Annotated in this window: 44 protein-coding genes, 1 tRNA gene and 1 pseudogene (2 of these 46 running past the window's edge); 34 read left to right on the plus strand and 12 right to left on the minus strand. The window is 65.9% G+C overall.

The window, feature by feature from the left end; genetic code table 11:
- The 21 genes and pseudogenes from EWM63_RS23175 to EWM63_RS23275 all read left to right on the plus strand — a co-directional run.
- Positions 1-600: the 3' portion of a glycoside hydrolase family 43 protein gene (locus tag EWM63_RS23175; protein ID WP_259772490.1), read on the plus strand. It extends 348 nt beyond the left edge of the window; the window shows 600 of its 948 coding nt (coding positions 349-948); its start codon lies off the left edge, out of view; it ends in the stop codon at positions 598-600.
- Positions 601-701: 101 nt separating this feature from the next.
- Entirely contained in the window at positions 702-1,766 is a 1,065-nt protein-coding gene (locus EWM63_RS23180) for an aldose epimerase family protein (protein WP_130188644.1), read from the plus strand.
- A gap of 318 nt (positions 1,767-2,084) precedes the next feature.
- Positions 2,085-3,827, plus strand: a complete 1,743-nt coding sequence (locus EWM63_RS23185; protein WP_130188645.1) for an IlvD/Edd family dehydratase — start codon at positions 2,085-2,087, stop codon at positions 3,825-3,827.
- Positions 3,828-3,933: 106 nt separating this feature from the next.
- Positions 3,934-4,914: an AraD1 family protein gene (araD1, locus tag EWM63_RS23190; RefSeq protein ID WP_130188646.1), complete on the plus strand. Its 981-nt coding sequence runs from the start codon at positions 3,934-3,936 to the stop codon at positions 4,912-4,914.
- Complete coding sequence (locus EWM63_RS23195) at positions 4,911-6,500, plus strand: aldehyde dehydrogenase (NADP(+)) (protein ID WP_130188647.1); 1,590 nt, start codon at positions 4,911-4,913, stop codon at positions 6,498-6,500. Before araD1 ends, EWM63_RS23195 begins: the two co-directional genes overlap by 4 nt.
- Positions 6,501-6,558: 58 nt before the next feature.
- Positions 6,559-7,326, plus strand: coding sequence for an SDR family NAD(P)-dependent oxidoreductase (locus EWM63_RS23200; RefSeq protein WP_130188648.1), 768 nt, complete (start codon positions 6,559-6,561; stop codon positions 7,324-7,326).
- A gap of 138 nt (positions 7,327-7,464) precedes the next feature.
- A complete protein-coding gene (locus EWM63_RS23205) occupies positions 7,465-9,417 on the plus strand; it encodes a glycoside hydrolase family 97 protein (RefSeq protein WP_130188649.1) in 1,953 nt (650 codons plus the stop codon).
- 20 nt (positions 9,418-9,437) lie between these two features.
- Positions 9,438-10,973: an alpha-N-arabinofuranosidase gene (locus EWM63_RS23210; protein ID WP_130188650.1), complete on the plus strand. Its 1,536-nt coding sequence runs from the start codon at positions 9,438-9,440 to the stop codon at positions 10,971-10,973.
- Between the two features lie 111 nt (positions 10,974-11,084).
- Positions 11,085-12,533 (plus strand): glycoside hydrolase family 43 protein, encoded by a 1,449-nt coding sequence (locus EWM63_RS23215; RefSeq protein WP_165390899.1) that lies wholly within the window; start codon positions 11,085-11,087, stop codon positions 12,531-12,533.
- Positions 12,534-12,799: 266 nt separating this feature from the next.
- Entirely contained in the window at positions 12,800-13,825 is a 1,026-nt protein-coding gene (locus tag EWM63_RS23220; RefSeq protein WP_130188652.1) for an arabinan endo-1,5-alpha-L-arabinosidase, read from the plus strand.
- Positions 13,826-14,049: 224 nt separating this feature from the next.
- Complete coding sequence (locus tag EWM63_RS23225) at positions 14,050-16,392, plus strand: glycoside hydrolase family 127 protein (protein WP_130188653.1); 2,343 nt, start codon at positions 14,050-14,052, stop codon at positions 16,390-16,392.
- A gap of 146 nt (positions 16,393-16,538) precedes the next feature.
- Positions 16,539-17,501: an ABC transporter substrate-binding protein gene (locus tag EWM63_RS23230; RefSeq protein ID WP_130188654.1), complete on the plus strand. Its 963-nt coding sequence runs from the start codon at positions 16,539-16,541 to the stop codon at positions 17,499-17,501.
- A 2-nt stretch (positions 17,502-17,503) separates the two neighbouring features.
- Positions 17,504-19,030, plus strand: a complete 1,527-nt coding sequence (locus EWM63_RS23235; RefSeq protein ID WP_130188655.1) for a sugar ABC transporter ATP-binding protein — start codon at positions 17,504-17,506, stop codon at positions 19,028-19,030.
- 11 nt (positions 19,031-19,041) lie between these two features.
- Complete coding sequence (locus tag EWM63_RS23240) at positions 19,042-20,103, plus strand: ABC transporter permease (RefSeq protein ID WP_130190563.1); 1,062 nt, start codon at positions 19,042-19,044, stop codon at positions 20,101-20,103.
- Positions 20,100-21,104, plus strand: coding sequence for a galactofuranose ABC transporter, permease protein YjfF (yjfF, locus tag EWM63_RS23245; RefSeq protein ID WP_165390900.1), 1,005 nt, complete (start codon positions 20,100-20,102; stop codon positions 21,102-21,104). Before EWM63_RS23240 ends, yjfF begins: the two co-directional genes overlap by 4 nt.
- A 10-nt stretch (positions 21,105-21,114) precedes the next feature.
- Positions 21,115-22,089 carry a glycoside hydrolase family 43 protein gene (locus tag EWM63_RS23250; RefSeq protein WP_130188656.1) on the plus strand — a complete coding sequence of 325 codons (975 nt, stop codon included), beginning with the start codon at positions 21,115-21,117 and terminating at the stop codon, positions 22,087-22,089.
- Positions 22,090-22,154: 65 nt separating this feature from the next.
- Positions 22,155-23,120: a glycoside hydrolase family 43 protein gene (locus EWM63_RS23255; protein WP_307720796.1), complete on the plus strand. Its 966-nt coding sequence runs from the start codon at positions 22,155-22,157 to the stop codon at positions 23,118-23,120.
- A 107-nt stretch (positions 23,121-23,227) separates the two neighbouring features.
- A pseudogene (locus tag EWM63_RS23260) lies at positions 23,228-24,168 on the plus strand (LysR family transcriptional regulator).
- Complete coding sequence (locus EWM63_RS23265) at positions 24,168-25,460, plus strand: DUF3422 family protein (protein WP_130188657.1); 1,293 nt, start codon at positions 24,168-24,170, stop codon at positions 25,458-25,460. The pseudogene EWM63_RS23260 and the gene EWM63_RS23265 overlap by 1 nt, the downstream one beginning before the upstream one ends.
- Positions 25,461-25,614: 154 nt before the next feature.
- On the plus strand, positions 25,615-26,748 hold the full coding sequence (locus tag EWM63_RS23270) for an esterase-like activity of phytase family protein (protein WP_307720797.1): 1,134 nt from the start codon (positions 25,615-25,617) through the stop codon (positions 26,746-26,748).
- Between the two features lie 93 nt (positions 26,749-26,841).
- Positions 26,842-28,371, plus strand: a complete 1,530-nt coding sequence (locus tag EWM63_RS23275) for a PAS domain-containing sensor histidine kinase (protein ID WP_130188659.1) — start codon at positions 26,842-26,844, stop codon at positions 28,369-28,371.
- A gap of 28 nt (positions 28,372-28,399) precedes the next feature.
- Here EWM63_RS23275 and EWM63_RS23280 read toward each other — a convergent pair whose 3' ends face one another.
- The gene (locus tag EWM63_RS23280) at positions 28,400-28,795 is read right to left on the minus strand and encodes an ANTAR domain-containing protein (RefSeq protein WP_130188660.1); all 396 of its coding nucleotides are present in this window, start codon (positions 28,793-28,795) and stop codon (positions 28,400-28,402) included.
- On the minus strand, positions 28,788-29,309 hold the full coding sequence (locus EWM63_RS23285; RefSeq protein ID WP_130188661.1) for a GAF domain-containing protein: 522 nt from the start codon (positions 29,307-29,309) through the stop codon (positions 28,788-28,790). The genes EWM63_RS23280 and EWM63_RS23285 overlap by 8 nt, the downstream gene beginning before the upstream one ends.
- 127 nt (positions 29,310-29,436) lie before the next feature.
- Between EWM63_RS23285 and EWM63_RS23290 the strand changes: the two genes are divergently transcribed.
- Positions 29,437-31,830, plus strand: a complete 2,394-nt coding sequence (locus tag EWM63_RS23290) for a penicillin acylase family protein (protein WP_130188662.1) — start codon at positions 29,437-29,439, stop codon at positions 31,828-31,830.
- 57 nt (positions 31,831-31,887) lie between these two features.
- On the plus strand, positions 31,888-32,844 hold the full coding sequence (locus EWM63_RS32970) for a sensor domain-containing diguanylate cyclase (protein ID WP_130188663.1): 957 nt from the start codon (positions 31,888-31,890) through the stop codon (positions 32,842-32,844).
- Positions 32,845-32,859: 15 nt separating this feature from the next.
- On the opposite strand, the gene EWM63_RS23300 is transcribed toward EWM63_RS32970, so the two are convergent.
- The 5 genes from EWM63_RS23300 to EWM63_RS23320 all read right to left on the minus strand — a co-directional run bounded on the left by EWM63_RS23300 (position 32,860) and on the right by EWM63_RS23320 (position 38,695).
- A complete protein-coding gene (locus EWM63_RS23300; protein ID WP_130188664.1) occupies positions 32,860-34,035 on the minus strand; it encodes an acyltransferase family protein in 1,176 nt (391 codons plus the stop codon).
- A gap of 99 nt (positions 34,036-34,134) precedes the next feature.
- A complete protein-coding gene (locus tag EWM63_RS23305; RefSeq protein WP_130188665.1) occupies positions 34,135-34,890 on the minus strand; it encodes a LytR/AlgR family response regulator transcription factor in 756 nt (251 codons plus the stop codon).
- Positions 34,878-35,960 carry a sensor histidine kinase gene (locus tag EWM63_RS23310; RefSeq protein ID WP_130188666.1) on the minus strand — a complete coding sequence of 361 codons (1,083 nt, stop codon included), beginning with the start codon at positions 35,958-35,960 and terminating at the stop codon, positions 34,878-34,880. Before EWM63_RS23310 ends, EWM63_RS23305 begins: the two co-directional genes overlap by 13 nt.
- Positions 35,960-37,600, minus strand: a complete 1,641-nt coding sequence (locus tag EWM63_RS23315) for a Na+/H+ antiporter (RefSeq protein WP_130188667.1) — start codon at positions 37,598-37,600, stop codon at positions 35,960-35,962. Before EWM63_RS23315 ends, EWM63_RS23310 begins: the two co-directional genes overlap by 1 nt.
- A gap of 156 nt (positions 37,601-37,756) precedes the next feature.
- Positions 37,757-38,695: a PEP-CTERM sorting domain-containing protein gene (locus EWM63_RS23320; RefSeq protein WP_130188668.1), complete on the minus strand. Its 939-nt coding sequence runs from the start codon at positions 38,693-38,695 to the stop codon at positions 37,757-37,759.
- A gap of 238 nt (positions 38,696-38,933) precedes the next feature.
- Between EWM63_RS23320 and EWM63_RS23325 the strand changes: the two genes are divergently transcribed.
- From EWM63_RS23325 to EWM63_RS23335, 3 genes are all read left to right on the plus strand, one after another.
- Positions 38,934-39,009 (plus strand) — tRNA-Gly (locus EWM63_RS23325).
- Positions 39,010-39,313: 304 nt separating this feature from the next.
- On the plus strand, positions 39,314-40,276 hold the full coding sequence (locus tag EWM63_RS23330; RefSeq protein ID WP_130188669.1) for a chemotaxis protein: 963 nt from the start codon (positions 39,314-39,316) through the stop codon (positions 40,274-40,276).
- Between the two features lie 193 nt (positions 40,277-40,469).
- Positions 40,470-41,051, plus strand: coding sequence for a DJ-1/PfpI family protein (locus tag EWM63_RS23335; RefSeq protein WP_130188670.1), 582 nt, complete (start codon positions 40,470-40,472; stop codon positions 41,049-41,051).
- A gap of 77 nt (positions 41,052-41,128) precedes the next feature.
- On the opposite strand, the gene fghA is transcribed toward EWM63_RS23335, so the two are convergent.
- Entirely contained in the window at positions 41,129-41,965 is an 837-nt protein-coding gene (gene fghA / locus EWM63_RS23340; RefSeq protein WP_130188671.1) for an S-formylglutathione hydrolase, read from the minus strand.
- Between the two features lie 194 nt (positions 41,966-42,159).
- Between fghA and EWM63_RS23345 the strand changes: the two genes are divergently transcribed.
- Together EWM63_RS23345 and EWM63_RS23350 are read left to right on the plus strand one after the other, a co-directional pair.
- Entirely contained in the window at positions 42,160-43,341 is a 1,182-nt protein-coding gene (locus tag EWM63_RS23345; RefSeq protein WP_130188672.1) for a cation:proton antiporter, read from the plus strand.
- A gap of 2 nt (positions 43,342-43,343) precedes the next feature.
- The gene (locus EWM63_RS23350; protein WP_130188673.1) at positions 43,344-44,465 is read left to right on the plus strand and encodes a YbdK family carboxylate-amine ligase; all 1,122 of its coding nucleotides are present in this window, start codon (positions 43,344-43,346) and stop codon (positions 44,463-44,465) included.
- 203 nt (positions 44,466-44,668) lie between these two features.
- Here EWM63_RS23350 and EWM63_RS23355 read toward each other — a convergent pair whose 3' ends face one another.
- Positions 44,669-45,604 (minus strand): gamma-glutamyl-gamma-aminobutyrate hydrolase family protein, encoded by a 936-nt coding sequence (locus EWM63_RS23355; RefSeq protein WP_130188674.1) that lies wholly within the window; start codon positions 45,602-45,604, stop codon positions 44,669-44,671.
- A 31-nt stretch (positions 45,605-45,635) separates the two neighbouring features.
- Positions 45,636-46,145 (minus strand): MarR family winged helix-turn-helix transcriptional regulator, encoded by a 510-nt coding sequence (locus EWM63_RS23360; protein WP_130188675.1) that lies wholly within the window; start codon positions 46,143-46,145, stop codon positions 45,636-45,638.
- Positions 46,146-46,679: 534 nt separating this feature from the next.
- Between EWM63_RS23360 and EWM63_RS23365 the strand changes: the two genes are divergently transcribed.
- The 4 genes from EWM63_RS23365 (at position 46,680) to EWM63_RS23380 (ending at position 54,006) form a co-directional block, all read left to right on the plus strand.
- Positions 46,680-50,813, plus strand: a complete 4,134-nt coding sequence (locus tag EWM63_RS23365) for a CheR family methyltransferase (protein WP_130188676.1) — start codon at positions 46,680-46,682, stop codon at positions 50,811-50,813.
- Between the two features lie 71 nt (positions 50,814-50,884).
- Positions 50,885-51,949 (plus strand): chemotaxis protein CheB, encoded by a 1,065-nt coding sequence (locus tag EWM63_RS23370; RefSeq protein WP_130188677.1) that lies wholly within the window; start codon positions 50,885-50,887, stop codon positions 51,947-51,949.
- A gap of 199 nt (positions 51,950-52,148) precedes the next feature.
- A complete protein-coding gene (locus EWM63_RS23375) occupies positions 52,149-53,105 on the plus strand; it encodes a manganese catalase family protein (RefSeq protein ID WP_130188678.1) in 957 nt (318 codons plus the stop codon).
- A gap of 1 nt (position 53,106) precedes the next feature.
- A complete protein-coding gene (locus EWM63_RS23380) occupies positions 53,107-54,006 on the plus strand; it encodes a ZIP family metal transporter (protein ID WP_130188679.1) in 900 nt (299 codons plus the stop codon).
- Positions 54,007-54,034: 28 nt separating this feature from the next.
- On the opposite strand, the gene EWM63_RS23385 is transcribed toward EWM63_RS23380, so the two are convergent.
- Complete coding sequence (locus EWM63_RS23385) at positions 54,035-54,805, minus strand: phosphoribosyltransferase (protein ID WP_130188680.1); 771 nt, start codon at positions 54,803-54,805, stop codon at positions 54,035-54,037.
- Positions 54,806-54,965: 160 nt separating this feature from the next.
- Between EWM63_RS23385 and EWM63_RS23390 the strand changes: the two genes are divergently transcribed.
- Positions 54,966-55,385, plus strand: coding sequence for a PleD family two-component system response regulator (locus EWM63_RS23390; protein ID WP_130188681.1), 420 nt, complete (start codon positions 54,966-54,968; stop codon positions 55,383-55,385).
- Between the two features lie 57 nt (positions 55,386-55,442).
- On the opposite strand, the gene EWM63_RS23395 is transcribed toward EWM63_RS23390, so the two are convergent.
- Entirely contained in the window at positions 55,443-57,149 is a 1,707-nt protein-coding gene (locus EWM63_RS23395; protein WP_130188682.1) for a histidine kinase famiy protein, read from the minus strand.
- A gap of 235 nt (positions 57,150-57,384) precedes the next feature.
- Between EWM63_RS23395 and EWM63_RS23400 the strand changes: the two genes are divergently transcribed.
- A protein-coding gene (locus EWM63_RS23400) for a phytanoyl-CoA dioxygenase family protein (RefSeq protein WP_229487461.1) crosses the window boundary here: on the plus strand, positions 57,385-57,671 show its 5' end (the start). It continues 565 nt past the right edge of the window; 287 of the gene's 852 nt are visible here — the first part of the coding sequence; the start codon lies at positions 57,385-57,387; its stop codon lies beyond the right edge, outside the window.

The following is a 57,671-nucleotide window of genomic DNA, read 5'->3' on the forward strand; positions in this document are numbered from 1 at the left end:
TGGGAATTCCTCGGGCAGGTGGACACGGGCGTCGACACGTTCTGCCTCGATGCGACGACCTTCACCCACGAGGGCCAGCTGTACTACCTGTGGGCGCAGAAGCAGGACGATATCGAGGGCAATTCGAACCTGTACATCGCGCCCATGAAGACGCCATGGCAACTCGGCGGCGCGCCGGTCATGCTGAGCAAGCCGGAGTACGACTGGGAATGCCAGGGCTTTCGCGTCAACGGCGGCCCGTCGGTGCTGAAGAAGAATGGCAGGATCTTCGTCACCTATTCGGCCAGCGCCACCAACCATCATTACGCGATGGGCCTGCTGTGGGCCGACGAGCATGCGAACCTGCTGGACCCGGCGTCGTGGTCCAAGTCCGCGGAGCCGGTGCTGCAGACGTGCTTCGAGCACAAGATCTATGGTCCCGGCCACAACAGTTTTACCGTGGCCGAGGATGGATCAACCGTGCTCCTGGTGTACCATGCGCGGACTTATACTGAAATCGAAGGCGATCCGCTGTGGAATCCGGATCGCCATACCTTCGTCAAACCCTTGCGTTGGCGCGATGATGGCATGCCGGACTTTGGCCGGCCCTCGGTTGCATGAGCAATTGACTGAGTAAACAAGCGAGTGAACACTGAGCGATCGGCTGAGTGATCGCCGCGGTGAAAGCCCTGTCGCGCCGGCGCCTTTAGGAACAACTACGGATGGAATTGAGCATCGAGCAGGAACCGTTCGGCATCGCGCCGGATGGCCAGGCGCTGAGCCTTTATACACTGCGCAACCGCAGCGGGATGGTCGTCAAGATCACGAACTACGGCGGCATCCTCACCGAGCTGCACGTGCCCGACAAGGCCGGCAACCTGGCTGACGTCACGTTCGGCTTCGACGAGATCGCGCCTTACTTTACCGATGCGGTGCCGTACTTCGGCGCGCTGATCGGGCGCTACGGCAACCGGATCGCCGGTGGGCGCTTCGAGCTCGATGGCCAGCCGGTGCAGCTCGAAGTCAACAACGGCTCGAACCACCTGCACGGCGGTTCGCTCGGCTTCCACAAGCAGGTATGGCACGCCGTGCCGCTGGTGACGGACCTGACGATCGGCCTGAAGCTCACGCTCACGAGCCCGGACGGCGACCATGGCTACCCGGGCAAGCTGGACGTGACGGTCACGTATGAACTGAACGACGCCAACGAATTGCTCGTGAAGTACAGCGCAACGACCGACAAGGCCACGCCCGTCAACCTCACGCACCACGCCTACTTCAACCTGGCGGGCCGCGGCTCGATCCTCGGCCATGAACTGGCGATCCACGCCGACCGCTACACGCCGATCGACGCGAACTCGATCCCGCTGGGGCCGCTGGCCTCCGTGGAAGGCACGCCATTCGACTTCCGCACGGCGCGGCCGATCGGCGCGCAGATCGATGCCGCCGACGAACAGCTGAAGAACGGGCTTGGCTACGACCACAACTTCGTGCTGAACAAGCCCGAAGCCAAGACGCTGAGCCTGGCCGCCACCTTGCGCGACCCGGCATCCGGCCGCGTCCTGGAGCTGTACACGCAGGAACCGGGCGTGCAGTTCTACAGCGGCAACTTCCTGGACGGTTCGCTGTCCGGCAAGGGCTGGCAATTCGGCCACCGCGAAGCCCTGTGCCTCGAACCGCAGCACTATCCGGATTCGCCGAACAATCCCGATTACCCCAGCACCATCCTGCGCCCGGGCGAAACGTACGCGACGCGGTCGCTGTACCGGTTCACGGTCCAGGCTTAACCGCCAGCAAAACTGGGGACGTACCCCTGTTTCCAGGAAATTTCCTAGAAACAGGGGTCCGTCCCCAGTTTTTCAGTTCAGTCCTAAACAAGTTGCTTCAAAAATAGGGACGGACCCCATTTTTCGGGAAATATTTCTTGGAAAATGGGGTCCGTCCCCATTTTTTTTGGCAATTTTTCCCGCTGCGATATGTTTTTTCATATCGCTGACCATTTTTTATTCATTGGAATAACATCATTCCATTCTTTAACATTCGTAAATCAAAGCTCGACGGGGGATTGCCAGTTCGCCGGGCGCAGAACAACTCTGGAGAAGCGAATGTCTGAGACGAAAAAGAATGTAAAGCTGCGGTCCGCCGAATGGTTCGGCACCGAGGACAAGAACGGCTTCATGTACCGCAGCTGGATGAAGAACCAGGGCATTCCCGACCATGAGTTCCAGGGCAAGCCCATCATCGGTATCTGCAATACCTGGTCGGAGCTGACGCCTTGCAACGCCCACTTCCGCAAGATCGCAGAGCACGTCAAGAAGGGCATCATCGAAGCCGGCGGCTGGCCGGTCGAGTTCCCCGTGTTCTCGTCGGGCGAATCGAACCTGCGCCCGACCGCCATGCTGACCCGTAACCTGGCATCGATGGATGTCGAGGAATCGATCCGTGGCAATCCGATGGATGCCGTCGTGCTGCTGGTCGGCTGCGACAAGACCACCCCCGCGCTGCTGATGGGCGCCGCCTCGTGCGACATCCCGGCGATCGTCGTCACCGGCGGCCCGATGCTGAACGGAAAACTGAACGGCAAGAGCATCGGCTCCGGCACCGCCGTCTGGCAGCTGCACGAACAAGTCAAGGCCGGCGAAATCTCGATGCATGATTTCCTGGCCGCCGAAGCGGGCCACTCGCGCTCGGCCGGCACCTGCAACACGATGGGCACCGCCTCCACGATGGCCTGCATGGCCGAGGCCCTGGGCACGTCGCTGCCGCACAACGCCGCGATCCCTGCCGTCGACGCGCGCCGCTACGTGCTGGCGCACATGTCCGGCATGCGCATCGTCGACATGGTGTGGGAAGACCTGCGCCTGTCGAAGATCCTGACCAAGGAAGCATTCGAGAACGCGATCCGCGTGAACGCCGCGATCGGCGGTTCCACGAATGCCGTGATCCACCTGAAAGCGATCGCCGGCAGGATCGGTGTAGATCTCCAGCTGGAAGACTGGACGAAAATCGGCCGCGGCACGCCGACCGTCGTCGACCTGCTGCCGTCGGGCCGCTTCCTGATGGAAGAGTTCTACTACGCCGGCGGCCTGCCGGGCGTGCTGCGCCGCCTGGGCGAGAACGGCCTGTTGCCGAACCCGGAAGCGCTGACCGCCAACGGCAAGACGATCTGGGAAAACAACAAGGATGCGCCGATCTACGACGACGAAGTCATCCGCCCATTGGACAACCCGCTGATCAAGGATGGCGGCATCTGCATCCTGCGCGGCAACCTGGCGCCGCGCGGCGCCGTGCTCAAGCCGTCCGCCGCATCGCCGCACCTGATGCAGCACCGCGGCCGCGCCATCGTGTTCGAGGACTTCGACCACTACAAGACGCGCATCCTCGATCCGGACCTGGACGTCGATGAAAACTGCGTGCTGGTGATGAAGAACTGCGGCCCGAAAGGCTACCCGGGCATGGCCGAAGTGGGCAATATGGGCCTGCCGCCGAAGATCCTGGCCAAGGGCATCAAGGACATGGTGCGCATCTCCGACGCCCGCATGAGCGGCACCGCCTACGGTACCGTCGTGCTGCACGTGGCGCCGGAAGCGATGGCCGGCGGCCCGCTGGGCATCGTCAAGGATGGCGACATCGTGTCGCTGGACTGCGCCGGTGGCCGCCTCGACCTGGAGATCTCGGACGAAGAGATGGCCGCCCGCCTGGCCGCCCGTGCCGAAGTGAAGAACGACCTGCCGAAGACCGGCTACGCCGGCCTCTACATCGACCACGTGCTGCAGGCCGACGAAGGCTGCGACTTCGACTTCCTGGTCGGCACCCGCGGTTCGAAGGTACCGAAGCACTCGCATTGATGTCACGCCGGGCCGCACCCGGCCCAGGCCAACAACGCTTTCATCGCCGGCGCCGCTGCCCACTCCCCCTCGTGGCGGCGCCGGCACCCAATCTCGGAGTCCTCCCATGCTGCTCGTACAATTCAAGAACAAAGACGGCGCCCGCCACGTGGGCATCCTGGAAAACGACACGCTGCGCGTGATCGACGGCTACACCACCACCTACGCGCTGGCGCAAGCCGCGATCCGCAACAAGCAGGGCCTGGCCGCGCTGGCCGAGGCATCGGTCGGTTCGACCACGGTGGCCTACGCCGACGTGACCCCGCTGGCACCGCTGGACCATGAGGACGCCGCCCACACCTACGTGACCGGCACCGGCCTGACCCACCTGGGTTCCGCCGATGCGCGCGACGCGATGCACAAGAAGATCGGCGGCGACGTCGAAACGCTGTCGGACTCGATGAAGATGTTCCGCATGGGCGTGGAAGGTGGCAAGCCTGCCGCCGGCGAAGCGGGCGTGCAGCCCGAATGGTTCTACAAGGGCGACGGCTCGATCGTGGCCGCCACCAACGAAGCGCTGGCCATGCCCGACTTCGCCCTCGATGGCGGCGAAGAACCGGAAATCGCCGGCCTGTACGTGATCGGCGACGATGGCCAGCCTTACCGCCTGGGCTACGCGATCGGCAACGAGTTCTCCGACCACGTGACCGAGCGCCAGAACTACCTGTACCTGGCCCACTCGAAGCTGCGCGTCTGCGGCGTGGGCCCGGCGCTGCTGGTGGGCGAACTGCCGGCGCACATCGACGGCGTGTCGCGCGTGCTCGATACCGACGGCAACGTGCGCTGGGAAAAGGCGTTCGTCTCCGGCGAGAATAATATGTCGCACACGATCGCCAACCTGGAACACCACCACTTCAAGTACCAGCTGTTCAAGCGCCCGGGCGACGTGCACGTGCACTTCTTCGGCACGGCCACGCTGAGCTTCGCGGACAACATCTCCGTGCAGCCGGGCGAAACGTTCGAAGTGCAATCGCCGGCCTTCGGCCCGGCGCTGCGCAACAAGCTGACCGTGGTGGAGACCCAGGTCGCCCAGGTCAAGGCATTATGATCGACGCGAACCGCGGCATCATCACCGGGGAATCCCTGGTCGGCGGCATCGCCGTCAAGGGTAACGGCAGCGACTTCAAGGCCTGGAATCCGGCCCTGAACGCGCACATCGAGCCGTCGTTCCACACGGCGGACGCGGACCAGATCGACCAGGCGTGCCGCCTCGCAGGCACCGCGTTCGACACGTTCCGCGCCACGACCGACCAGGAACGCGCGGCGTTCCTCGACACCGTGGCAGAACAGATCGTGGCCATCGGCGACGACCTGATCGAGCGCGCGATGGCCGAGACGGGCCTGCCGCGCGTGCGCCTCGAAGGCGAGCGTGGCCGCACGGTCAACCAGCTCAAACTGTTTGCCGACCTGCTGCGCGAAGGCTCGTACCGCGACGTGCGCATCGATTCCGCGCTGCCGGAACGCGCGCCGCCGCGGCCGGACCTGCGCTATCGCCTGATCGGCGTGGGCCCGGTTGCCGTGTTCGGCGCATCGAACTTTCCGCTGGCGTTCTCGGTCGCCGGTGGCGACACCGCGTCGGCGTTCGCCGCCGGTTGCCCGGTCGTGCTCAAGGCGCACCCGGCGCACCCCGGCACGTCCGAACTGGTGGCGCGCGCCGTCGTGAAAGCCGTCGAACTGTGCGGCCTGCCGGCCGGCGTGTTCGCGCTGCTGACGGGCGTGGGCAATGCCATCGGGCAGACCCTCGTGGCGCATCCCGAGATCCAGGCGGTGGGCTTCACCGGCTCGCGCTTCGGCGGCATGGCGCTGATGGCGGTGGCCGCGGCGCGTCCGCAGCCGATCCCCGTGTATGCCGAGATGAGCAGCATCAATCCGCTGTTCCTGCTGCCGGGCGCCTTGAAGGCGCGCGGCGCCGACATCGCCCAGCAGTTCGCGGGATCGCTGACGATGGGTGTCGGCCAGTTCTGCACGAACCCGGGCCTGGTGCTCGGCATCGCCGGCCCGGACTTCGACGCCTTCGCCCATGCGGCGGCTGCCGCGCTGGGTGGCGTGGCCGCGGGCACGATGCTGACGGCCGGTATCGCCGGCGCTTACCAGCAGGGCGTGGCCGCGCTGGCGGGCCAGCAGGGCGTGAAGACGCTGGCGCTCGGCGCGCACGCGGAAGGCAAGGGCGGGGCGGCGCTGTTCGTCACGTCCGCCGACGCTTTCCTGGTCGAAAAGGCGCTGCACGGTGAAGTGTTCGGCCCGGTATCGCTGCTGGTGGCCTGCCGCGACGTGGAAGAGATGCGCCGCGTGACGGACCATCTCGAAGGCCAGTTGACCGCCACGCTGCAGCTGGAAGAAGATGATTACGATGCCGCCGCCACGCTGCTGCCGGCACTGGAGCGCAAGGTCGGCCGTATCCTGGCGAACGGTTTCCCGACGGGCGTCGAAGTGTCGACGGCGATGGTGCACGGCGGGCCGTTCCCGGCCACGGCCGATGGCCGCAGCACGTCGGTGGGTACCGGTGCCATCCTGCGCTTCCTGCGCCCGGTGTGCTACCAGAACCTGCCGCAGCGGCTGCTGCCGGACGCGCTGCGCGACGGTAACCCGCTGGGCATCTGGCGCCGCCGCGATGGCGTGCTGGGCAAGGAATGAGCGACAGGCTCGAACAACGGTTGTTGAATAAAAGTTGGATAAAAACGGGAGACAGAGCATGACTGATTTTGCCAAGTTCGGCAGTTTGCGCGGCAAGCGCGTATTCGTCACCGGTGGCGGCACCGGCATCGGTGAAGCGATCGTTGCATCGTATGCGGAGCAGGGCGCGATCGTCGCGTTCGTCGACATCGCCAAGGAACCCAGCCTGGCGCTGGTGGAGCGCCTCAAGGCCGCCGGCCACACGGCGCCCCTGTACCGCTACTGCGACATCACCGACATTCCCGCGCTGCAGAACACGATCGCCGAGCTGGCCGCCGAGATCGGCGACTTCGACGTGCTCGTCAACAACGCCGCCAACGACCAGCGCCACAAGCCGGAAGAAGTGACGCTGGAGTATTGGAACGAGCGCATCGCGATCAACCAGCGCCCCATGTTCTTCACGTGCCAGTCCGTGCTGGAAGGCATGAAGAAGAAGGGCGGCGGCTCGATCATCAACATCAGCTCCATGTCGTGGCATGCCAAGAACCCGGGCTACCCCGTCTACGGCACCACGAAGGCGGCCGTGATCGGTCTCACGCGCTGCCTGGCGCGCGATTTCGGCCCGCACAACATCCGCGTCAACACCGTGACGCCGGGCTGGGTGATGACCCAGCGCCAGATCGACCTGTGGCTGGACGACGCCGGCGAAGCGGAAATCAAGCGTGCCCAGTGCCTGCCGGGCAAGCTGATGCCGGAACACGTGGCCGCGATGATCCTGTTCCTGGGCGCCGACGACAGCGCCATGTGCACGGGCCAGGAATTCATCGTCGACGCGGGCTGGGTATAAACACGCCTTGCCGGGCTCGTGTCCACTTTGAGGCCTGACCCCGAAATCGGACACGGGCTCGGCTATGCCAGTTTGCTGTTCCGACTGTAGTTCCGATCGCAGCACGCTGCCACGGCAGCGCTTTTCATCGTTCGCCACATGAAACCTGCCTTGTTCCGGATACTGGCGGTGTCGGCCCTTGCCGCGCCTGCCGCCGCATTTGCAGCACCACCTTCCCAGCCTGCAGCACAAACCCTCACGAGCCCCGACGGCAAGCTGGCCGTCACCGTCGCGCAGACGAAAGAGGGCGCTGTCACCTACAAGATCGCGCGTGCCGGCAAGCCGGTGCTGCGCGAGTCGGCGCTGGGCCTGTCGTTCGACGGCGCCGATTTCACGAAGAAGCTCGCCGCGCAGGACGTATCGGCCGAGCGCACGGTCAATGAGCAGTACGAGCTCGTTTCCGGCAAGCGCCGCAACGTCACGTATGCCGCCAACGAACGCACGTGGCGCTACCTGAACGCGGCAAGGCAGCCGCTGGAGATCACGTTCCGCGTGTCGAACGACGGCGTGGCCTTCCGCTACACGGCCCGCGCGCCGCAGCTGAAGTTCACGGAAGAGGCGACGACATTCGCGTTCGCGCCGCAGGCGCGCGCATGGCTGCAGCCGATGTCGGTGGCCAAGACGGGCTTCGCGCGCACCAACCCGTCGTACGAAGAGCACTATCGCGTGGACATCCCCGTGGGCACGCCGTCGCCGCTGGCGGCAGGCTGGGTCTTCCCCGCGCTGTTCCGCACCGGCGACACCTGGGTTGCGCTGACCGAAGCGAACCTCGACGGCACGTTCCACGCCTCGCGCCTGGCCGCGCAGTCGAAGGGCGGCGTGTACCGCATCGCCGGCCCGGCACCGCAGGAAACATTCACCGATGGCGCGTTGCTGCCCACGGCGCAAGGCCAGATGACGACGCCGTGGCGCGTGCTGGCCATCGGCAGCCTGGCCACCGTCGTCGATTCCACGCTGGGCACCGACCTGGCCGCGCCGGCGCAGGGGCCGATTCCGGCCTGGGTCAAGCCGGGCCATTCGTCCTGGAGCTGGGCGATCCTGAAGGATGACTTCACCACGTTCGGCACGCAGAAGCAGTTCATCGACTACGCGGCCGACATGGGCTGGGACTACACGCTGATCGATGCCTACTGGGACCAGAAGATCGGCTACGACAAAGTAAAAGAGCTGGTGGAGCACGCGAAGCCGAAGAACGTGGGCATCCTCGTCTGGTACAACTCGGCCGGCGCATGGAACGATACCGACATGAGCCCGCGCGGCAAGCTGCTCACTTCCGCCGACCGCCGCGCCGAATTCGCGAAGCTGCGCACGATGGGTGTAAAAGGCATCAAGGTCGATTTCTTCGGCGGCGACGGCCAGTCGATGATCGACTACTACGTGGGCATCCTGCGCGATGCGTACGATGCGCAGCTGCTCGTGAACTTCCACGGCGCCACGCTGCCACGCGGCTGGTCGCGCACGTGGCCGAACCTGGTCACCGCGGAAGCCGTGCGCGGCTTCGAGTTCGGCACGTTCGAGCAGAAGGACCAGGAGCCGATCGCAAGCCACGCGGCCATGCTGCCATTCACGCGCAACCTGTTCGACCCGATGGACTTCACGCCGATGGTGTTCGGCGACATTCCCAAGATCAAGCGCGCCACACGGAACGGCTTTGAACTGGCCGAATCGGTGCTGTTCGTGTCCGGCATCCAGCACTTCGCCGAAGTCCCGCAGGGCATGGCCACCGTGCCCGATTACGTGAAGGACTTCCTGCGCACGCTGCCGGCGCAGTGGGACGACAGCCGCTTCGTCGCCGGCGAGCCGGGCAAGTTCGCCGTGATCGCCCGCCAGGCCGGCGGCAAATGGTACGTGGCCGGTTTCAACGGCGCCGGGCAGGATTGCACCGTCGTGCTGGACCTGGCCTTCATCCGCGAGTCCGGCAAGCTCGCCATGGGCAAGCTCATTACGGACGGCGCGACCGACCGCGCGTTCACGCAGGCCAATGTCGCCGCATCGAAAAAGACCAGCATCAAGCTGAAAGCACGGGGCGGCTTCGTCGCCGTCTTCGAATAAAAACCATATCAGGAGATCTCATGATCAAGCGTACCATCCTCGCCCTCTCATTGGCTGTCTGCGGCAGCGCCTTCGCGCAGGTCGCCGTCACGATCGACACGGCCAAGCCGGGCCCCGTCATCGACAAGAACGTGTACGGCCAGTTCGCCGAACACCTCGGCACCGGCATCTATGAAGGCATGTGGGTGGGCCCGGGATCGAAGATCCCGAACACCAAGGGCTGGCGCAACGACGTGGTGGGCGCGCTGAAGGAACTGCGCGTGCCGCTAGTGCGCTGGCCGGGTGGCTGCTTCGCCGACGAGTACCACTGGAAAGACGGCATCGGCCCGCGCAGCAAGCGCCCGGTGAAGGTCAATACCAACTGGGGCAACGTCACCGAGGACAACGCCGTCGGCACGCATGAATTCTTCGACCTGGCCGAACTGCTGGGGTCCCAGGTGTACATCAACGGCAACCTGGGCACCGGCTCCGTGCAGGAAATGAGCGAGTGGATCGAGTACATGACGTCGCCGAGCAAGTCGACGCTGGCCGAGATGCGCCGCAAGAACGGCCGCGACAAGCCGTGGAAAGTGGACTTCTTCGCCGTCGGTAACGAGATGTGGGGCTGCGGCGGCAACATGAATGTCGAGCACTATACAAACCTGTACAAGAACGCCACCACGTTCCTGCGCGCGCCGAAGGAATACAAGCCGCAATTCATCGCAAGCGGCAGCCACACCGACGACGTGAAATGGTCTGACGTGCTGACGCGCGAAGTCAAGAACGACATGGCCGGCGTGAGCTTCCACTACTACACGATCCCCACGGGCAAGTGGGAAGTGAAGGGCGCCGCCACCGGTTTCCCGGAATCCCAGTGGTTCAGCACGATGCAGAACACGCTGAAGATGGACAAGTTCATCCGTGACAACAAGGTCGCGATGGACAAGAACGATCCGGAGAAGAAAGTGGGCCTGTTCGTCGACGAATGGGGCACCTGGTATGACGTGGAACCGGGCACCAACGCCGGCTTCCTGTACCAGCAGAACAGCCTGCGCGATGCCGTCGTTGCCGCGCTGAACTTCAACATCTTCCATGAACACGCCGACCGTGTGCGCATGACGAACATCGCGCAGATGGTCAACGTGCTGCAGGCGATGATCCTGACCGACAAGACGCGCATGGTGCTCACGCCGACCTACCACGCCTACAAGATGTACGTGCCGTTCCAGGATGCGACGTCGCTGCCGGTCTCGCTGGAGAACAACACCACGTACAGCGCCGGCAGCCAGTCGGTGCCGCAGGTGAGCGCCTCGGCCGCGCGCGCCAAGGATGGCAAGGTGTACCTGGCACTGGTGAACACGGACCCGAACAAGGCGACCGAAGTCACCGTCAACGTGGGCGGCGCCGCTGCAGGCAAGTTCGCGGGACAGGTGCTGACTTCGGCGAAGATGGACGCGCACAACACGTTTGAAGCGCCGAACGCCGTGAAGCCGGCGGCGTATGCCGCGCAGGCCGCGGGCGGCAAGCTGACCATCCAGCTGCCGGCGAAATCCGTGGTCGTCGGCTCGGTCGAGTAAGCGCATGAAGACAGGAACGCTTGCGGCCTCGCTGGCCGCGGCGGGCCTGCTGACCCTCACCGCCTGTGGCGGTGGGGCGGCAGCGACTCGCCCGCCACGAATTCACCCACCGTGACACCACCCGTCGTGACCACGCCCACGACGCCGACCACGCCCACCACGCCGACGGCCCCCGTGCAGACGCCGGTCACGTTCGCCAATGTCGGCGTGCACGACCCTTCCGTCGTGCGTGTCGACGGCACGTTCTACATCTTCGGTTCGCACCTTGCCGCGGCAAAGTCCACGGACCTGATGAACTGGACGAAGATCGCCGACGGCGCCACCGCCACCAATCCGCTGTTCGCGGACGTGACGAAGGCGCTGGCGGAGACATTCGCCTGGGCGCAATCGAATACGCTGTGGGCGCCGGACGTGATCCGGCTCGACGATGGCAAGTTCTATTTCTACTACAACGCCTGCAAGGGCGATTCGCCCCGTTCAGCGCTGGGCGTGGCGGTGGCCGACAGGATCGAAGGCCCGTACGTGGACAAGGGCATCATCCTGAAGTCCGGCATGTGGGGCGAGGCCGGTGCCGACGGCACGATCTACGACGCGGTGAAACACCCGAACGTGGTCGACCCGCAGGTCTTCCGCGACAAGGACAACAAGCTGTGGATGATCTACGGATCCTACTCGGGCGGCATCTTCATCCTGGCGATGGACCCGGCCACCGGCAAGCCGCTGCCGGGCCAGGGCTACGGCAAGCACCTGCTGGGCGGGAACCATGCGCGCATCGAAGGCGCGTACGTGCAGTACAGCCCCGAGAGCGGCTACTACTACCTGTTCACGTCGTTCGGCGGGCTCGATGCGAATGGTGCCTACAACGTGCGCGTGGCCCGTTCACGCAATGCCAACGGCCCCTACGTGGATGCGAAGGGCACCGACATGTCGACCGTGAAATCGGATCCATCGAAGCCGCTGTTCGACGACGCCAGCATCGCGCCGCACGGCCAGAAGCTGATGGGCAACCACCAGTTCGCGCTGGCCGCCGGTGAAACCGGCACGGCCGCCGGCTATGTTTCGCCTGGCCACAACAGCACGTACTACGATCCGGCCACGAAGCAGTACTTCATCATTTTCCACGCCCGCTTCCCTGGTACCGGGGAATTCCATGAAGTGCGCACGCACGAGATGTTCATCAACGAGGATGGCTGGCCGGTGGTGGCGCCGTTCCGCTACGTGCCGCTGGGCCAGGCGGCCGGTGCGCCATCGGCAACGGTCGCCGCCGCCGATGTCGCCGGTTCGTACAAGCTGGTCAACCACGGCAAGGACATTTCGGCAGCCATCAAGCAGTCGCAGTCCATTACGCTGTCGGCCGACGGCAAGGTGTCGGGAGCGGTATCGGGCACGTGGACGCACAAGGGCAGCAACCGCATCGCGCTGGCCATTGATGGCACGGCGGCCGCCTACAGCGGCGTGCTGTCGCGTCAATACAATGCCAACGCGAATGCGTTCACGGTGACGTTCTCCGCGCAGAATGCGGACGGGGTGTCGCTGTGGGGTGCCAGGACGGGCAACTGAGGCAGCGTTAGCGAAGCAGTTAACTGAAGCGAATGCCGTGCGCAGGGGTTTCCCCGGTCCGCATGCATTTACTCCAAGAGCGTGAGGCTGGGGTCAGGGAGGAGTGCTGGCATGCATGCCAGCACCGTTCCGCGGGCGCGAAGCATGCTTCCCGAAACCCCCGCTTCACCCCGCCGGGTCTGACCCCAGCAGTTCGCGGCTGGGTGTCATGTATGCGTTCCCAGCGCACGAGCAAGTGCGGCAAGAGTAATAGAAGGAGATATGCAATGAAGTATCGCAGTTTTGTATTGGCGGCCGCGCTGCTGGCGGGCACCGCCAGTGCCCAGGCCACGCAGGTCGGCGTGCACGACCCGGTGATGGCGAAGGATGGCAAGACGTATTACGTGTTCTCCACCGGCCCGGGCATCACGTTCTACAGCTCGAAGGACATGAAGAACTGGCGCTCTGAAGGCCGCGTGTTCGCGCAGGACCCGGTGTGGGCGAAGACGGCGGCACCGTCGTTCGACGGCCATATCTGGGCGCCGGACATCGTGCACCGCAACGGCAAGTACTATCTGTACTACTCGGTGTCGGGCTTCGGCAAGAACACGTCCGGCATGGGCGTGACGGTCAACAAGACGCTGGACCCGCGTTCGCCTGACTACAAGTGGGAAGACCAGGGCATGGTGATCCAGTCCGTGCCGGGCCGCGACCTGTGGAATGCGATCGACCCGGCCGTCATCGCCGATGAACAGGGCAATGGCTGGATGTCGTTCGGTTCGTTCTGGACGGGACTGAAGTTGTTCAAGCTGAACGCCGACTGGACGAAACCGGCCGAGCCGCAGGAATGGCACACGATCGCGCGGCGCGAGCGCCCCGCGTTCGAACCGGACGAATCGGCCGCGCCTGCGGAGATCGAGGCACCGTTCATCTTCCGCAAGAACGGCTACTACTACCTGTTCGCTTCGTGGGGCCTGTGCTGCAAGAAGGAGCAGAGCACCTATCACGTGGTCGTCGGCCGGTCAAAGGCCATCACCGGGCCCTACCTGGACAAGGACGGCAAGGACATGGCCAAGGGCGGCGGCTCGCTCGTCATCAAGGGCAACCGCGAGTGGGTGGGCCTGGGCCACAACAGCGCCTATACGTTCGACGGCCGCGACGTGCTCGTGCTGCATGCGTACGAAACCGCCGATGACTACCGCCAGAAGCTGAAGGTGCTCGACATGAAGTGGGATGGCGCCGGCTGGCCGGTCGTCGACCCCGAGCAACTGAACAGCTACCAGAGCGTGCTGCTGCCGGCCGGCGGCAAGTAAGCGACTGCCGAGCCCGTGTCCACCATGGGGTCAGGCCTCAAATCGGACACGAACTGAACTGTCACCAAGGATAAGCTCGTGTCCACTTTCGTGCCTGACCCCGAGGTGGACACAGCCTGAACCGTTGCTGCTCTGCGTAAAACCGTGGCGGCAATTGATGAGCCCGTGTCCGATTTTGGGGTTGACCCCAAGGTGGACACGGGCTGAACTTTAGGGAATTGAACATGCCCACTCTCCGCCACTTCGCCCTCGCCGCCGCCCTCTGCGCGGCAAATTCCGCCTATGCGGCCGACCTGTTCCCGCTGCGCGACGTGCGCCTGACGGCCAGCCCCTTCCTGCAAGCTCAGCAAACCGACCTGCGCTACCTGATGGCGCTCGATCCGGATCGCCTGCTGGCACCGTTCCGCCGCGAGGCGGGGCTGCCGGCGGTGAAGCAGTCGTATGGCAACTGGGAGTCGTCGGGCCTGGATGGCCACATGGGCGGGCATTACCTGTCGGCGCTGGCGCTGATGCACGCGGCGACCGGGGACCAGCAAGTCAAGGACCGCCTCGACTACTTCGTGCGGGAGCTGAAACGCTGCCAGGACGCCGGCGGCGACGGCTATCTCGGCGGCGTACCGGGCGGAAGGGAGGCGCTGGACAAGATCGCCCGGGGCGAGCTGCAGGCGGATAATTTCAGCGTCAACGGCAAGTGGGTGCCGTGGTACAACCTGCACAAGACCTTTGCCGGCCTGCGCGATGCGTACAAGATCGGCGGCAATGCCGAGGCGAAGGCAATGCTCATCAGGTACTCGGACTGGGCTCTCGCCCTCACGTCGAAGCTGACCGACACGCAGATGCAGGCCATGCTGCGCGCCGAGCATGGCGGCATGAACGAAGTGCTGGCCGACGTGGCCGAGATGACGGGTGACGACAAATACCTGAAGCTGGCGCAGCGTTTTTCCCATCGCGCCGTGCTCGATCCGCTGGAGCAGGGCAAGGATCAGCTGACCGGCCTGCACGCCAACACGCAGATTCCAAAAGTGATCGGCTTCGAGCGCGTGGGCACGCTGGCGAACGATCCGAAGATGCGCGCGGCGGCGCGTTTCTTCTGGCAGACGGTCGTCGAAAACCGCAGCGTGGCCATCGGCGGCAACAGCGTGCGCGAGCACTTCCACGACCACAAGGACTTCGGCCCGATGATCGACGACGTGGAAGGCCCGGAAACCTGCAACACGTACAACATGCTCAAGCTCACCGAGCTGCTGTTCGCCGACAAGCCGCAGTCCCGCTACGGCGACTACTACGAGCGCGCGCTGTACAACCACATCCTGTCGTCGCAGCGCCCCGAAACGGGCGGTTTCGTGTACTTCACGCCGATGCGCCCGAACCACTACCGCGTGTATTCGCAGGTGGAGGAGGGCATGTGGTGCTGCGTGGGCTCGGGCATCGAGAGCCATGCGAAGTACGGCCAGTTCATCTACGCGAAAGAGAAGGATGTGCTGTTCGTCAACCTGTTCATCCCGTCCGAACTGGCGTGGGCGGAAAAGAACGTGCGCATCACGCAGGCCACGGCGTTCCCGGACGAGGACACCACCCGCGTCACCGTCCATGGCACGGGCAAGTTCGCAATGAAGCTGCGCCATCCGGCCTGGGTGGCGAAAGGCGCGCTGGCGGTGAAGGTCAACGGCAAGGCGGTGAAAGCCACCGCCGGCGACGATGGCTACGTCAGCATCGACCGGGCATGGCGCGATGGCGACACGGTCGAGCTGAAGCTGCCGATGAAGACGCACCTGGAACAGATGCCCGACAAATCGAACTGGTATGCGGTGATGCACGGCCCGATCGTGCTGGCCGCGAAGACGACACCTTTCAAGGACGAGAAGCTGAACGTACTGGCCGACGATTCGCGCATGGGTCACATCGCCAAGGGCGAAATCTGCCCGCTGGGCGCGGCGCCCATGTTCGTGTCCGACGCGAAGGACTTCACGAGCAGGATCCGGCCCGTAAAAGGCCAGCCGCTGACGTTCACGGCGCCGGACCTGATCCGCGGCCCGGGCAACGCGAAGAACCTGCAACTGATCCCGTTCTTCCGCCTGCACGACGCGCGTTACACGATGTACTGGCAGCGTTCCACGCCATCCGGCTATGCGGCCCTGCAGCAGCAGACCGCGCAGGAGGAACAGGAGCGCCTGGCCCTGAATGCCCGCACGATCGACCAGGTGGCGCCGGGCGAGCAGCAGCCCGAGTCCGACCATGCGTTCAAGGGGGAGGGCGCCGATGCCGGCGTTAACGCCGGCCGCCACTGGCGCCACGCGACCGGCTGGTTCAGCTACGTGCTGAACAACCCGAAGGGCGAGGCCAAGGTGCTGCGCCTCACGTTCGCCTCCGGCGATGCTGGCCGCAAGTTCGACATCCTCGTCGATGGCAAGCCGTTGCAGTCGATGACGCTGAAGGAAGAGGGCGAGGCCTTCTACACGCGCGATGTCACGCTGCCCGAAGGCCTGGGTAAGAAGATCGAAGTGAAATTCGTCGCGAAAGAAGGCTCGATCGCCGGCGGCCTGTATGGGCTGCGCCTGCTGCGATAGCAAAAAAGATATGGCAGACTGATAAAAATATATTGGTTCGGCATGGCAATTTCTTCTACCATAGCCGCAAAAGAATAATGGCATTCGCCCATATTGCATGGATCGTCTGCTTCCGCAATCGCACCATCCACAGCACGGAGACACGCATGACTGTACAGCGCAGGACTTTCATCGCCGCAGCGGCATTGGCATTGGCCGGTACCACCTTCCCCGCCCTGGCGGCCAAACCCCTCGTGATGGGCTTCTCGCAAGTCGGCGCGGAGTCCGAATGGCGCACCGCGAACACCGTGTCCGTCAAGGATGCGGCCAAGAAGGCCGGCGTCAACCTGAAATTCGCCGATGCGCAGCAGCGCCAGGAAAACCAGGTCAAGGCGATCCGCTCGTTCATCGCCCAGAAAGTGGACGTGATCGCGTTCTCGCCCGTCGTGGAATCGGGCTGGGACACGGTGCTGCGCGAGGCCAAGGCCGCCAACATCCCCGTGATCCTGACCGACCGCGACGTGAACGTGGCCGACAAGTCGCTGTACGTGACGCTGATCGGTTCCGATTTCGTCGAAGAAGGCCGCCGCGCCGGCCGCTGGCTCAACGAGTTCGTGAAGAAGCAGCCGGGCAAGACGTTCAACGTCGTGGAACTGCAGGGCACCGTGGGTTCGGCGCCGGCGATCGACCGCAAGGCCGGTTTCGACGAAGTCACCAAGGGCAATGCGCAACTGAAGCTGCTGCGCACGCAGACCGCCGAATTCACCCGCGCCAAGGGTAAAGAGGTGATGGAAGCGTTCCTGAAGGCGCACGGCAAGACCATCAACGTGCTGTTCGCGCACAACGACGACATGGCCATCGGCGCCATCCAGGCCATCGAGGAAGCGGGCCTGAAACCGGGCAAGGACATCGTCATCGTGTCGATCGATGGCGTGCGCGGCGCGTTCGAAGCCATGATCCAGGGCAAGCTGAACGTCTCCGTGGAATGCAATCCGCTGCTCGGCCCATTGCTGATGCAGACGGCCAAGGACGTCAAGGCCGGCAAGCAGGTGCCGAAGCGCCTCGTCGTCGAGGAGCGCGTGTTCCCGGCCGAGGTCGCGCTGAAAGAATTCCCGAACCGTAAGTACTGAGCATGGGCGCCACGCAGCCGGTCCTGGAGCTCACCGGCATCCATAAAAGCTTCCCCGGCGTGAAGGCGCTGTCCAATGCGGGCCTCCGCCTGTATCCGGGCGAAGTGCATACGCTGATGGGCCAGAACGGCGCGGGCAAGTCCACGCTGATCAAGGTGCTGACGGGTGTGTACACGCCCGACGAAGGCACCATGGTGCTCGACGGCCGGCCGATCCAGCCCGATTCCACGCTCGAGGCCCAGGAGCTGGGCATTTCCACGGTGTACCAGGAAGTCAACCTGTGCCCGAACCTGTCGGTAGCGGAAAACATCTTCATCGGCCGCTATCCGCGCACGTGGTTCGGCGTGGACTGGAAATCGATGCGCGAGCAGGCCGCCACGTTGCTGCGCCAGCTGGAAGTCGATATCGACGTGACGCAGCCGCTGGCGCGCTATTCGCTGGCGATCCAGCAGATGGTGGCGATTTCGCGGGCGCTGAACACGTCGGCGAAAGTGCTGATCCTCGACGAGCCGACGTCCAGCCTGGACGAGGCGGAAGTGCAGCTGCTGTTCCGCGTGCTGCGCCGCCTGCGCCAGGAAGGCATGGCGATCCTGTTCGTCACGCACTTCCTTGATCAGACCTACGCGATTTCCGACCGCATCACGGTGATGCGCAACGGCGAGCGCGAAGGCGAATACCCGGCCAGCGAGCTGTCCCGCCTCGCGCTGGTCAACAAGATGATCGGCGCGCCGGCCCAGCAGGCCGAGGATACCGCGCCAAAGGCGCAGGAAGCCCACCATGCCGGCGGCACGCTGATGACCATCGAGGGCCTGGGCCGCCGGGGCGCGCTGAAACCCGTCGATGCCGAAGTGAAGCAGGGCGAAGTGCTGGGCCTCGTCGGCCTGCTGGGCTCGGGCCGCACGGAACTGGCGCGCCTGCTGTTCGGCGCGGACAAGGCCGACATGGGCAGTATCACGATCGGCGGCAAGACGGGCCGGTTCGATACGCCGCGCGACGCGATCGCCGCCGGCATCGGCTTCTGCTCGGAAGACCGCAAGCATGAAGGCGCGATCCTGTCGCTGTCGGTGCGCGAGAACCTGATCCTGGCGATGCAGGCGCGTGCCGGCGTGATGCGCGCGATCCCGATGAAGCTGCAGCAGGAGATCGCGGAAAACTACGTGAAATGGCTGGGCATCAAGACGGCCAGCATCGAAACGCCGATCGGCACGCTGTCCGGCGGTAACCAGCAAAAGGTGCTGCTGGCGCGCTGGCTGGCCACGGACCCGAAGCTGATGATCCTGGATGAACCCACGCGCGGCATCGACGTGCGCGCCAAGGGCGAAATCATGGATTACGTGACCACGCTGTGCAAGACCGGCATGTCGGTGCTGTTCATCTCGTCCGAACTGCCCGAGGTGCTGCGCTGCAGCGACCGCATGGTGGTGCTGCGCGACCGCGAAAAATGCGGCGAGTACGTGCGGGGCGACCTGGACGACCAGACCGTGCTGCAGGTGATCGCGGGAGAAGAACTGGAAGGAACACGCGCATGACGCAGTTGAACATGGCGCCGCCGGCGCCGGCCGCCACGGTGGCCAAGGCCAGGCCGGAAAAGGCTTCCCTGTTGTCGCACTCGCTGGCCAAGCCGATCCTGGCGCTGGCCGCGTTGCTGGTGCTGGACATCGTCTTCATTCCCGGCTTCCTGAGCCTGGAAATCAAGGATGGCCACCTGTATGGCCCGCTGATCGACATCCTGAACCGCGCGGCGCCGCTGATGCTGGCGGCGCTGGGCATGACACTGGTGATCGCCACGCGCGGCATCGATATTTCCGTGGGAGCGGTGGTAGCGCTCTCCGGCACCGTGGCCGCCATGCTGATCGGCGGCACGATGGTCATCAACAACGGCCAGCCGGAATACGTGGCGAACACGCCGATGCCGGTGGCGCTGGCCGCCGCGCTGGGCATCGCGATCCTGTGCGGCGCGTGGAACGGCGTGCTGGTCGCCGGCCTCAAACTGCAGCCGATCGTGGCCACGCTGATCCTGATGGTGGCCGGCCGCGGCCTGGCGCAGCTGTTCACGGATGGCCAGATCGTGACCGTGTACTACGAACCGTTCTTCTTCCTGGGCAGCGGTTACCTGCTTGGCTTGCCGTTCTCGCTGTGGGTGGTGGCCGCCGTGCTGCTGGTCGTGGGGCTGCTGCTGAAGAAAACGGCGCTGGGCCTGTTCATCCAGTCGGTCGGCATCAACCCGGTGGCCGCGCGGCTGGCCGGCATCCGCACCGCCACGCTGATCTTTTTCACCTACGTGTTCTGCTCCCTGTGCGCGGGCATGGCCGGCCTGATGATCAGCTCGAACATCAAGAGCGCCGATGCGAACAATGCGGGGATGCTGCTCGAACTGGACGCCATCCTGGCCGTCACGCTGGGCGGCACGTCGCTGGCCGGCGGCAAGTTCAGCCTCGTGGGCAGCATGATCGGCGCGCTGATCATCCAGACGCTGACGTGGACGATCTACTCGCTGGGCGTGCCGCCGGAAGTGAACATGGTCGTCAAGGCGATTGTCGTCTTCATCGTGTGCCTGTCGCAGTCGACGGGTTTCCAGAAGCTGTGGAAGGGCCGTAAATGAATACCGCTGTCATGACCAACAACGGCGCCGGCAGGGTGGACCCGAGCATCACGAGCGCACCATGGTTCACGTCGCTGGTCACCGTGATCCTGCTGGCCGTGCTGCTGGGCGCCGGCGGCGCCGCCTACGAGGGCTTCCTGTCCGGGCAGGTGATGCTGAACCTGCTGATCGACAATGCGCACCTGCTGGTGATCGCCGTGGGCATGGGTTACGTGATCCTGGCCGGCGGCATCGACCTGTCGGTCGGTTCCGTGCTGGCGCTGACGACGATGATCGCGGCCTGGCTGCTGAACGCGGGCTGGAATCCGCTGGCGGTGATCGCCATCGTGCTGGCCTTCGGCGCCGTGTTCGGTGCCTTCCAGGGCGCGCTGATCCACTACTTCCAGCTGCAGCCGTTCATCGTCACGCTGGCCGGCATGTTCCTGGCGCGCGGCCTGTGCTACCTGATCAGCATCGAATCGATCACGATCGAAGACCCGCTCTTCGTGGCCGCGTCGCAGACGCAGATTCCGTTCATTGGCGGGTTTATCTCGCCAAGCGCGGCGATCGCATTGATCGTGCTGGCGATTGCCATCTGGGCATCGCGCCGCACCGCCTTCGGCCGGGGCGTGTACGCCATCGGCGGCAACGAGCAGTCGGCACTGATGATGGGCCTGGACGTGGCGCGCACCAAGATCGGCGTGTATGCGTTCTCCGGCTTCTGCGCCGCGCTGGGCGGCGTGCTGTTCGCGTTCTACATGTTGTCCGGCTATGGCCAGCATGCGCAGGGCACCGAGCTCGATGCGATCGCCGCGGTCGTCATCGGCGGCACGCTGCTGACCGGCGGCTACGGCTACGTGGCCGGTGCGCTGTCCGGCGTGCTGGTGCTCGGAACGATCCAGACCCTGATCGCCTTCGACGGCACGCTGAGTTCCTGGTGGACGAAGATCGTCATCGGCGGCCTGCTGTTCCTGTTCTGCGTGGTGCAACGGCTGCTGTCCGTCCGCTCGCAACAATCCTGAGGAGTTTTAGATGAAGAAGCAAAGCCTCGGCGCCCTGGCGCTCGCGGTGGCGGCCGCCTGCGCGTGCGCCACGGACAGCGCGGGCAATCCCCTGTTCGCCGACAAGTTCACGGCCGATCCCGCCGTGCTGGTCGACAAGGGCCGCGTCTACCTGTACACCGGCCACGACGAAGCGCGCCCCAAGCCGCAGGACAAGGATTTCGTGCTGAACGAATGGCTCGTGTACTCGACCTGCGACATGAAGAACTGGACGGCGCACGGCACCGCGCTGCGCTACGACGTGTTCAAGTGGTCCGGCGGCTCGGCCTGGGCCAGCGACATCACGAAGGTCGGCAACAAGTATTATTTCTATGCGACCGTGCATGACAACAGCACCAATGCCAAGGGCATCGGCGTGGCGGTGGCGGACAGCCCGACGGGCCCGTTCCGCGACGCCATCGGCAAGGCGCTGATCACGAACGACATGACGATGGAAACCGATATCGCCTGGGACGACATCGATCCGGGCATCTTCATCGACGACGACGGCACGCCGTGGCTGTTCTGGGGCAACCAGACACTCAAGTTCGTGAAGCTCAAGAAGAACATGATCGCCATGGATGGCGACATCCAGACCACCAGCCTGCCGCACTACACGGAAGCGCCGTACGTCCACAAGCGCAACGGCATCTACTACCTGTCGTACTCGCGCGAATTCCCCGAGCACACGGTGTACGCGACGGCGAAGAAGGTGACGGGCCCGTGGCACTACCGCGGCAAGATCATGGACCAGAACAAGAAGACGCCGACGATCCACCAGGCGTTCGCCGAATTCAACGGCAAGTCCTACATCTTTTACCACAATGCGGACCTGCCGACCGGCGACGAGTTCCGCCGCTCGGTGGCCGTGGAAGAGTTCAAGTACAACGCGGATGGCACGATTCCGTTCATTCCACAGACGACCGAAGGCCCGGCCGCGAATCCGACGGCGGCCTGCAAGAAGTAAGCAGCCGCGCAGCCCCCGTTCGCGGGGCTTTTCCTTTGCAACGACATTCCTGGACTGGAGACACCTTGTTCAAGCCTACCCTACTCGAGCGTGCCATCTTTACCGCAGCAGCCATGCTGTGCACCGCCACGGCGCTGGCCGGCAACCCCCTCGTGAAGGACAAGTTCACCGCCGATCCGGCCGTGCTGGTCGATGGCGGCCGCGCGTACGTGTACGCGGGCCGCGACGAATCGCCGGACGACAAGGGCTATGTGATGAACGAGTGGCTGGTCCTGTCCAGCTGCGACATGAAGAACTGGAAGGAGCACGGCACGGCGCTGCGCTACGACACGTTCAAGTGGGCCAAGGATTCCGCCTGGGCCAGCGACATCATCAAGCACGACGGCAAGTACTGGTTCTTCGCCACCGTGACCGAGGGGGCTGCCAACGCCAAGGCAATCGGCGTGGCCGTGGCGGACAGCCCCACGGGCCCCTTCCGCGATGCCATCGGCAAGCCGCTCATCACCAACGCGCAGACGCTGCAGACCGACATCGGCTGGGACGACATCGATCCGACGATCTTCATCGACGACGATGGCACGCCTTACATGTATTGGGGTAACCAAGTGCTGAAGTATGCAAAACTGAAGCGCAACATGACGGAGCTCGATGGGCCGATCGTCACGGAAGGGCTGCCGCAGTTCACCGAGGCGCCTTACCTGCACAAGCGCAAGGGCATCTACTACCTGTCGTACTCGCGCGACTGGCCCGAATACACGGTGTACGCGACGAGCGACAAGGCGACGGGGCCGTGGCGCTACCGCGGCAAGATCATGGATGCGAACAGGAAGACCAAGACGGTGCACCACGCGTTCGCGGAGTTCAACGGCAAGTCGTATGTGGTGTACCACAACGCCGACCTGCCGGCAGGCGGAGAGCACCGCCGCTCGGTGGCGGTCGAGGAATTCAAGTACAACGCCGACGGCACCATTCCTTTCATTCCGCAAACCGCGGAAGGCCCTGCCGCCAACCCGACGGCAAGCTGCAAGTAAATACGCCGTTTGGTAAGGACTGCCGAGACCCGCGAAAGCGGGTTGCGGCGCGGCCTTCGTGGCTCACCCGATGCCGCAGTGAAACTCGGCAATGATATGATTCGCCGATGGATACACTCAATCCCAACTGGTTTTTGCGCGCGCGCCTGAAAACGCGGCAGCTGTTGCTGCTGATCGCGCTGGACGAACAACGCAACATCCACCGCGCCGCGGAAACGCTGCACATGACGCAACCGGCAGCCTCGAAGCAGATCAAGGATCTCGAAGAGATGCTGGACGTGAAGCTCTTCGAGCGCCTGCCGCGCGGCATGGAGCCCACGCTGTTCGGCGAAACGATGATCCGCCATGCGCGCATGGCCCTCACCAGCCTGTCGCTGGCGCATGACGACGTGCTGGCCCTGAAATCCGGGCTGGTCGGCCAGGTCGAGGTGGGCGTCATCATGACGCCGGCCATGTCGCTGCTGCCGAAGGCGATCGCCAAGGTCAAGCTGCAGGCGCCCCTGCTGCGCATCGGCGTGCACATGGAGCCGTCGAACACGCTGCTGTCGATGCTGGAGCGCGGCTCGCTGGACTTCATGATCGGCCGCATCCTCGAACACGACACCCATTCGCGGCTCACCTACGAGGAACTGACCGAGGAACCCGCGTGCGCCGTGGCGCGCATCGGCCATCCGCTGGCCAGTTCCCGAACCTGACGCTGAAGGACATCGCCAGCTACCCGTGGGTGCTGCCGCCGCAGGGCAGCATCCTGCGCCACCGCGTGGACATGATGTTCCGCCGCGCCGGCCTGGAGCCGCCCGCCAACACGGTCGATACCACGGCGCTGCTGCTGATCACGGCGCTGCTGCAGCAGACCGACACGCTGCACGTGATGCCGGTGGACGTGGCGCGCTATTACGAATCGCTGAACGTGCTGACGATCCTGCCGATCGAGCTGCCGTTCAAGATGGATGCATTCGGCATCGTCCAGCAGCAGGACCACCTGCTGTCACCCGGTGCCAACCTGCTGCTCACCGCCGTGCGCAGCGCTGCCAAGGAGGTGTACTGATGTCGTTCGTGTTCTCGAGCCTGAACCACCCGCAGCGGGTGCCACTGGCGGCGGAACTGCACTCGCGGCCGTTCCTGAAGCTGCGCGCGCCGGAACGCGTGTCGCACATCGCCGTGTTCGGCCATGGCCGCAACAACAATGCGCAGGCCCAGCACGAGCTGCTGGCGTCGCTGTGCGCGCACTTCGGCGTAACCGCGCCGGCCCGCGACGGCGGCTTCTTCTACCATGACTTCGGCCGCTTCCGCCTCAAGTGGGAACTGCATTCCGAGTTCGCCACGTACACGTTCGCCGAGCGCACGGACGATGCGGAAGACTTCGAGCGCATGCCGATCGAGCACGTGCCTCAGGAGTGGCTGCTGTCGCTGAAGGGCAGGATCCTGGTGGCGGCGCACGTCATCCTGCGCAAGGGCAGCGCCGGCGACCATGCGCCGGTGCAGGATCTGTTCGAGGGCGTGTCGCTGGCCGCCAGCAACGTGATGCAGGGCGGCGAAGTGTGCTCGGATTTCGCGATCCAGGCCGACGGCTTCTCGCGCTTCGTCGTCAACGACGTGCGCATGCGCGAACAGCAGGCCGGGCGCCTAGTGCAGCGCGTGCTGGAAATCGAAACCTACCGGATGATGGCGCTGTATGGCCTGCCGGCCGCGCAGCGCGCCGTGCCTGAGCTGAATGCCGTCGAAAAGGAACTGGCGGAGGCGACCGAGGCGCTGCTGCAGTCCGACGGTACCACCGAACAGACGCTGCTGCAGAAGATCACGCACCTGGCCGCACGAATCGAAAAGCTGTCGCTCGATAACAGCTACCGTTTCGCCGCGTCGAAGGCTTACTTCAAGCTGGTCAACACACGCATCGACGAGCTGCGCGAGACGCGGATCGAAGGCGTGCCCACCGTCGCCGAATTCATGGAACGGCGGCTCGCCCCGGCCATGAGCACGTGCGAGGCTGTCGCCGCCCGCCAGGAAGCGCTGGCACGCCGGATCGGCAACAGCAACGACCTGCTGCGCACCCGCGTGGGCATCGTGCAGGAAACGCAGAACCGGCAGATCCTGCAATCGCTGAACGCCCGCGCCGCCCAGCAGCTGCGGCTGCAGCAGGCGGTCGAAGGCCTGTCGGTGGCGGCGATCTCGTACTATGTCGTCGGCTTGCTCGGCTATTCCATCAAGGGCGCCAAGGGACTCGGCCTCGTGCCGAACCCCGACGCGCTGATCGGCATCGCCGTCCCGCTGGTCGCCGGCGCCGTCTGGCTCACGCTGCGCAATATGCACAAGCGCCTGCACCGCAGCCACCACGCCTGATTCGCTGCCGAAAAGTTGCCAAAAACCGGGGTCAGACCCCGATTTTTGGAAAGATTTCCTGGGATTGGGGTCTGACCCCGAATGTGCTGTTGTTGGTATGCCACGTTTGCGAGCCTCTGCGATAATGCGGCGTTGACTGGACATGCGGGATGCCATGGAGCGTTTGACGATGTGGGCGGTGGTGCTGTGCCTGGCCGGGTGTGCGGCGGGGGAGGTGGTGCCTGCCGGGCGGGATGTGGCGGCGCTGCGCTTCATCGGCGAGCAGCGCATCGCGTGGAAGGCGCAGTTCCAGGGGACCACGATCGGCGGCCTGTCCGGCATCGACTACGATGCGGCGAACGGCAGCTGGATCCTGGCCAGCGACGACCGTTCCGCCACCAATCCCGCGCGCTTCTACCGTGCCACGCTGCGCTTCACGCCATCGTCGTTCGATGCGGTGGAACTGACCGCCGTGCGTTATTTCCGCCAGGGCGACGGCAGCACGTATCCGGTGGAGCACGAGCGCGCGCAGGCCGGCGGGGTGGTGGCCGATATCGAATCGGCGCGCATCGATCCCCGTGACGGCACGATCTGGTACACGAGCGAGGGCGATGGCCGCCTTGGCCTCGATCCGTTCCTGCGCCAGGCCGACGCCGCCGGCCTGCTGCGCGCGGAGCTGCCGCTGCCGGCGTCGCTGCGCGAGTGGCCCGGCCACGAACGAGGGGTGCGCAACAACCTCAACCTGGAGGGCCTGTCGTTCGCGCCGGACGGCGCGAGCCTGTGGCTGGCGCTCGAGGCGCCGCTGGTGGAGGATGGCCTGCCGCCGACGCTGGACCATGGGGCGCCGGCCCGCATCACGCACCTCGATCGCGCCGGCAAGGTGCTGGCCCAGTATGCCTACCCGATCGGCGCCATTCCGGCACGGCCGGGCAATGGCATGGCTGCCGACACGGGCATTTCCGAGATCCTCGCCACCGGCCCGCGCACGCTGCTGGTGCTGGAGCGCTCGGCGGTGCAGGGCGACGAAGGCCGCTATCGCAACCATATCCGCCTGTACGAGGCGGACCTGCGCCAGGCGAGCGACATTCGCGGCGTGCCGGCGCTGGCCGGGGCCACGTTTGCGCCCGCTGCCAAGCGCCTGGTGCTGGATTTTGCCGCACTCGGCCTGCCGATGCTCGACAATGTCGAGGGCTTCGCCTTCGGCCCGCCGCTGCCGAACGGGCATGCCACGCTGGTCTTCGTCACGGACGACAATTTCAGCAAGCGCCAGGTCACGCAGCTGCTGCTGTTCGAAGTCCTCCCTCCATGACCATGCTTCGGCCATGAGCCGTGCCACCGCCATGAGCCGTGCTCGGCACTTTCAGGAAAGCCGGTAAGCTTGCGCTGAAGGGCTGCAGACAACATGGACGACATCGATTTTGGCAGGCTGATTCTGGACGAGACGCCCGACGCGGTGATCGTCACGACCACGGACGGCGTGGTGCTGTACTGGACAAGGGGCGCCGAATCCGTGTTCGGCTACACGGCGCAGGAAGCGCTCGGCCACACGCTGGGCGAGTTGATCGTGCCGCCCGAACTGCTCCATACCGAGCGCACCATCCTGTTCGACACGCTGGCCAACGGCTCGGCCAACTACGAATCCATGCGCCGCGCCAAGGATGGCTCGCTCATCTATATCGACAGCTCGAGCAAGGCGGTCCGGCATGCCTCGGGCCGGCCCGACTGCATCCTGTGGACGAAGAAGGACGTGACGCCGTTGCGCGTGATGCGCGACGCGGCGCTCGTCGGTGCCCGTTTCGGCACGCTGCTGGCATCGATGCCCGACGCGATCATCATGGCCAATGCGGCCGGCCGCATCGTGCTGGCCAACCGCCAGGCCGATGAACTGTTCGGCTACCCGGAGGGCGAGCTGCGCGGCCAGCTGCTCGAAGTGCTGATCCCGCAGCGCTACCGGCGCGAACACGTGGGCCAGCGCGTGGCGTATTCGCTGGCGCCCACGCAGCGGCCGATGGGCATCGGCCGCGAACTGTATGGCCTGCGCCGTAACGGCGAGGAATTCCCCGTCGAGATCAGCCTGTCGCCCTTGCCGACGGAAGAGGGCACGCTCGTGATGAGCGCGATCCGCGACATCAGCGAACGCAAGCGCATCGAGCACGCGCTGCAGGAAAAGAATGCCGAGCTGGCCGACGCGAGCCTGGCGAAGGACCGCTTCCTGTCGTCGATGTCGCACGAGCTGCGCACGCCGCTGAACGCCATCATCGGCTTCACCGGCACGCTGCTGATGCAGTTGCCCGGCCCCGTCAACGTGGAGCAGGAGCGGCAGCTGCGCACGATCCAGTCCAGCGCGCGGCACCTGCTCTCGCTGATCAACGATATCCTCGACATCACCAAGATCGCCTCCGGCAAGGTGCAGCTGAACAGGGAGCCGTTCGACTGCCGCCGGCTCGTGCAGGATGTGACGGCGATGTTCGCGCCGCTGGCGTATGAAAAGGGCCTGGCGCTGCACGTGAAGCAGGCGGAGCGCAACGTCACCGTCTGCACCGACCGGCGCGCGGTGCAGCAGATCGTCATCAACCTGATGAACAACGCGATCAAGTTCACCGAGCGGGGCGAGGTGCGGGTGGAGGTGGATATCGATGAAGACCCGACCGAACGGGCGGTGCTGATCGACGTGATCGACACGGGCATCGGCATCGCGCCCGACAAGCTCGGCCTGCTATTCAAGCCCTTCACGCAGATCGACCAGGGCACCACGCGGCAGTTCGAAGGCACGGGCCTGGGGCTGCACCTGTCGGAGCGGCTGGCGGGGCTGATCGGCGCCCGCATCGCCGTGCGCAGCCAGCCCGGGGAAGGCAGCGTGTTTACACTGCGGCTGCCGTATGCGCTGGAAGAATGCGCGCGACTGGAAGGGTGCGCCGCGCCGCAGGGTTGACCAGGGCGGCGGGCCGCCGGGTCCGTCATCAGGACGGCGCCACCGCCCCCGCGCCCATCGCCACGAACGTTTCCAGCAGCACCTTTGCCCGGAACGGCTTCAGGATCACGCGGCGCACGTCGCGCCCGCGCAGCGCCTCGACGAAATCCTGGTCCGCCTGCGCAGCCAGCACGGCGATCGGTATCGCCGCGTCGCTCGCCGTCTGCCCCTGGCGCACCAGGTCCAGCAGCGTGAGGTCGAGCGCGCTGCCGCTGTCAACGGCGATCACGGCACCGGCATAGCGGCGCTCGCGCAGCAGCCTTTGCGCCTGCGGCAAGGTGGCCGCTTCGTCGATCGCGTCCATGCCGAGCGATCGCGCCGTCAGCGATACCGTGCGGCGCAGCATGTCCGCCGGTTCGACCAGCAGCATGCGCCGTTCAGGCATCGGCGGCCTCGCGTGCCTTATCCTCTTCTTCACCCATCAACTGCTGCACCACCAGATGGCGCAGCGTGGACAGGATGGCCAGCTCCATGCCGTCGAGCTGGCGCGGGCGCGTGTCGATCACGCACAGGGTGCCCATCGCATAGCCGGACGGCAGCACGAGCGGCGCGCCGGCATAGAAGCGGATATGGGGCGGGCCCGTCACCAGCGGGTTGTCGGCGAAGCGCGGATCGCGCAGCGCATCCTCGATGACCATGATCTCGCTCTTGAGGATCGCGTGGCCGCAGAACGAGATATCGCGGCTGGTCTGGCACGTGATGCCCATGCCGATCGCCGCCTTGAACCACTGGCGATCGTCGTCGAGCAGGGTGATGAGGGCGATCGGCACGTCGAATTCCGCTGCCGCGAACTCGACGATCCGGTCAAACCGCGCCTCCGGCGGCGTGTCCAGCATCAGCAGGGCATACAGCGCGGCGATGCGGGCCGCTTCGTTATCGGGTTTGGGCGGTGCGAACATGATTTAACAGTAAAACACGGGCGTTTCCACTCTACCATGCCACTATTCCCCGCTTACACTTTTTTGCTCCCGTTCGCGTTGGATTTCTGGCAAGATGCGCCGCAGAGAAACTTCGCGGAGGCGATGCATGGCAGCAGGACGCAGGGGCCGCTGGGTCCGGCGCATCGGGTGGGGCCTGCTGGCCCTGGCGGTCGTCGTGGTGATGACGGTGTGGTTCTTCCTGCGCGGCAGCCTGGCCCAGCTCGACGGCAAGCGCGCCGCGCCCGGCCTGCATGGCGCCGTGACCGTGCACCGCGATGCGCTGGGCATTCCATCGATCTCCGGCGGCGACCGGCTCGACGTGGCCTATGCGACCGGTTTCGTGCACGCCCAGGACCGCTTCTTCCAGATGGACCTGCTGCGCCGCGTGGCGGCCGGCGAGCTGGCCGAACTGTTCGGGCCGAAGGCCTTGCCGACGGACCGCGAACACCGGCTGCACCGCTTCCGGGCCCGCGCCGCCGAAGCCTACCGCCACCTTCCCGAACCCGACCGGCAACTGATCGAGCGCTACGCGGCCGGCGTCAACGACGGCCTGAACGCGCTGGGCACACGGCCGTTCGAATATGGCCTGCTGGCCCAGGCACCGCGGGCCTGGTCGGCGCACGACACGCTGCTGGTGATCTGGGCGATGTACTTCGACCTGCAGGGCGCCGGCGCGCGGCGCGAGCTGTCGCGCGGCTGGCTGCGCGACAATTCGACGCCGGAACAGCTGGCATTCCTGCTGCCGCCGGCCTCGCGCTGGGATGCGCCGGTCGATGCCGCCGACATTGCGCTGGCGCCGGCGCCGATTCCCGCCACGGCACCGTCGTGGTGGGGCCAGCCGGGCACGCGCGACGCTGCATTGCTGGCGGCGGAAACGCTCGACACGATGGAAAGCAATGTGGGCAGCAATAACTGGGCCGTTGCCGGTACGCGCAGCGCGACCGGCGGCGCCATCGTGGCCGATGACATGCACCTGGGGATCAAGCTGCCCAACACGTGGTACCGCGCGCTGCTGCAGGTCCCGGACAGCAACGGCAGCACGCGCCGCATCGTCGGCGTCACGCTGCCCGGCACGCCGTTCGTCGTGGTCGGCAGCAACGGCCACGTGGCCTGGGGCTTCACCAACAGCTACGGCGACTTCCAGGACCTGGTGCCGGCCACCGCCGACCCTGCGCGGCCCGGCCAGGTGCGGCTGAACGGCAAGTGGGAAACGCCGGCGCTGCACCGCGAAACGATCCTCGTGAAAGGTGCGCCGGCCGAGACGCTGACGGTGCGCGAAACGTCGCGCGGGCCGCTGTTCGACAGCGCCGGCCGCACCTATGCGCTGCACTGGATCGCCCACCAGAGCACGCTCCTGAACGTGAACCTGCGGCGCCTGGAAGCCGTCGACACGCTGGACGAGGCGCTGGCAGTGGCCAACGCCGCCGGCATGCCGGCGCAGAATTTCATCGCCGGCGACGCGGCCGGCAATATCGGCTGGACCATCGCCGGGCCGCTGCCGCGCCGCGCCGGGACTGCCGACGCCACGTATCCGCTGGCCGATGGCGACGCCGGCTGGCAGGGCTGGCTGCAGGGCGCCGAGTACCCACGCGTGGTGAACCCGGCCGCGGGGCAGCTCGTGACGGCGAACAGCCGCCAGCTGGCCGGACCGGGCGCCGCGCTGCTGGGCGATGGCGGCTACGACCTGGGTGCGCGCACCCGCCAGGCGCGCGATGCGCTCGCGGCGCTGGGCGCGCGGACGGACGAGAAGGCCGTGTACGGGGTGATGCTGGACGACCGCGCGCTGTTCCTGGCGCCATGGCGTGCGCGTGCGCTGGCGCTGCTGGACGGCGCCGCCGTGCGGGGCAATCCGCAACGTGCCGAAGCCGCGCGCCTGCTGCGCTCGGGCTGGACGGGCCGCGCCAGCGTGGAGGCGAGCGGCTACCGGATCGCGCGCGGCTTCATGTGGAACCTTTACGACCTGCTCTACGGGGGCGCCAACATGCCGCTGAAGGAATGGAACGGCAACGCGGCGCTGGCCGGCAAGCGCTGGCCGGATGTGATCGAGCGCCTCCTCGACGAGCAGCCGCCCGGGTGGCTGCCGCGCCAGTACGCCAGCTGGCGTGACCTGCAGCTCGCCGCGCTCGACCGCACGATCGCCGACCTCACGCCGGACGGCAAGCCGCTGCGCGACGCGACCTGGGGCGCCTTCAATACGGCGGCGATCGCGCACCCGATCGCCGGGGCCGTGCCCGCGCTGCGCCAATGGCTGAGCGTGCCGGCCGACCAGCTGCCGGGCGACAGCAACTTGCCCCGCGTGGCCGGGCCCACGTTCGGCCAGTCCGAGCGCTTCACCGTTTCGCCCGGCAAGGAAGAGGGCGGCATCTTCAACATGCCGGGCGGGCAGAGCGGCCACCCGCTGTCGCCGTATTTCCTGGCCGGCCATGCCGACTGGGTGCGCGGTCGGGCGACGCCGCTGCTGCCGGGGCAGGTGGAGCACACGTTAGCCTTTGCCCCGTGATATGGCCGTTGTTTGGGTGCATAATGTGGCAGCGTAATGACAACCGAAGAGGCGTGCATGATCAACGATTTCGCTGCGGCGGCGCAGGCCACGATGGCCCATCTGCGGCGTCGGCTTGGCTTGCAGTTGTGGATGGTGACACGAACCGAAGGGGACGACTGGATCGTGCTGCATGTGGACGAGGCGGACGGGGCGCAAGGCAAGGAACATGGCGGCTATGGCGTCAAGCCGGGCCTGTCGCTACCGTGGACGGATACCTTCTGTTCGCGCATGGTGCTGGGCCATGGCCCCGGCGTCGCGCCCGCCACCGCTGACGTTCCCGCTTATGCGCACGTGCCCATGGCGGACAAGCTGCCGACGGGCGCCTATGTGGGCGTGCCCCTGCGCCGCTCGGACGGCTCGCTGTTCGGCACGCTGTGCGGGATCGACCCGCGCGCGCAGCCCGACGCGCTGCGCGACGAGCTCGATACGCTGAACCTGATGGGCGAACTGCTCAGCAAGATCCTGGGCGCGGAACTCGATGCCGGTGCCGAGTCGCGCCGTGCCGACCGCGTGGACGCCGATGCCACGCGCGACCCGCTGACGGGCCTCGTCAACCGCCGTGGCTGGGAGTTGCTGGTGGAGCGCGAGGAAGAACGCTGCAGCCGCTACGGCCACTCGGCCTGCGTGGTATCGCTCGACGTCGACGACCTGCAGTTCACCAACGACACGCAGGGCACGGCGGCCGGCGACAGCCTGCTGATCCGTACCGCGCGGGCGCTGGAAAGCGTGACGCGCGGCACCGATACCGTGGCCCGCCTCGGCGGCGACGAGTTCGCGATGCTGATGGTCGAATGCGATTATTTCGATGCGCAGGCGCTGCTGCTGCGGGTGCAGGAGGCGCTGGCCGCGGCCGACGTGCGGGCGGCGCTGGGCATGGCGCTGCGCAAGCCCGGCTACGACCTCGAGGAAACGTTCGCGATGGCGGACGCCGAGATGGGGCGGGCCAAGCAGAGCCGTAAGGTTTTGAACTGAGTGTTGAACTGAGCTTTACCCGACCTGCCGGGTCGCCGTCGCCACGGCGATCCGGTTCACGTCCTTCAAGCCGAACAGGGGCCGCAGCAGCGGCATGCGGCGCGCGATCTCGAAGATGCCGAAGCTGGCCGTGACGGTCAGCACCAGCAGTACGAGCCCTTCCGTGGCCGGCGGCAGCGCACTCCCGCGCAACAGCCGGGAGAAGCACACGATCAGTGTCTGGTGCAGGATGTAGACGGGAAACACGGCCTGCGTCAGGTATTGCCGCGCTGGGCCGTCGCCGGACAGGTGGCGGCGCGCAAAGCCGCACGCGGCCACGATCGCGCACCACTGACACGTGGCCCATCCGATGCGGGCCGTCACCGGCCATACCTGCAACGCTTCCGGCTGCCAGTGGTAGGCCACCAGCGCCGCCCAGCTGGCCAGCGCGATGCCGAGCGCGGGCCAGCGCAGCCGCTCCAGTTCGCGCCAGAAAGCCGCCTGGCCGCCGAGTACGGAGCCGGCCAGGAACAGCGGCAGGTACGTGGCGTGGTTGAACCAGTCGTCGACCAGCGCATGGGTTTCCTCGAAGTGGGGCTTGAGCGCGATGCGCACCAGCGCCAGCAGGGCTGCCGGCAGGACGAGGGCCCGCCACCCGGCCAGCAGCGTGGCCAGCCGGGCACCGGCGCGACCGAGCCATGCGGGGCCGAGCGTGCCGGCCAGCGCCGCCAGCACGAGGGCATAGGCCCACACATACGGCAAGTACCACAGGTGGTTCCACGTCGGCAGCAACAGGCAGTCGCCATCCTTGCAGAAGCCGCCGTAGGCGCGCAGATAAAGTCCCATGAAATCGGCGTAGCTGCCGGCATACCCCACTTTCTCGACGACCTCGAAATACGGCTGCGGCGGGACGATCACGAGCATGCCGAACAGCAGCGGCACGAGCAGCCGCGCGCTGCGCTCGCGCACGAATGCCGCGGCCGCCATCTTTCTCAGCAGGAAACCGGCCGCCGCGCCCGAGACGAGGAACAGCAGCGACATCCGCCATGGCGACGACAGCAGCATCAGCGGCTCGATCGCCGTGCCCGCGTGCGGGCTTTTCACGTGCCAGTCCCACGTCACGTAGTACATGCCCGTGTGGTACAAAAGCAGCAGGATGAAGGCGAGGATGCGGAGCCAGTCGAGGAAATACAGGCGTTGTTCGTTGTGCATGGCGCGGTCGTCGTGGGGAGGATGACGCCAGTCTGGTCCGGCGGGCAGCGGTGCGCCAGCACCTTGTGGCGACCCGGAGCGGCGCGTGGCGAGCCGGGATCAGCCGTCGGCCGGCTGCGCGGCGAGGGCGGCCAGCACGGCGGACCGGTATTGCCGGCTCAGCGGGACGGTGCCGCCGTCGGCCAGCTCGATCCGGCCGTCGCCTTTGTCGTTGGCGACGATGCGCGCCACCCAGGGCAGGTGGATGGCGGCGCGGCGGTGGCAGCGGACGAAGGCCGGGCCGACGGCGGCCAGCAGGCCGGCCAGCGTTTGCCGCAGCAGCGGTGCGCCGGCGCCGTCATGCAGCACGACGTAGTTGTCGGCCGTTTCCAGCCAGCGGATGTCGGCGATGCGCACGATGCGCGTGACGCCCCGCTCGGTGACGAGCAACTGGCGCAGCGGCAGCCCGGTGGCGGGCGCCGGCGCCACCGCGCGGCCGGCGAGGCGTTTGTCCAGCCGCTCATGCAGCCGCTCATGCAGCCGTCCTAGCGCGCGCGCCAGCCGGGCCGGGTCGCAAGGCTTGAGCAGGTAGTCGATCGCGTTGGCGTCGAAGGCTTGCAGTGCGTAGTCGTCGTGGGCCGTGACGAACACCACCAGCGGCGCCGGCGAGGGCAGGGAGGCCGCCACTTCGAGGCCGGACAGGCCCGGCATGCTGATGTCGAGCAGCAGGGCGTCCGGCTGGAATGACGCCACTTTCGCCAGTGCCTCCATGCCGTCACGGGCTTCGTCGACGGCGGCGATGCCTGCCTGGCCCGCCAGCAGCCGGCGCAGGCGGTCGCGGGCGGGCCGTTCATCGTCCACGATCAGGATGCGCACGGCGCCTCCACACAGGGCAGTGCCAGCTCGGCGCGCACGCCGGCAGGAAGCCGCGGCGCCAGCGTCAGCCCGGCGTGGTCGCCATGCAGCGCGGCGAGGCGGGCGCGCAGGTTTGCCAGCGCGCTGCCGGTGCCGCCGGGCGCCGGCGCGGCGTCGAGCATGCCGGCGTCATCCTCGACGGCGAGCAGCAAGCGCGTGCCGTCGCGCCGCGCCGTGACGGTCACGCCGACGTGGCCGGAGCGCCGTTCGACCGTATGGCGGAACACGTTTTCCAGCAGCGGCTGCAGGCTCATGGCCGGTACCAGCAGGCTGCCGATGCCGGGTTCGACGTGCCAGGCGATGGTGACGCGGTCGGCGAAGCGTTCGGCCATCAGGTCCGCGTAGCCGCGCAGCAGCTGCAATTCGTCTGCCAGCGGCACCTGCTGCGCGCCGGTGCCCAGCGCGGCGCGCAGCAGGTCGGCCAGGCGCACCAGCAGCGCATCGGCGCGCTCGACGTCCTCGTGCATCACCGCGGCGATCGTGTTCAGCGCGTTGAACAGGAAGTGCGGCTGCACCTGCCGCGTCAGCTGCTGCAGCTGCGCCGTGCGCAGCTGCGTGGCCATGCGCTCGGCGCGCAGGCGCTCGCCCTGCATCACCTGCCAGGACAGCACGCCGAACATGATGACGACGAAGATGGCGAAGAAGATCGTCATCTTGATGTTCTCGTAGACGAACACGCGCGGCCAGGATGCGTGCGGATACACGTCGCCCACCATCGCGTAGACGGCATGACGGATACCGAACGCGATCGGCACGAAGGCGAGCCAGTACACCAGCAGCCACGGGGCTTGCCGGGCGAACCAGGCGCGCGGTCGCACTACGAGGGCATCGTGGTGGCGCGTGAAGCGGCGCTGCAACAGCAGCAGGATCGTGCCGGTGACGGCCGACGAGCCTTCCCACAGCAGGGGCTTCCACAGCGGGCCATCGTCGTTGCGCAGGAAGTCCTGCACGGCCGTCACGATCATCAGGACCCAGAACAGGATCCAGGCCACGGCGATGACGAGGCGCACGCGCCGCTGCAGCGCGTCCATCAGTGCTTGTGCCGCGCCTCGACGAGATCGATCTCGCGCACCAGCTTGCGGGAGATCTCGTCGGAGATGTGTTCGTGCCGCGCCAGGTTGAAGATGGTGCGGCGTTCGGCCTGCAGCGCGGCGAGGCGCAGCACGCGCTCGGCCGCGGCGAGCTTGCGGAAGCGGGCCACGTCCTCGTCGTCGATGGCAGCCGTGCTGTCGAGGCGGTGCTGGTACAGCGCGATCACTCGTGCCGCCGCTTCCGGATACATGTCGGCGTCCAGGCCACCTTGCAACTGCTCCATCTGTGCCCGTTCGACGGCGGCGATCGCCGCGCTGGCCGCCTCGCGCCGCGCCAGGTCTTCTTCCAGCTGTTCCGCCGGCTCTTCCGGGAATTCCATGCCGGCGAGCAGCCGCGGCAGCGCCACGCTGGCCAGCACCAGCGAGATCAGGATGACGGTGGAGGCCAGGAAGATCGTCAGGTCGCGCGCGGGGAACGGCGCGCCCGAGGGCAGCGCCAGCGGCAGCGTCATCACGCCGGCCAGCGTGATCGCGCCGCGCACGCCGGCCAGCGACGTGGCCAGCAGCAGCCGCAGCGGCGGGCGCGGCGCCGCTTCGCCACGGCGGTCCTTGCGGTACAGCGTGATGCGCAGCGTCGTCCACACCCAGATGAAGCGCAGTGCCAGCAGGCCGAACGAGATGGAAAAGGCGTACAGCACCAGCCACCACGGGTTCAGGTGGCCACTCTGGTCCAGCGAGACGCGGGCGCCATGCAGGATGTCCGGCAACTGTTCGCCCAGCAGCACGAACATCACGCCGTTCAGCGCGAACTGCACGGTATCCCACACGGCCGAGCGCTGGATGCGCGTGGCCGCCATGACCTGGCCGGACAGTTCCACGTAGCTCATCGTGACCCCGGCCGAGACGGCGGCCAGGATGCCCGAGGCATGCGTGTGTTCGGCCGCCAGGTAGGCGCCGAACGGGATCAGCAGGTTGACGAGGATCGGCGAGCCGGATGGTTCGCCAAAGTGCCGGAACAGCCAGCGCTGCGCCCATGTGACGAGCAGCGTGACGCCGACGCCGGCGGCGATGCCGCCACCCACCAGCCAGACGAATGTCAGCGAGGCCTGGGTCAGCGAGAACGTGCCCGTCATCGCGGCGGCGACGGCGAAGCGGAAGCAGACAAGGCCGCTGGCATCGTTCAGCAGCGATTCGCCTTCCAGGATATGCATCAGCCGTTTCGGGATCGGCGCGCGCGAGGCGATCGAGCCAACGGCCACCGGATCGGTCGGCGACACGATGGCCGCCAGCGCGAACGCCACCGGCAGCGGCATCGCCGGGATCAGCCAGTGGATCAGGAAGCCGGCACCGACGACGGTGAAGACGACGAGGCCGAACGCCAGTTCGAGGATGATGCCCTTGTCGCGGAACAGGCCGCTCTTGGGAATCCGCCAGCCATCGAGGAACAGCAGCGGCGGCAGGAACAGCAGGAAGAACAGCCCGGGATCGAGTTGCACGCCGTGGCCGGTGTAGCCCGCGATCGCGGCACCCAGGCCGATCTGCACGAGCGGCAGAGGGAGCGAGACCGGCAGGACGCGAACGAGATAGGCGCTGGCCACCACGGCCAGCAGCATGGCCAGTACGATTTCGATCGAATCCATCGTTGCGAGTTGCCCCCTGTTTTCAAAGCCAATGATAGTGAACCATTGCAATTATAGGAGAGTGGGGCGCGGCGGGTGGGGAACGGGGCGGGCATGCCGGAGGGCGCCCGAAAAAAAAGCCCGCGGCGGGCGCCGCGGGCGAACAGGAAAAAATGATCAGGCGCGCGGCAAGCTACGGCGACCGGCGCGGCGGCGGGTGGCCACCATCGCGCACAGGCCGGTGCCGAGGATCGCCAGCGAGGCCGGCTCCGGTATTTCGTGCTGCAGCGCGCTGACGAGGGTGTTGTGCTGCACCGTGATCTGGTAGTCGCGATTGGCCAGCAGCAGCGGCGACGTCGCGTTGAAGTGGAGCGAGCCGCCGGGCAGCGTGTACAGCGACGTGCCATTGGCGCCATGCGTGCGGCTGACGATGGCCATGCTGTTGAGTTGTTCCGGCGCGAAGTGGAACACGGTGGTACCGGTCACGAGGTCGACGATGTTCGCGCTCCAGGAAATGCGTGCGTTCGCGGTCGTGGTGGGCCGGCCGTCGGGCGACGCGTAGGCCATGGCATAGGCCATGGCGTCGAACGAGATCGTCATCGAATCGGTGGCCCCGAGGCGGAACGCCATGGTGTTCGAACTGCCGACCGACGAATTGCTGTTTGCAAATTGCATGTTCTGCGACGTGGCCACGTCGGCCCGCGTTTGCGAGCGCGCGCCGGCCGCGGCGCCATTCACGGAAATGCCGGAACCCGTGAAGTTCTGGTCCGCGTAGCCGAAGTTGCCGCTCATCGGCAGCAGCGCATGGTAGGGCGTGAAGTTGTTTTCGCCGAAGGCCGGGCAGGGCGTGCCCACGCACTGGCGTGCCACGTCGGGCGTGGCGCCGAAGGCCGATCTGCTCACCTGGACAGTGTTCAGCGAAGCCATCGCATGGGCATCGTTCACCCCGATGAGCTTGGAGAAATCCGTGTTCCGGTACACGGTGCCGTTGGCGTGCGAGATCCTGAAGTTGTTCATGTCCAGGATCGCCGAGGCGAATGTGCTGGCGCTGGCGGACTGCATGCCCAACGTGGCGGCCGCAGCCCCCACGAGCAATGCTTTACTGGGTCGTATCATGGTTGCCCCTAGAGTTGGCTGGTTGGCGTGACCCGGCGCAGGCCGGGCTAGCTGTCTCTAGAGCATTAATAGTGCCAGGGAAATTTGTATTGCGATTTCAATCACTTGGCGGTGACGAGACCGCCTTGCGGCGCAAAGTGCAAAGATTGCCGACGCTCCCATGGTCGCCAGTACGAGGAAATCCATGCAAGCGACTCTGGTAATTATCAAAACGGTCTGGCATAATCATGCCTCTTCTGCGGGAGTAGCTCAGTTGGTAGAGCGCAACCTTGCCAAGGTTGAGGTCGAGAGTTCGAGACTCTTCTCCCGCTCCAGGATTCAGAAAAACGGCAGCCTTCGGGCTGCCGTTTTTCATTGCGGCCTTCACCCCGGTGTTCGCCTTTTTTCACCCCGGGTTTCGTTCCAGGTGTTGTCCCAATCTCGGGGCCAATCCGCTTCCTGGCGTCATTTCACTTCCCTGCCGCGCAAGGCTGTTTTGCCGGCGCCACAAACTGTTGTTTCTCGGCACTATTCTGCATTAGCTTAATGTACAGGAACGACTGTGCGCGAAGTTTTCTCGCCTATACTCACTTTCATTCGCGCCGCTTGGCGGCCAGCTATGACGATCGGGGAACATTGATGAAAAGCGTACAACAGGAAATCGACGAACGCACCAACCTCACCAACACGAACAAATTCGAACTGCTGCTGTTCCGCCTGGGTGGCGACGAGAATGGCGACCGTTCCGAGTTGTATGGCATCAATGTGTTTAAGATCCGCGAAATCGTGGCGATGCCGCCGGTGACGGCGGTGGCCGGCGCGCAGCCGCACATGCTGGGCGTGGTGAACCTGCGCGGCCAGATCATTCCCGTGATGGACTTGCCGGCGATCGTCGGCGTCAAGCCCAAGACCGGCCTGAACATCATGCTGGTGACGGAATTCGCCCGCACCACGCAGGCTTTCGCCGTGGAGTCGGTGGAAGAGATCGTGCGCATGGACTGGAGCCAGGTGCTGACGGCCGAAGGCAGCAACGCGACCGGCATGGTGACGTCGATCGCCCGCCTCGATGGCGACACGTCCGGCACGCGCCTGGCGCAGGTGCTGGACGTGGAAACGATCTTGCGCCGCATGGTGCCGGCCGAAGGCAAGGAAGTGGACCCGGAATCGATACCGACCATCGCGCTGAAGCAGGGCTCCTTCATCCTGGCCGCGGACGACTCGGTGGTGGCACGCAACCTGATCGAACAGGGCCTGCAGGCGATGCATGCGCCGTTCGTGATGACGAAATCCGGCAAGGAAGCGTGGGACAAGCTCAACAGCATCGCCGTCGGCTGCAAGGCCGAAGGCATCGACGTGGCCGACCGCGTGGCACTCGTGCTGACCGACCTGGAAATGCCGGAAATGGATGGCTTCACGCTGACCCGCAAGATCAAGCAGGACCCGCGCTTCTCGAAGATCCCGGTGGTGATCCATTCCTCGCTGTCCGGCAAGACCAACGAGGATCACGTGAAGGGCGTGGGCGCCGACGCCTACGTGGCCAAGTTCGTGGCCGAAGACCTGGCCGCCACCATCAAGAGCGTGCTGCACAAGAAGGAAGCGTAGGCTTTCCACGCAAACAAACTGGGGACGTACCCTGGTTTAGAGGCAATAGATTGCCGCTAAACAGGGGTACGTCCCCATTTTTTTCGTCCCCGTTTTCGTGCGATCCGGGGTGGGTTATTGCCTGAAAACAGGGGTACGTCCCCAGTTTTTCTTGGTGTTATGATTGCCTTTCGTTCAACGAAGGGAGGCTAGCATGGCAGCAAAAACCATTCTGTTCCTGACCGGCGACTTTGCCGAGGACTATGAAACGATGGTGCCGTTCCAGGCACTGCAGGCCGTGGGGCACACGGTGCACGCCGTCTGCCCCGGCAAGGGCGCCGGCGACAAGATCAAGACGGCCATCCATGATTTCGAGGGCGACCAGACCTACACGGAGAAGCCCGGCCACCAGTTCACGCTGAACGCCGCATTCGACGATGTCGACGTTGCGAACTACGATGCGCTGGCGATCGCCGGTGGCCGTGCGCCCGAGTACCTGCGCCTGAATCCGCGCGTGATCGAGATCGTCAAGCAGTTCGCCGACAGCGGCAAGCCGATCGCCGCCGTGTGCCACGGCGCGCAAGTGCTGGCGGCGGCGGACGTGATCCGCGGCCGGAAAATCTCCTGCTATCCGGCCTGCGCGCCGGAAGTGAAACTGGCCGGCGCCGAATTCGCCGACATCGCCGTCGATGCCGCCGTCACCGACGGCCAGTTCGTCACCGCGCCGGCATGGCCCGCGCATCCGCAATGGATCGCGCAGTTCTTGCAAAAGCTGGGCACAGAGATAAAGCTGTGACGCGTAAAGCTGTGACGCGTAAAGCTGTGATGCAAAAAGCTGTGATGCGTCAGGCCGTAAATCGCAAAGCTTAGGAACTACAGCTGCGGCGCATGCCAGCGCAGGTGGTCTTCGATGAACGTGGCGATGAAGTAATACCCGTGGTCGTAGCCCGCGTGCCGCCGCAGTGTCAGCGGCTGGCCCGCTTTCGCGCAGGCGGTCTCGAACAGCTCGGGTTTCAGTTGCTCGTGCAGGAACTTGTCGGCCAGGCCCTGGTCAACGAGGATCCCGTTCGGGAACGGTGTGCAGCGGTGCGCCATCAGCGCCGTGGCATCGTGCTCCGCCCAGGTGAATTCGTCCGAGCCCAGGTAGCCCGTGAACGCCTTGCGGCCCCACGGGCACTGGCTCGGCGCGGCGATCGGTGCGAATGCCGAAACGGACTTGAACAGGTCTGGCCGGCGCAGCGCCAGCGTCAGCGCGCCGTGGCCGCCCATCGAATGGCCGAAGATGCCGATCCGCGTGCCGTCGACCGGCAGTTCGCGCACCACGAGCTCGCGCAGTTCGTGGAGGTAGCTTTCCATCCGGTAGTGCCGCGCCCACGGCGCCTGCGTGGCGTCGAGATAGAAGCCGGCACCCGCGCCGAAATCCCATGCATCCGTTTCGCCGGGCACGCCGGCGCCGCGCGGACTCGTGTCCGGCGCCACCAGCACCAGAGCCAGTTCGGCCGCCACGCGCTGGGCGCCGGCCTTGGCCATGAACGTCTCTTCGGTGCAGGTCAGCCCCGCCAGGAAGAACAGCGCCGGCAGGGGCGATGCCGCCGCGTGCGGCGGAATGAAGACGGAAAAGCGCATCGGCAACCCGATCGCCTGCGAGTCGTGCTTGTAGAAGCGTTGCACGCCGCCGTGGCAGGCATGCTCGCTGACCAGTTCCAGCATGGTGATCCTCTTGGTATATCGATAAGTGTCCGCATTGTAGCAGCGAGCTGTGCGACGCCGCGCCGGATCTTGCTATATAGTCATCTTACGGATGAGTTTCCCTTGCAACACCGGTCATTATCAACTACATTCGCGCAAATGTAGTTTCCGCCGATCCTGCCCGGCCCAAGTACCCAACAATAGGAGGAACCCTAATGCCAGATTTCCTGGTCATCTCGGCCGATCTCGCGTGGCCGCTCGCTGTACTGCTCGCCTGGCTTGCCGGCGAATTCATTCACCGCTACACCCGTCTTCCCCGCATCAGCGTGTACGGCCTGGTCGGTTTCGTGTGTGCCCAGGCGTTTCCCGACCTGTTCGCCACCGAAGCGGGCAGTCCCGTCGCCGTGATGGCCAACGTCGCGTTCGGCCTGATCCTGTTCGAGCTGGGTTACCGGGTCAACCTGAACTGGCTGCGCGTGAATCCGTGGGTGGCCGTCAGCGGCCTTGCGGAAAGCTTCGCCACGTTCGGCATCGTCTACCTGATCGCCAGTCTGTGGGGCATGGATACCATGCCGTCACTGCTGCTGGCATCGCTGGCCATGTCCACGTCGCCGGCCGGCGTGCTGCGGGTCATCAACGAGCAGCGCAGCTCCGGCCAGGCCACCGAACGGTTGCTGCACCTGGTTGCGCTGAACTGCGTGCTGGCCGTGCTGACGTTCAAGGTCATCGTCGGCTTCTGGGTATTCAACACGTCGGGCAGCCTGACGCAGGCGATCTCGCTGTCGGCCATCGAACTGGTGTCGTCGGCCCTGCTGGGCGCCGTGTGCGGCATGCTCGTGCCGGCCGTGCTGCGCCGCCTGGGCAACCTGGCGCGCGAAGGCACGCTGGCCTTCGCGCTGGTGGTGGTGATTCTGGTGGCGATCACGCATGCGTACGACCTGTCCCCCGTGCTGGCCACGCTGGCCTTCGGCCTGACGGCGCGCCACCGCCGCGTGGCCTTCACGCGCACGCAGCGCAATTTCGGCGCCATCGGCGAACTGCTGATGATCCTGCTGTTCGTGTTTGCCGTGTCCACGCTGGACTGGAACAATGTCGTCAACGGCGGCATGCTGGCCTTCGTGCTGCTGATCGCCCGCTTCGCCGTGAAGACGGCCGGCGTGGCCGCGTTCTCGCAGCTGTCCGGCATCCCGTGGCGCAAGGGCGTGGCCACCGGCATGGCGCTGGCGCCGATGTCGGTGTTTGTCGTGCTGCTGCTCGAGCAGACCAAGAATTCCGGCGTCGTGTTCATCGACGAGCTGGCGGCCGTGGCGGCGATGACCGTGTTCATGGAGGTGCTCGGCCCCATCATCACCCAGCGTTCCCTGATCTGGGCGCGTGAAACGACGAAAGAGGAGTAAGCATGGCACTGGAACCGTTCAAGGAATCGACGCCGCTGACGATGGGCGTGGAGCTCGAGCTGCAGCTCGTCAGTTTTTCCGATTACGACCTGACCGCATCGAGCCCGGACCTGCTGCACCTGCTGGCGCAAAAGCCGTTCCCCGGCCACGTGACGCCGGAGATCACGGAAAGCATGATCGAGATTAACAGCGACGTGCACACCCGCCACAGCGAGCTGCTGGCGCAGTTGCACGAGGTGCGCGACACGCTCGTGCAGGCCGGCGAGAAGCTCAACATCGGCATCTGCGGCGGCGGCACGCACCCGTTCCAGAAGTGGGTCGACCGCCGCATCTTCGAGAAGCCCCGCTTCAAGGAAGTATCGTCGCTGTACGGCTACCTGGCCAAGCAGTTCACCGTGTTCGGCCAGCACGTGCACATCGGCACCGGCAATGGCGACAACGCGCTGTTCCTGCTGCATTCGCTGTCGCGCTACCTGCCGCATTTCATCGCGCTGTCGGCCTCGTCGCCGTTCGTGCAGGGCGGCGACACGCTGTTCAATTCGGCGCGCCTCAATTCCGTGTTCGCATTCCCGATGAGCGGCCGTGCGCCGTTCACGCTGTCATGGGATGAATTCGCCAACGGCTACTTCGCCAAGATGGAGCACACGGGCGTCATCAAGAGCATGAAGGACTTTTACTGGGACCTGCGGCCGAAGCCCGAATACGGCACCATCGAGCTGCGCGTGTGCGACACGCCGCTGACGGTGGAGCGGGCGGCCGCGCTGGCCTCGTACCTGCAGGCGCTGTGCGCCTACCTGTTGGACCGGAAAGAGGAAGCGCCGGCCGAGGACGATTACCTCGTCTACAACTACAACCGTTTCCAGGCCTGCCGCTTCGGCCTCGATGGCACCGTGGTGCACCCGAAAACCTACGAAAGCCTGTCGTTGCGCGAAGACATCCTCACCACGCTGCGGCGCATGGACCCTTACGCCGAAAAGCTCGGCGGCAGTGCTGCGCTGAATCACCTGATGCAGGTCACGCACATGGGCAGCGACGCGCAATACCTGCGCGACCAGTTCGCCGCCAGCGGCAGCGTGGAAGGGATTGTGGACGCCGCCGTGCAGCGCTTCCGCGGCCGGCGGTAATAGTTGCTCTAAAAATGGGGTACGTCCCCATTTTTAGGGCAACATTTAGGGCCTGGTGTCGGACACTTTTTCCGGCTTTTTGGAAAAGGTGTCCGACACCGGTTGTCCCCCGATGCATCTGCGGAAAACCGGTGTCTGACACTATTTCCGGATGAGTCGCCCGGAAATAGTGTCAGACACCAGGTATCGCGAAGGCCGCTGGCCTAGAACCGCGTTTCGCGGGCCACGCGCAGGAAGTTGTCGAGGATGCCCGTGCAGTCGAGCAGTTCCTGGCCGCCGGCGCGGTGGAATTCGGGGTGCCACTGCAGGCCCATCACGAACGGCGCCTTGCGGTAGCGGATGGCCTCGATCATTTGGTCGGGCACCGACAGTGCTTCGACATCCATGTCGCGCCCCAGCGTCTTCACGGCCTGGTGGTGGATCGAGTTGACGACACCGCCCTTGGTTTCCTTGAACAGCTTGGCCAGCGAGGAGCCCGGCGGGAAGGCGATCTCGTGGCGGTGGCGGTCGTAGTCGTCGTGCACGTGCGGCATCGCGGTGGGCACGTCGGTGGCGATGTCCTGGTACAGCGTGCCGCCGAATGCCACGTTGATCAGCTGGCAGCCGCGGCAGATGCCCATCACCGGCTTGCCGGCCTCCACGAATTCATGCAGCAGTTCCAGTTCATACATGTCGCGCGCGCGGTCGCCGCTCCATTCGGGGCGCGTGGGCGCTTCGGAGTACGTGTGCGGCGACACGTCGGCGCCGCCCTGCAGCACGAGGCCGTCCAGGTGGCGCGCATAATCGCGCAGGCGGATGTTGGACGGGTGCAGCAGCCCGCTCGTATTCACGGTAGGGATCATGAATACGAGCACGTCGCGCGACATTACCCAGTGCGCGATCGACTCTTCCAGGTATTGCAGGTTCTTGCTGCGCAGGCCCGTGGAGCCGGCTTCGGGATGAAAGATGCGCGCCGAGATGCCGATGCGCAGCGGGCGCTGCATCACATGGCGCGTCAGCGACGCGGCGATGCGCTGGTAGCGCGCGCGGATTACCCGGCCCCACAGGGAAAACACCGAATCGCCGGGGTCGACGTAACGCGGGGTATCGTCCTTCCTTCGCGAGTGTTCGCGGTCGGAGCCGCGCTGCTCGTCGTTCATTCCATTCCTTTATGAGTGGCTATATGCGTGTTCACATCGTGAAGGGCAGCGGCTGCAGGCCGAACCCTTCGTCCAGGTCCTCGATCGATTCCAGCAGGCCCTGCAGGCCCTTGTTCAGCTTGGCCAGTTCGGCACCGTCCAGCTTTGCCAGCGCTTCCGGCAGCAGGCCGCGCGCCGGTTTCGGCGCGGCATCCAGCAATGCCCGGCCGGTATCGGACAATGCCAGTTTTACCACACGCGCATCTTCGAGGTCGCGCGTCTTGACGACGTAGCCCTTCCTTACCAGGCCATCGAGCAGGTTGCTGGTGGTGGTCTGCGCGATCGCCAGGCGCGCCGTGACCTGGCCCACGCGCAGTCCGGGCACGTCGGCCAGTTCCTGCATGATCCACAGCTGCGCGCCGTTCACGCCGCACTGTTTTTCGATCCACAGGGAATGGCGCTGCGCCGCGCGGATCACGATGCGCAGCTTCTGCAGCGCCTCCAGGTGCGGCGTCGGCGCGCTGTCCGGCGTCTTGCCGTTGGATTTCACGGTGCTGCTCATGGCTTGCGCATCTCCTTCGTGTGCGTGGCTTGAATTCATTTTAGAAATATGTTTCACGGTTTGTTCCACCCGTCGGGCCAACGCCCGCGCCGTGACTGCCAGTTGTCCAGCTTGTCTCCAGTGACAGTCAACGCACGGATGTGCGAAATGGTTTACCCGGCTGGACTTCATCTGCGCAACACATGCCTTGTCGGCCTGGCCGCCGTGGCTTCTGCCTCCGCATGCACAACGGGCAACGGATCTGCCTGCCAGCCAACGACGCGCCCCATGCGCCGATCGAGGGACTTGCACGGCAATATCCTCGACGGCGCATCGCGATCACGACGCTGGTACACAGTTTTCCGAAGCGCGTGCGCCGGAGCGGTTGTCCTGTACATATCCTCCCAAACCGCCGTCAACACGGCGCAAATTCCCGGAACCTTCTATCGATGTCGTAGTCAAAAGCAGATTTGGGCCGTTCGTAACCGTTGCGGGCTTATTTTTGTTACATGATTGGAGTAGACTTCAGTGCTCTCTAGACCACGCCCACTCCACATGTCGCAATCCGGTAAGTCCGAGGCGGAAAACGCCGACCCGAACGTCGCTCTCAGCCACCTGCGTTTTCCCGTCGTCGGGCTGGGCGCTTCGGCGGGCGGGCTCCCGGCGCTGCTGCGGTTCTTCGAACACCTGCCGCCCGACAGCGGCATGGCCTTCGTGGTGATCCTGCACCTGTCGCCCAAGCACCAGAGCTCGGCGGACAACGTGCTGCAGCGGGCCACGCAGATGCCGGTCCTCCAGGTTGTCGAACGCACGGCGCTCAAGCCCGACCATGTGTACGTGATCGCGCCGAACCAGCAGCTGTCGATGGATGACGGCAGCCTCAGCGTTTCGGAACTGCAGCGCAGCCCCGGCTTCCATATCGCAATCGACGTGTTCTTTCGCACGCTGGCGGCGGCGCACCGCGAGCGGGCCTTTGCCATCGTGCTGTCCGGCACCGGCTCCGATGGTGCCGTCGGCATCGAGCGCGTCAAGGAGCAGGGCGGCATCACGCTGGCGCAGGAGCCGTCCGATGCCGAGCACGAAGGCATGCCGCAGGCGGCCATCAATACCGGCATGATCGACTTCGTGCTGCCTGCCGCCGAGATCGGGAGCAAGCTGGTCGAACTGTGGGAAAACGCCCGCCACATCCACTTGCCGCCGCCCGGCGATGGCGACGGTGCGATCGGCCCGGTGGAGGAAGAAGAAAAGGTCGACGACGAGGAAGCGCTGCAGAGCGTCATCACGATGTTGTGCGCGCACACGGGCCACGACTTCCGCCATTACAAGCGCGCCACCGTGCTGCGCCGCATCGAGCGCCGGCTGCAGGTGAAAAGCGTGTCGACGCTGCCCGATTACGCCCAGCTGCTCGAACGCGAGCCCGGCGAATACAAGGCGCTGCTGAACGACATGCTCATCGGCGTGACGAACTTCTTCCGCGACCGCGAGGCGTTCGAGGAACTCGAGCGCAACGTGATTCCGGAACTGTTCCGCGACAAGGTGCGCGGCGAGCAGGTGCGTGTCTGGGTGGCGGCCTGCGCGACCGGCCAGGAAGCGTATTCGGTCACCATGCTGCTGGCCGACCAGGCCTCGCAGCTGGACCGGCCGCCGGAAATCCAGGTGTTCGCGTCGGACATCGACGAGCATGCGATCAGCACGGCGCGGGCCGGCCTCTATCCGGCATCGATCGTGATGGACGTGCCGCCCACGCGGCTGCGCCAGTTCTTCACGAAGGAAGACGATCGCTTCCGCATCCGCAAGACGATCCGCGACCGCATCCTGTTCGCCTCGCACAACCTGCTGCGCGATCCGCCATTCTCGAAGCTGGACATGATCTCGTGCCGCAACCTGCTGATCTACCTGAACCGCGACGTGCAGTTGCGCGTGATGGAAATGTTCCACTCGGCGCTCAAGCCCGATGGCTTCCTGTTCCTCGGCTCGTCCGAATCGGCCGACGCGGCCGCCGAGTTCTTCGTCCCATTCGACAAGAAGAACCGCATCTACCGGGCCCGCCCGCTGTCGCGCGCGGCGCGCTACGTGCCGGCGCTGTCGAGCGCGCCCATCAACCGCGTGCCGGAGCACGTCCATGTCGGCGGTGCCGTGCGCCGCCAGTTCTCGTACTCGGAAGTGCACCAGCGCGCGCTGTCGCGGTTCGCCCCGCCCAGCCTGGTGGTGGACCGCGAATCGAACATCGTGCACATGTCCGATTCCGCCGGCCGGTTCCTGCGCCATGTGGGCGGCGAGCCCTCGCGCAACGCGCTGGCACTGGTGCTGCCGGAGCTGCGCCTGGAACTGCGCACGGCGCTGTTCCAGGCGCAGCAGGCCGGCACCAGCGTCGAGGCCCAGCGCGTGCTCGTCAAGCGCGACGACAAGGCCTGGTTCGTGAACATCATCGTGCGGCCGTTCAACGACGAGCTGGCCAACATGGAATTCGCCCTCGTGCAGTTCGAGGAAACCGCCCAGTCGGTCAACGGCGAAACGCACGAGGTGTTCGCCCAGCACAAGGACCTGGTGCTGAACCAGCTCGAGGCCGAACTGCAGCGCAGCAAGGAAAAGCTGCAGGAAACCATCGAGCATGCCGAGGTGTCCAACGAGGAACTGCGCGCATCGAACGAGGAATTGCAGGCCATTAACGAGGAACTGCGCTCGGCCACCGAGGAACTGGAAACCTCGAAGGAAGAGCTGCAGTCGGTCAACGAGGAACTCATCACCGTCAACTACGAGCTGAAAGTGAAGGTCGAGGAAACGGGCAAGGCCAACGACGACCTGAACAACCTGATCGCCTCCACCGACATCGCCACCATCTTCGTCGACCGGGCCATGCGCATCAAGCGCTTCACGCCGCGCGCGGCCGACATCTTCTCGATCATCCCCACCGACATCGGCCGTTCGCTGCTCGACATCACGCACCGCCTCGACTACGACCAGCTGGCCGGCGACGTGTCGTCCACCTTTGAAACGCTGCGCCCCGTCGAGCGCGAGGTGCGCAGCAACGAAGGCCGCTACTACATCGTGCGCCTGCTGCCCTACCGCACCACCGAGGACAAGATCGAGGGCGCCGTGATGACGTTCTTCGACATCACCGGCCGCCGCGAGGCCGAGGAGCAGGTGCGCAGCGGCGAGATGTGGATGCGCCTGGTGGCGGAAACCACCAACGATTTCGCCATCATCGCCCTGGATGACGACGGCTTCGTCACGGGCTGGAACAAGGGCGCCGAGCGCAATTTCGGCTGGACCGAGCAGGAAATGCTGGGCAAGAGCCTGGACGTCATCTTCACCCCGGAAGACCGGGCCGAAGGCGCGCCGGAAGATGAACGCCGCCGCGCCGCCGAGGAAGGACGCGCCGAGGACGAGCGCTGGCACCTGCGCAAGGACGGCTCGCGCTTCTTCTGCGCCGGCGTCACCACGCCACTGCAGCGCGGCAATTTCCACGGCTTTGCCAAGATCGCGCGCGACCAGACTTCCCGCGTGCAGCAGGAACACCGGCGCGAGGCCGCGCTTACGACCGAGCAGGCCGGCCGCACGCAGGCCGAGAGCATCAGCGCCATGAAGGATGAATTCCTGGCCGTGATGTCGCACGAGCTGCGCCATCCGCTGAACCTCATCTACATCAACGTGGAACTGCTGTCGCGGCTGCCCGCCGTGCGGCAGTCGCCGCCGGCGCTGCGGGCCGCGTCCATCATCCGCAATTCCGTCGCCAGCCAGGCCAAGATCATCGAAGACCTGATGGACATGTCGCGCGTGTCCACGGGCAAGCTGGCGCTGGCCTGCCGCGACGTCGACATGGCCGACATCGCCGCGCACCTCATCGACGTGATGCGCGCCGATCCCGTGGTGGAGAGCCTCACGCTGCGCTTCGAACCCCATGAGCAGCCGCTGATGGTGTCGGTGGACCCGGTGCGCATCGAACAGGTGCTGCTGAACCTGCTCAGCAACGCCGTGAAATTCACGCCGGCCGGCGGCATCGTGGCACTGCGATTGACGCGCGAGGACGGCATGGCGCGCGTGGACGTGGAAGACAACGGCGCCGGCATCGACCCGGCGCACCTGCCCGACATGTTCCGCATGTACCGCCAGGGCGGCGCGCAGGCCGTGCGCAACAAGGCCGGCCTGGGCATCGGCCTGGCCCTGGTGCGCCAGCTCGTGGAACTGCACGGCGGCAGCGTGGAAGCCGCGTCCGACGGGCCAGGCAAGGGCAGCCGCTTCACGGTGCGCCTGCCGCTGGTCTCGGAACTGCATCCGGAGGAAACGGGCGGTGCGGCCGGCAGCGATGGCGCGCTGGCCGGCCGCCGCGTGCTGATCCTGGACGACACGGAGGAAACGGCGGAAACCTTCCAGGCGCTGCTGGAACTGGAGGGCGCCGAGGTGCTGGTGGCAACGCGCGCCCGCCATGCGCTGGACCTGTTGCGCGAGCGCCAGGTCGACCTGGTGATTTCCGACCTGTCGATGCCCGACATGGATGGCTTCGAGTTCATGCGCGCGGTGCGCGCCGAGCCTGCCTTGCGGCACCTGCCGTCGATCGCGCTGAGCGGCCTGGCCCGCGAGCAGGACGTGCAGCGCGCGCGCGAGGCGGGGTTCTCCGACTTCATGACGAAGCCGGTCACGCTGGAGCTGCTGAGCGAGCGTGTCGACCGGCTGTTGCCGCGCACGTAAGAGGACAAGGAAAAGCACGCTGTGTGTCCTAGCGTACTGACTGGGAAAGCGCCTGCGGGCATGCTGGTACGATGAGCCAATCTCCCATTTTTGCCGCCCATGACGCGGTCGTGATCGGAACCTCCACCGGCGGTGTCGAAGCATTGCGCACGCTTGTCGCCGGCCTGCCGAAAAACTTCGCGGCGGCCGTCCTCGTCGTCATGCACGTGGGGGATCGCGACAGTATCCTGCCCTCGCTGCTGGCCGGCTCCACGCGGCTGCCGGTGCGCCATGCGCGCGACGGCGACGTGATCGAGCCGGGCCGGATCCTCGTCGCGCCGCCCGATGTTCACCTGATGATCACGCGCGACAAGGCCAACGGCGGGCGCCTGTGCCGCGCGGTACTGTCGCGCGGCGCGCGGGAGAATCACACCCGGCCGGCCATCGACCCGCTGTTCCGCTCGGCCGCTGCGGCCTTCGGGCCGCGCGCGATCGGCGTGGTCCTGACCGGCATGCTCGACGACGGCACCGCCGGCCTGCAGGCGATCAAGGCCTGCGGCGGCAGGGCCATCGTGCAATTGCCCGAGGAGGCGCTCGCGCCGGACATGCCGGATAGCGCGATCCGCAACGTCGACGTGGACCGCGTGCTGCGCCTGGCCGACATCGGCCATGTGCTGGAGCAGATGGTCGACGAGAGCCTGGCCGCCGACCGCACCGTGCCGCGCGAGGTACCGGAATGGGTGCGGCTGGAAAACCGTTTTGTGCTGGAGGACAGCAGCATGGAGGCATTGTCACGGATCGCGTCGCCATCCACGTTCACCTGCCCGGAATGCCATGGCTCGCTGTGGGAAATGCACGGCGTGGTGCCGAAGCGCTTCCGCTGCCACACGGGCCATGCGTTCACCGAACGGCACCTGTGCGAGCAGCAGGGCACGGCCGTCGAGGAGGCGCTGTGGTCGGCCATGCGGGCGCTGCAGGAAAAGGAAAAGCTGCTGCGCCAGATGGCCGACAGCGCGATCGCGGCCGGCTATGCGCAAACCGCCGCCGAGTACCTGGAAGGAGCTGGGCGGGCGCAGCGCGACGGCGAAGTATTGCGGCGCGTGCTGATGACCCACGGGCAGGCGCGCCATGCTGCGCAGCCCGACCGTGTCGGATGATGCCCGCAGCAGTGAAGCAATCGAAGATGGCCGGCAGGTGTTGCAAATCGGTCGGGCGTTGTCCTACAGCCCCTGCCGCCGCGTTCCTATACTTGCACTTTTTCTAAACGTTCATGATGTGCATGCCGGCGTTACGCGGCCTCGGCTTTAACGCCGTGGCAGTACACGCCGGCATCCATGAACCGATTAGGAGGGAGTAATGTTTGCACACAACAAGCGTTTGCAATACACCGTACGGGTCAGCGAACCGAATCCTGGCCTGGCAAACCTGATGCTGGAGCAATTCGGCGGCCCGCAAGGCGAACTCGCGGCGGCGATGCGCTACTTCACGCAAGCCGTTGCCGAGGACGATCCGGGCCGCAAGGACATGCTGTTCGATATCGCGACCGAAGAGCTCAGCCACCTCGAAGTGATCGGTAACATCGTCTGTATGCTGAACAAGGGCGCCAAGGGCCGCCTGTCCGAAGCCGTCGATGAAGAAGGCGAGATGTACCGCCGCATCACCGGCGCCGGCAACGACAGCCACATCACGCAGGTGCTGTATGGCGCAGGAGCGCCGCTGACCAATTCGGCCGGCGTGCCATGGACCGCCGCCTACATCGACTCGATCAGCGAACCGACCGCCGACCTGCGCTCGAACATCGCCGCCGAGGCGCGCGCCAAGATCGTCTACGAGCGCCTGATCGCGCTGACCCCTGACCCGGGCGTGCGCGAAGCGCTGGGCTTCCTGATGACGCGCGAGATCGCCCACCAGAAATCGTTCGAGAAGGCGCTGTATGCGATCCAGCCGAACTTCCCGCCAGGGAAAACGGCCGGCCGGCCGGAATTCGCCAGCGTGTACTACAACATGTCGCAGGGTGGTCCGGAACTGAACGGCCCGTGGAACAGCGGCGAGAAATGGCAGGTCGTTTCCGACCGCGACCAGCAGATGGACGTGGACGGGGGTGGCGGCGATGCCACGGTGACGCTCGATGCAGGCGACGCCGAGCTGCTCAACGCGATGGCCGCGCGCACGATGTCCGACCCGGGTGTCGATCCGCTGACCGGTGCCGAACTGGGCATGATGGCCGATCCGGGCCAGATCGATTCCGCTTCGGCGACGGGCGGCTCGGTGCCGTCGACGCCGGACGGCTCCGCACCCAAGACCGGAGCCTGACATGCCGCTGGCGCGCGTCTTCCCCGTCTGGCGCTATGCGCTCGGCGCCGCGATCTGCCTCGGTGGAGCGCTGGCGTTGCTGCATCAGATCGTCAGCGGCGTGCAGGCGTTCGACGCCAGCGTGCATGGTGCACTGATGGGCGGCGCCACCGCCGCCCTGGCAACGGCACTCGGCACCTTGCCGGTGCTGCTGTCGCAGAATTTCTCGCAACGCACCTATGATGGTTTCCTGGGCTTCGGCGCCGGCGTCATGCTGGCCGCCACCGCGTTCTCGCTCGTGATCCCCGGGATCGCGGCGGCCAGGAGCGAAGGTGCGGGTGCGCTCGAAGCCAGTTCGATCGTTGGCGGCGGCATCCTGCTGGGCATGGGCCTGGTATTGCTGCTGGATCACCTGGTGCGCGAACAGAATTTCCTCGAAGGCGTCGATGCCACCAAGGATGGGGCGTTACGGCGCGACTCGCTCAAGCGGGCATGGCTGTTCGTGGCCGCCGTGGCCATCCACAACCTGCCGGAAGGGCTGGCGATCGGCGTCGCCTATGCCGGCGTGGATGTGACGAAGGCGCACAGCCTGGCGACCGGCATCTCGATCCAGGACGTGCCAGAAGGACTCGTGGTGGCGCTGGCGCTGCGCACGGTCGGTTACGGCCGGCTGTTTTCCTGTGCGCTGGGCATTGCGTCCGGCCTGATCGAACCGGTCGCGGCCGTGGGCGGCGCCGTGCTGATCGAGTATGCGCGGTGGATGCTGCCGTGGGGCCTGGCACTGGCGGCCGGCGCGATGCTGTTCGTGATCAGCCACGACGTGATTCCCGAAGCGCACCGCCACGGGCATGCAAAAAGTGCCTCGTGCTCCGTGGTGGCCGGCTTCATCCTGATGATGGTGCTCGACACGGCGCTGGCGTAAACGGCGGGGCGTCAATACGCCCGCGCGCTCACGCAACCCGGTCCAGCAACCGGATGACTTCCGCTTCCTCGACTTGCGGGAACACCTCGAAATGCCGGCTGACGGAAACGAAGTTGTGCGGCGTGGCCAGCACGGTCACGTCGTCGCACAATGGCGTGATCAGGTCGACGGCTTCGCTCGAAGCCACGGGCACGCAGGCGACCAGCCAGCGCGGCTGGCGGGCGCGCAGTACCCTCAGCGCGGCGGCCATCGTCGAGCCGGTGGCCAGGCCATCGTCGATGACGATCACGATACGGCCGCGCACGTCCGCCGACGGCCCATAGGCTGCGCGGCGGCGCTGCATCAGCGCCACCTGCTGGCGCACCTGCGCCGTGACCCATTCCATGCCGGTGCGCGTGCGGTGGAAGTAGGGCGCCAGTTCCACGGTGCCATGCTCGTCCACGGCACCCACGGCCAGCTCCTCGTCGATCGCGGAAGGAATCTTGCGCACCATGACGACATCAAGTTCGCCTTCGATGCGGTCGGCAACGATGCGGCCCATCGGCACGGCGCCGCGCGGGATCGCCAGCACGAGGGGTTTGCTGCCGCGCCAGCGCAGCAGGCGCTCGCCCAGCAGTTCTGCTGCCTGGGCCCGGTCGCGGAACGGCAGCCTGGCCTCAACGGCGCACGGCCCGTAAGGTACATGCGGCCCATGCGGCCCATGCGGACCATGCGGACCATACGGGCCGCAGGCTTCGAACGGCGCTCCAGCCTGCCGTTCGAACAATCGGTGGGTGTCGTCCCGGTGTGAATTGTTCATGTCACGGCCTCGCGGAGGTCAGTATCCGCCTAGCATAGCGCGATCCGCCGAAGGTGCGCGCGCCGCAGGCATTCGGTCTGATCTGACGCCGGTACGAGGCGTGTGCCTACAGCCGGAATAGCCACCCATGCCAGAATCAGCTCTGAGAAGGGGGAAAAGAATGACGACTGCATCGCTGATCACACCGTTCCGGCCAGGCGACCGTGTGCTCGTCGCCAGCGCCGACCATGCACTGGCCGAAGCACTGGGCCGCACGTTCGGCACGGCCGGGTTCTCCGTGCGGATCGCATTCGATGGCGTGGCCGCGCTCGACAAGGCGCGTGCCTTCTTTCCGACCGCCGCGGTACTGGGCCTGGACCTGCGCTATCTCGACGGATTCCAGCTGGCCCGGGCGTTGCGCACGATTCCCGGCTGTGCGCGCATGCGCGTGCTGGCCCTGCTGCCACCGGCGATCGGCCTGCTGGACCGGCACCGCTGCTTCGACTATGTGCTGCGCACGCCGCGCGCCTCGCACGGCGGGCGGCCGATGTGGGTGGTCGATACCGACTGCCTCGGCATCCGGCCCACGCTGGTGCCCTGAGTCATTCAGGCCAGGCGATCGGCGACCGGGCCGCTACACAAGACGCTACACAAGCCGCTACACGCTGGCCGGATGCGGCCGCGTATCCTGGCCGGCCAGCGCGCCGGCGATGCGCTCGAGCAGCTCGCTCTCCTTGTAGGGTTTCGGCAGCACCGGGAAGGCCGGGCTGCGCGCATCCGGCAGTTGTTCCATATAGCCCGTGGCCAGCAGGATCGGCAGGTCCGGCCGGCGCCGGCGCACTTCCTCGGCCAGCTGCAGGCCCGTCATCCCGCCCGGCATGATCACGTCGGAAAACAGCAGGCCGACCTCGTGCTCTTCCAGCAATTGCAGGGCTTCCTCGCCGCTCGCCGCCGTCACGATCGCATAGCCGCGCGCTTCGAGCATCGTCTGCCCCAGCTGGCGCACGTCCTCGTTGTCCTCGACGAGGAGGATGGTGTCCTTCACCTTGCCGTTGGTCCTGCCGGCCTGGTCCGCCGATTCCGGCGCGGCGCCGGCCTGGCCCTGGTCGGCCACGGGGAAGATCATGCGCACCGTCGTGCCGGTGCCGGGAGCGCTTTCGATGTCGAGGCGACCATGCGACTGCTGCACGAAGCCGTGCACCATCGCCAGGCCCAGGCCCGTGCCCGGGCCTTTCGTGGTGAAGAACGGTTCGGTGGCCCGGCGCAGCACTTCCGGCGTCATGCCGGCGCCCTTGTCGACCACGCAGATCACCACGTACTGCCCCGGCGGCAGGTGGTGGATGGCCAGGCGCCGCGCATCGGTCAGCACCGAAGTGCCGACCGTGACTTCGCCATGGCCGCCCAACGCATCGCGCGCATTGATCAGCACATTCAGGAGCGCCATCTCGAGGTGGGTGGGATCGAGCACGCAAGGCGGCAGGCCGGGCCGCAGGTCGAGCTTGAGCTGCACTTCCTGTCCCAATGTGCGCACGAGCATTTCGGAAAACTCGAGCACGAGGGCATTGAGGTTGATGCGGCGCGGTTCCAGCCGCTGCTTGCGGGCGAAGGTCAGCAATTGCTGCGTGAGCGCGCCACCCTTCATCGCGGCACGCTGGGCACGGCCGATGGCCTGCAGCGCCTGGGGCTTGGCATCGATCATGCGCTGGGCCAGCTCCAGGTTGCCGTTCACGACCTGCAGCAGGTTGTTGAAGTCATGCGCCAGCCCGGCCGTCAACTGGCCGATCGCTTCCATCTTCTGCGCCTGCAGGTAGGATTGTTCATGGATGCGCCGCTGCGTGATGTCCATCTGCGAGGCGAAGTAATACCGCAGCTTGCCGGCCTTGTCGAAGATGGGGCCGATGAACAGCGCGTTCCAGAACGGCGTGCCGTCGGCCTTGTAGTTCAGGATGTCGACCGCCACGGCGCGCTGTTCGCGCAACGCCTCGCGGACCTCGGCAACGGTGCGCGGATCGGTGTCCGGCCCCTGGAGCATGCGACAATTGCGGCCCAGCAGCTCCGATTCCTGGTACTGGGTCAGGTCGAGCAGGGCGCCGTTGACGAATACGATCGGATCGTCCGGCTGGTTCGGGTCGGTGATCAGCATCGGCATCCGCGTCATCTCGACGGCGGCAAAGAAGATGTTGCCACGGTCAGCCAGGTCGGCGTTGTCGAGGTAAGTGGCCTGCCAGTGCCGTACGCCCGGATTGCCCAGCGTCGATACCGCGTTGCCTTCCAGTTCGCCGCACGCCAGTTTGCCGATGACCTTGCCGTCGGCCTGTTGTTCGGTCGGTACGCTGGCGTCATCCTTCTGCCGTCCGATCGTCATGGTTGCTCCTCCCGAGCCGTTGTTTTTTCAATGGGTTTGCGGCTCATCGTAAGGGCCGCGGGGGCGCTTCGCTGTTCGCGCGCGCACATATCCGCCACGGCCAGCCGTGCCGCGCCCGCCAACGGTTTTGCCTACAATGTCGGCAACGGAGGACACCATGGAAGAGAACCGGAACGAGCATCGCAGCGAAAGCCGCAGTGCAATCAGGAGCGAGACCCGCAGTGAGAAGGCAGACGTGAGCGGCATTCGCAGTGGCGGCTACGAAGTGGCCCAGATCATGGGCGCGCTGTACGGCGATGGCTTCACGGCGCTGAAGGGGGCGTTTTCGCGCGACTGGGTGCAATGCCTGCGCGAGGACATCGACACGCTGTTCGCGGAAGCGCAGCGCCAGCCCGGCGGCGCGCTGCCCCGCGGGCCCAGCCGCTTCTATGTCGAGATCCACCCGGAGCGCCTGCGCGGCTTCGCCGACATCATCACGCACCCATGGGTGGTGGCGGTATGCGAGGCCATCCTCGGGCCGGA

The sequence above is a fragment of the Pseudoduganella lutea genome, assembly GCF_004209755.1.
In the GTDB taxonomy this organism is placed as follows: domain Bacteria; phylum Pseudomonadota; class Gammaproteobacteria; order Burkholderiales; family Burkholderiaceae_D; genus Rugamonas; species Rugamonas lutea.

Coding starts and splice junctions, on each gene's coding strand:
- EWM63_RS23180 (WP_130188644.1), top strand. CDS start 702: ATGGAATTGAGCATCGAGCAGGAACCGTTCGGCATCGCGCCGGATGGC.
- EWM63_RS23185 (WP_130188645.1), top strand. CDS start 2,085: ATGTCTGAGACGAAAAAGAATGTAAAGCTGCGGTCCGCCGAATGGTTC.
- araD1 (WP_130188646.1), top strand. CDS start 3,934: ATGCTGCTCGTACAATTCAAGAACAAAGACGGCGCCCGCCACGTGGGC.
- EWM63_RS23195 (WP_130188647.1), top strand. CDS start 4,911: ATGATCGACGCGAACCGCGGCATCATCACCGGGGAATCCCTGGTCGGC.
- EWM63_RS23200 (WP_130188648.1), top strand. CDS start 6,559: ATGACTGATTTTGCCAAGTTCGGCAGTTTGCGCGGCAAGCGCGTATTC.
- EWM63_RS23205 (WP_130188649.1), top strand. CDS start 7,465: ATGAAACCTGCCTTGTTCCGGATACTGGCGGTGTCGGCCCTTGCCGCG.
- EWM63_RS23210 (WP_130188650.1), top strand. CDS start 9,438: ATGATCAAGCGTACCATCCTCGCCCTCTCATTGGCTGTCTGCGGCAGC.
- EWM63_RS23220 (WP_130188652.1), top strand. CDS start 12,800: ATGAAGTATCGCAGTTTTGTATTGGCGGCCGCGCTGCTGGCGGGCACC.
- EWM63_RS23225 (WP_130188653.1), top strand. CDS start 14,050: ATGCCCACTCTCCGCCACTTCGCCCTCGCCGCCGCCCTCTGCGCGGCA.
- EWM63_RS23230 (WP_130188654.1), top strand. CDS start 16,539: ATGACTGTACAGCGCAGGACTTTCATCGCCGCAGCGGCATTGGCATTG.
- EWM63_RS23235 (WP_130188655.1), top strand. CDS start 17,504: ATGGGCGCCACGCAGCCGGTCCTGGAGCTCACCGGCATCCATAAAAGC.
- EWM63_RS23240 (WP_130190563.1), top strand. CDS start 19,042: ATGGCGCCGCCGGCGCCGGCCGCCACGGTGGCCAAGGCCAGGCCGGAA.
- yjfF (WP_165390900.1), top strand. CDS start 20,100: ATGAATACCGCTGTCATGACCAACAACGGCGCCGGCAGGGTGGACCCG.
- EWM63_RS23250 (WP_130188656.1), top strand. CDS start 21,115: ATGAAGAAGCAAAGCCTCGGCGCCCTGGCGCTCGCGGTGGCGGCCGCC.
- EWM63_RS23265 (WP_130188657.1), top strand. CDS start 24,168: ATGTCGTTCGTGTTCTCGAGCCTGAACCACCCGCAGCGGGTGCCACTG.
- EWM63_RS23270 (WP_307720797.1), top strand. CDS start 25,615: ATGGAGCGTTTGACGATGTGGGCGGTGGTGCTGTGCCTGGCCGGGTGT.
- EWM63_RS23275 (WP_130188659.1), top strand. CDS start 26,842: ATGGACGACATCGATTTTGGCAGGCTGATTCTGGACGAGACGCCCGAC.
- EWM63_RS23280 (WP_130188660.1), bottom strand. CDS start 28,795: ATGCCTGAACGGCGCATGCTGCTGGTCGAACCGGCGGACATGCTGCGC.
- EWM63_RS23285 (WP_130188661.1), bottom strand. CDS start 29,309: ATGTTCGCACCGCCCAAACCCGATAACGAAGCGGCCCGCATCGCCGCG.
- EWM63_RS23290 (WP_130188662.1), top strand. CDS start 29,437: ATGGCAGCAGGACGCAGGGGCCGCTGGGTCCGGCGCATCGGGTGGGGC.
- EWM63_RS32970 (WP_130188663.1), top strand. CDS start 31,888: ATGATCAACGATTTCGCTGCGGCGGCGCAGGCCACGATGGCCCATCTG.
- EWM63_RS23300 (WP_130188664.1), bottom strand. CDS start 34,035: ATGCACAACGAACAACGCCTGTATTTCCTCGACTGGCTCCGCATCCTC.
- EWM63_RS23310 (WP_130188666.1), bottom strand. CDS start 35,960: ATGGACGCGCTGCAGCGGCGCGTGCGCCTCGTCATCGCCGTGGCCTGG.
- EWM63_RS23315 (WP_130188667.1), bottom strand. CDS start 37,600: ATGGATTCGATCGAAATCGTACTGGCCATGCTGCTGGCCGTGGTGGCC.
- EWM63_RS23320 (WP_130188668.1), bottom strand. CDS start 38,695: ATGATACGACCCAGTAAAGCATTGCTCGTGGGGGCTGCGGCCGCCACG.
- EWM63_RS23330 (WP_130188669.1), top strand. CDS start 39,314: ATGAAAAGCGTACAACAGGAAATCGACGAACGCACCAACCTCACCAAC.
- EWM63_RS23335 (WP_130188670.1), top strand. CDS start 40,470: ATGGCAGCAAAAACCATTCTGTTCCTGACCGGCGACTTTGCCGAGGAC.
- fghA (WP_130188671.1), bottom strand. CDS start 41,965: ATGCTGGAACTGGTCAGCGAGCATGCCTGCCACGGCGGCGTGCAACGC.
- EWM63_RS23345 (WP_130188672.1), top strand. CDS start 42,160: ATGCCAGATTTCCTGGTCATCTCGGCCGATCTCGCGTGGCCGCTCGCT.
- EWM63_RS23350 (WP_130188673.1), top strand. CDS start 43,344: ATGGCACTGGAACCGTTCAAGGAATCGACGCCGCTGACGATGGGCGTG.
- EWM63_RS23355 (WP_130188674.1), bottom strand. CDS start 45,604: ATGAACGACGAGCAGCGCGGCTCCGACCGCGAACACTCGCGAAGGAAG.
- EWM63_RS23360 (WP_130188675.1), bottom strand. CDS start 46,145: ATGAGCAGCACCGTGAAATCCAACGGCAAGACGCCGGACAGCGCGCCG.
- EWM63_RS23365 (WP_130188676.1), top strand. CDS start 46,680: ATGTCGCAATCCGGTAAGTCCGAGGCGGAAAACGCCGACCCGAACGTC.
- EWM63_RS23370 (WP_130188677.1), top strand. CDS start 50,885: ATGAGCCAATCTCCCATTTTTGCCGCCCATGACGCGGTCGTGATCGGA.
- EWM63_RS23375 (WP_130188678.1), top strand. CDS start 52,149: ATGTTTGCACACAACAAGCGTTTGCAATACACCGTACGGGTCAGCGAA.
- EWM63_RS23380 (WP_130188679.1), top strand. CDS start 53,107: ATGCCGCTGGCGCGCGTCTTCCCCGTCTGGCGCTATGCGCTCGGCGCC.
- EWM63_RS23385 (WP_130188680.1), bottom strand. CDS start 54,805: ATGAACAATTCACACCGGGACGACACCCACCGATTGTTCGAACGGCAG.
- EWM63_RS23390 (WP_130188681.1), top strand. CDS start 54,966: ATGACGACTGCATCGCTGATCACACCGTTCCGGCCAGGCGACCGTGTG.
- EWM63_RS23395 (WP_130188682.1), bottom strand. CDS start 57,149: ATGACGATCGGACGGCAGAAGGATGACGCCAGCGTACCGACCGAACAA.